The 57,671-nt window shown below is 35.0% G+C and carries 45 protein-coding genes and 1 tRNA gene (2 of these 46 only partly in view); 30 read left to right on the top strand and 16 right to left on the bottom strand.

The features are described 5' to 3' along the window. The 3 genes from hemL to JQC67_RS07170 form a co-directional block, all read right to left on the bottom strand. Nucleotides 1-510, bottom strand: partial view of a glutamate-1-semialdehyde 2,1-aminomutase gene (hemL, locus tag JQC67_RS07180; protein ID WP_203252145.1) — the 5' portion only. It extends 771 nt beyond the left edge of the window; only the first 510 of its 1,281 coding nucleotides appear in the window; its start codon is at nt 508-510; its stop codon lies beyond the left edge, outside the window. Between the two features lie 65 nt (nt 511-575). Further along, entirely contained in the window at nt 576-1,415 is an 840-nt protein-coding gene (locus JQC67_RS07175; protein WP_203252144.1) for a glucosaminidase domain-containing protein, read from the bottom strand. Further along, nucleotides 1,412-2,311 carry a 1-aminocyclopropane-1-carboxylate deaminase/D-cysteine desulfhydrase gene (locus tag JQC67_RS07170; RefSeq protein WP_203253216.1) on the bottom strand — a complete coding sequence of 300 codons (900 nt, stop codon included), beginning with the start codon at nt 2,309-2,311 and terminating at the stop codon, nt 1,412-1,414. The genes JQC67_RS07175 and JQC67_RS07170 overlap by 4 nt, the downstream gene beginning before the upstream one ends. Nucleotides 2,312-2,859: 548 nt before the next feature. Here JQC67_RS07170 and JQC67_RS07165 point away from each other — a divergent pair. The 3 genes from JQC67_RS07165 (at nt 2,860) to JQC67_RS07155 (ending at nt 5,095) form a co-directional block, all read left to right on the top strand. Next, nucleotides 2,860-3,018, top strand: coding sequence for a DUF5522 domain-containing protein (locus tag JQC67_RS07165; RefSeq protein WP_203252143.1), 159 nt, complete (start codon nt 2,860-2,862; stop codon nt 3,016-3,018). A 93-nt stretch (nt 3,019-3,111) separates the two neighbouring features. After that, entirely contained in the window at nt 3,112-3,678 is a 567-nt protein-coding gene (locus JQC67_RS07160) for a DUF4136 domain-containing protein (protein WP_203252142.1), read from the top strand. A 145-nt stretch (nt 3,679-3,823) separates the two neighbouring features. Next, the gene (locus tag JQC67_RS07155; RefSeq protein ID WP_238934517.1) at nt 3,824-5,095 is read left to right on the top strand and encodes a glucuronyl esterase domain-containing protein; all 1,272 of its coding nucleotides are present in this window, start codon (nt 3,824-3,826) and stop codon (nt 5,093-5,095) included. Nucleotides 5,096-5,156: 61 nt separating this feature from the next. Here JQC67_RS07155 and JQC67_RS07150 read toward each other — a convergent pair whose 3' ends face one another. After that, nucleotides 5,157-5,771: a DUF4230 domain-containing protein gene (locus tag JQC67_RS07150; protein ID WP_203252141.1), complete on the bottom strand. Its 615-nt coding sequence runs from the start codon at nt 5,769-5,771 to the stop codon at nt 5,157-5,159. Between the two features lie 59 nt (nt 5,772-5,830). Further along, nucleotides 5,831-6,775, bottom strand: a complete 945-nt coding sequence (locus JQC67_RS07145; RefSeq protein ID WP_203252140.1) for a GSCFA domain-containing protein — start codon at nt 6,773-6,775, stop codon at nt 5,831-5,833. A 267-nt stretch (nt 6,776-7,042) separates the two neighbouring features. Between JQC67_RS07145 and JQC67_RS07140 the strand changes: the two genes are divergently transcribed. Further along, entirely contained in the window at nt 7,043-9,343 is a 2,301-nt protein-coding gene (locus JQC67_RS07140) for a CehA/McbA family metallohydrolase (protein WP_203252139.1), read from the top strand. Between the two features lie 107 nt (nt 9,344-9,450). Here the strand turns inward: JQC67_RS07140 and alaS are convergent, their stop codons facing one another. Then, complete coding sequence (gene alaS, locus JQC67_RS07135; protein WP_203252138.1) at nt 9,451-12,066, bottom strand: alanine--tRNA ligase; 2,616 nt, start codon at nt 12,064-12,066, stop codon at nt 9,451-9,453. 106 nt (nt 12,067-12,172) lie between these two features. Between alaS and JQC67_RS07130 the strand changes: the two genes are divergently transcribed. The 5 genes from JQC67_RS07130 (at nt 12,173) to JQC67_RS07110 (ending at nt 15,404) form a co-directional block, all read left to right on the top strand. Beyond that, nucleotides 12,173-13,150: a M23 family metallopeptidase gene (locus JQC67_RS07130; protein WP_203252137.1), complete on the top strand. Its 978-nt coding sequence runs from the start codon at nt 12,173-12,175 to the stop codon at nt 13,148-13,150. Next, complete coding sequence (locus JQC67_RS07125) at nt 13,150-13,479, top strand: MerR family transcriptional regulator (protein WP_203252136.1); 330 nt, start codon at nt 13,150-13,152, stop codon at nt 13,477-13,479. Before JQC67_RS07130 ends, JQC67_RS07125 begins: the two co-directional genes overlap by 1 nt. Nucleotides 13,480-13,588: 109 nt before the next feature. Further along, nucleotides 13,589-14,188 (top strand): LemA family protein, encoded by a 600-nt coding sequence (locus JQC67_RS07120; RefSeq protein WP_203252135.1) that lies wholly within the window; start codon nt 13,589-13,591, stop codon nt 14,186-14,188. Between the two features lie 6 nt (nt 14,189-14,194). Further along, nucleotides 14,195-14,632 carry a TPM domain-containing protein gene (locus JQC67_RS07115; RefSeq protein ID WP_203252134.1) on the top strand — a complete coding sequence of 146 codons (438 nt, stop codon included), beginning with the start codon at nt 14,195-14,197 and terminating at the stop codon, nt 14,630-14,632. Next, nucleotides 14,613-15,404, top strand: a complete 792-nt coding sequence (locus JQC67_RS07110) for a TPM domain-containing protein (protein WP_203252133.1) — start codon at nt 14,613-14,615, stop codon at nt 15,402-15,404. The genes JQC67_RS07115 and JQC67_RS07110 overlap by 20 nt, the downstream gene beginning before the upstream one ends. Before the next feature lie 62 nt (nt 15,405-15,466). Here JQC67_RS07110 and der read toward each other — a convergent pair whose 3' ends face one another. From der to JQC67_RS07090, 4 genes are all read right to left on the bottom strand, one after another. Then, the gene (der, locus tag JQC67_RS07105; RefSeq protein WP_203252132.1) at nt 15,467-16,771 is read right to left on the bottom strand and encodes a ribosome biogenesis GTPase Der; all 1,305 of its coding nucleotides are present in this window, start codon (nt 16,769-16,771) and stop codon (nt 15,467-15,469) included. Between the two features lie 81 nt (nt 16,772-16,852). Next, nucleotides 16,853-17,581: an acetyltransferase gene (locus JQC67_RS07100; protein WP_203252131.1), complete on the bottom strand. Its 729-nt coding sequence runs from the start codon at nt 17,579-17,581 to the stop codon at nt 16,853-16,855. Nucleotides 17,582-17,734: 153 nt separating this feature from the next. Beyond that, nucleotides 17,735-18,622, bottom strand: a complete 888-nt coding sequence (gene era / locus JQC67_RS07095; protein WP_203252130.1) for a GTPase Era — start codon at nt 18,620-18,622, stop codon at nt 17,735-17,737. Then, nucleotides 18,609-20,003 (bottom strand): alanine/glycine:cation symporter family protein, encoded by a 1,395-nt coding sequence (locus tag JQC67_RS07090; RefSeq protein ID WP_394369447.1) that lies wholly within the window; start codon nt 20,001-20,003, stop codon nt 18,609-18,611. The genes era and JQC67_RS07090 overlap by 14 nt, the downstream gene beginning before the upstream one ends. A 167-nt stretch (nt 20,004-20,170) precedes the next feature. Between JQC67_RS07090 and JQC67_RS07085 the strand changes: the two genes are divergently transcribed. From JQC67_RS07085 to JQC67_RS07065, 5 genes are all read left to right on the top strand, one after another. Continuing rightward, nucleotides 20,171-20,243 (top strand) — tRNA-Met (locus JQC67_RS07085). A 327-nt stretch (nt 20,244-20,570) separates the two neighbouring features. Then, nucleotides 20,571-21,416, top strand: coding sequence for a universal stress protein (locus tag JQC67_RS07080; RefSeq protein WP_203252129.1), 846 nt, complete (start codon nt 20,571-20,573; stop codon nt 21,414-21,416). Between the two features lie 24 nt (nt 21,417-21,440). Next, a complete protein-coding gene (locus JQC67_RS07075) occupies nt 21,441-22,040 on the top strand; it encodes a hypothetical protein (protein ID WP_203252128.1) in 600 nt (199 codons plus the stop codon). A gap of 323 nt (nt 22,041-22,363) precedes the next feature. Next, complete coding sequence (locus tag JQC67_RS07070) at nt 22,364-22,855, top strand: YciE/YciF ferroxidase family protein (protein WP_203252127.1); 492 nt, start codon at nt 22,364-22,366, stop codon at nt 22,853-22,855. Between the two features lie 112 nt (nt 22,856-22,967). Beyond that, on the top strand, nt 22,968-23,543 hold the full coding sequence (locus tag JQC67_RS07065) for a superoxide dismutase family protein (RefSeq protein ID WP_203252126.1): 576 nt from the start codon (nt 22,968-22,970) through the stop codon (nt 23,541-23,543). A gap of 588 nt (nt 23,544-24,131) precedes the next feature. Here the strand turns inward: JQC67_RS07065 and JQC67_RS07060 are convergent. After that, the gene (locus tag JQC67_RS07060) at nt 24,132-26,303 is read right to left on the bottom strand and encodes an ATP-binding protein (RefSeq protein ID WP_203252125.1); all 2,172 of its coding nucleotides are present in this window, start codon (nt 26,301-26,303) and stop codon (nt 24,132-24,134) included. 385 nt (nt 26,304-26,688) lie between these two features. Between JQC67_RS07060 and JQC67_RS07055 the strand changes: the two genes are divergently transcribed. Beyond that, entirely contained in the window at nt 26,689-28,041 is a 1,353-nt protein-coding gene (locus tag JQC67_RS07055) for an NAD-dependent succinate-semialdehyde dehydrogenase (protein ID WP_238934515.1), read from the top strand. A gap of 25 nt (nt 28,042-28,066) precedes the next feature. Beyond that, nucleotides 28,067-28,267 carry a hypothetical protein gene (locus tag JQC67_RS07050; protein ID WP_203252124.1) on the top strand — a complete coding sequence of 67 codons (201 nt, stop codon included), beginning with the start codon at nt 28,067-28,069 and terminating at the stop codon, nt 28,265-28,267. 106 nt (nt 28,268-28,373) lie between these two features. Here JQC67_RS07050 and JQC67_RS07045 read toward each other — a convergent pair whose 3' ends face one another. After that, nucleotides 28,374-30,197, bottom strand: a complete 1,824-nt coding sequence (locus JQC67_RS07045; protein ID WP_203252123.1) for an SLC13 family permease — start codon at nt 30,195-30,197, stop codon at nt 28,374-28,376. Nucleotides 30,198-30,277: 80 nt separating this feature from the next. Next, on the bottom strand, nt 30,278-31,282 hold the full coding sequence (locus tag JQC67_RS07040; protein ID WP_203252122.1) for an AI-2E family transporter: 1,005 nt from the start codon (nt 31,280-31,282) through the stop codon (nt 30,278-30,280). A 551-nt stretch (nt 31,283-31,833) separates the two neighbouring features. On the opposite strand from JQC67_RS07040, the gene JQC67_RS07035 reads away from it, so the two are divergent. Continuing rightward, complete coding sequence (locus JQC67_RS07035; RefSeq protein ID WP_203253212.1) at nt 31,834-32,154, top strand: substrate-binding domain-containing protein; 321 nt, start codon at nt 31,834-31,836, stop codon at nt 32,152-32,154. A 91-nt stretch (nt 32,155-32,245) separates the two neighbouring features. Continuing rightward, nucleotides 32,246-33,268 (top strand): LacI family DNA-binding transcriptional regulator, encoded by a 1,023-nt coding sequence (locus JQC67_RS07030; RefSeq protein WP_203252121.1) that lies wholly within the window; start codon nt 32,246-32,248, stop codon nt 33,266-33,268. Nucleotides 33,269-33,333: 65 nt separating this feature from the next. Here the strand turns inward: JQC67_RS07030 and JQC67_RS07025 are convergent, their stop codons facing one another. After that, nucleotides 33,334-34,440, bottom strand: coding sequence for a hypothetical protein (locus JQC67_RS07025; RefSeq protein ID WP_203252120.1), 1,107 nt, complete (start codon nt 34,438-34,440; stop codon nt 33,334-33,336). 791 nt (nt 34,441-35,231) lie between these two features. Between JQC67_RS07025 and JQC67_RS07020 the strand changes: the two genes are divergently transcribed. From JQC67_RS07020 to JQC67_RS06965, 12 genes are all read left to right on the top strand, one after another. Beyond that, nucleotides 35,232-36,296, top strand: a complete 1,065-nt coding sequence (locus JQC67_RS07020; RefSeq protein ID WP_203252119.1) for an isocitrate/isopropylmalate dehydrogenase family protein — start codon at nt 35,232-35,234, stop codon at nt 36,294-36,296. 20 nt (nt 36,297-36,316) lie between these two features. Continuing rightward, on the top strand, nt 36,317-36,955 hold the full coding sequence (locus JQC67_RS07015; protein WP_203252118.1) for a cyclase family protein: 639 nt from the start codon (nt 36,317-36,319) through the stop codon (nt 36,953-36,955). A gap of 2 nt (nt 36,956-36,957) precedes the next feature. After that, the gene (locus JQC67_RS07010; protein ID WP_203252117.1) at nt 36,958-38,340 is read left to right on the top strand and encodes a four-carbon acid sugar kinase family protein; all 1,383 of its coding nucleotides are present in this window, start codon (nt 36,958-36,960) and stop codon (nt 38,338-38,340) included. Further along, nucleotides 38,337-39,605 (top strand): MFS transporter, encoded by a 1,269-nt coding sequence (locus tag JQC67_RS07005; protein WP_203252116.1) that lies wholly within the window; start codon nt 38,337-38,339, stop codon nt 39,603-39,605. The genes JQC67_RS07010 and JQC67_RS07005 overlap by 4 nt, the downstream gene beginning before the upstream one ends. Nucleotide 39,606: 1 nt before the next feature. Further along, nucleotides 39,607-40,662 (top strand): Gfo/Idh/MocA family protein, encoded by a 1,056-nt coding sequence (locus JQC67_RS07000; protein ID WP_203252115.1) that lies wholly within the window; start codon nt 39,607-39,609, stop codon nt 40,660-40,662. Nucleotides 40,663-41,084: 422 nt separating this feature from the next. Beyond that, on the top strand, nt 41,085-44,270 hold the full coding sequence (locus tag JQC67_RS06995; protein WP_203252114.1) for a SusC/RagA family TonB-linked outer membrane protein: 3,186 nt from the start codon (nt 41,085-41,087) through the stop codon (nt 44,268-44,270). A 39-nt stretch (nt 44,271-44,309) separates the two neighbouring features. Next, nucleotides 44,310-46,058, top strand: a complete 1,749-nt coding sequence (locus tag JQC67_RS06990) for a RagB/SusD family nutrient uptake outer membrane protein (RefSeq protein WP_203252113.1) — start codon at nt 44,310-44,312, stop codon at nt 46,056-46,058. A gap of 45 nt (nt 46,059-46,103) precedes the next feature. Next, nucleotides 46,104-46,829, top strand: a complete 726-nt coding sequence (locus JQC67_RS06985) for a carboxypeptidase-like regulatory domain-containing protein (RefSeq protein WP_203252112.1) — start codon at nt 46,104-46,106, stop codon at nt 46,827-46,829. Between the two features lie 169 nt (nt 46,830-46,998). Beyond that, nucleotides 46,999-47,520, top strand: coding sequence for a plastocyanin/azurin family copper-binding protein (locus JQC67_RS06980; protein ID WP_203252111.1), 522 nt, complete (start codon nt 46,999-47,001; stop codon nt 47,518-47,520). An 82-nt stretch (nt 47,521-47,602) separates the two neighbouring features. Further along, nucleotides 47,603-48,907 (top strand): FG-GAP repeat domain-containing protein, encoded by a 1,305-nt coding sequence (locus JQC67_RS06975; protein WP_203252110.1) that lies wholly within the window; start codon nt 47,603-47,605, stop codon nt 48,905-48,907. A 99-nt stretch (nt 48,908-49,006) separates the two neighbouring features. After that, complete coding sequence (locus JQC67_RS06970) at nt 49,007-51,463, top strand: DUF6797 domain-containing protein (RefSeq protein ID WP_203252109.1); 2,457 nt, start codon at nt 49,007-49,009, stop codon at nt 51,461-51,463. A 77-nt stretch (nt 51,464-51,540) separates the two neighbouring features. Continuing rightward, a complete protein-coding gene (locus JQC67_RS06965) occupies nt 51,541-53,526 on the top strand; it encodes a DUF5060 domain-containing protein (RefSeq protein WP_203252108.1) in 1,986 nt (661 codons plus the stop codon). A gap of 560 nt (nt 53,527-54,086) precedes the next feature. Here the strand turns inward: JQC67_RS06965 and JQC67_RS06960 are convergent. Both JQC67_RS06960 and JQC67_RS06955 read right to left on the bottom strand, forming a co-directional pair. Further along, nucleotides 54,087-56,012, bottom strand: a complete 1,926-nt coding sequence (locus JQC67_RS06960; RefSeq protein ID WP_203252107.1) for a DUF5060 domain-containing protein — start codon at nt 56,010-56,012, stop codon at nt 54,087-54,089. A gap of 252 nt (nt 56,013-56,264) precedes the next feature. Continuing rightward, nucleotides 56,265-57,671, bottom strand: the 3' portion of a protein-coding gene (locus JQC67_RS06955) for a DUF5916 domain-containing protein (RefSeq protein ID WP_203252106.1). The gene runs 855 nt beyond the window's last position; the window shows 1,407 of its 2,262 coding nt (coding positions 856-2,262); its start codon lies off the right edge, out of view; its stop codon occupies nt 56,265-56,267.

Below are 57,671 nucleotides of genomic sequence, written 5' to 3'. Positions count from 1 at the left end.
AACACCAGGACTATTAGGACTACCAAACGTTACAGCCCCACTACCCGCTTGTATTAAAAATGAATCTGAATGCCCATGATAACAACCTGAAAACTTTATGATTTTATCTTTACCAGTAAAACCACGCGCTAATCGCACAGCGCTCATACATGCCTCAGTACCACTATTTACAAATCGAATTTTATCAATATTTGGCACCATTGAAACAGCCAGTTTCGCCAGCTCGGTTTCAATTTCGGTAGGCATACCAAACGAAGTTCCTTTTTTAGCCTTTTCTATTACAGCATTAATAACAGGTTCATAGGCATGGCCTAATATTAATGGGCCCCATGATGCGATGTAATCTATAAAGCGATTTCCATCTTCATCAAAAAGATAGGCACCTTTAGCTTCCTTTACAAAAATAGGGTCTCCGCCAACAGCTTTAAATGCACGTACGGGTGAATTCACACCCCCAGGAATATATTTTTTTGCCTCATGAAATAGAGCGCTACTTCTTTTATAATTCATTATAAATTTCTATTAGATGCTTCTTATCTGCTTTATAGATTAGCAAACTAAGCACAAAAATTAAGTTATTTTGATTCTACAACCAACCGTTGGCCTATTGCCAGATTTGTGTCGTTCATTTTGTTGAGACGCTTTAAATCACCTACTGAAATAGCATATCTTCTAGCAATTGAGTAAAGTGTATCACCTTGTTGTACAGTATGAATATTATCAGCACTATTCAATCCGGAGGTAGTTACTACAACATCATTTCTTACATCAACTCGATTATCGTATTTATAAAGCTGAAATTTTTCAATCAATGAAATTAATTTCTGAGGATATTTTTTATCCGTGGCGTAACCCGCCTTACTTAAACCTTTTGCCCATTTTTTATAATCATAAGGTGTTAAATCAAATAGAAAGGCATATCGCGAACGGGAAGTTAAAAAGTGGCTATGGTCTCGATACGAATACATTGGGTGATTGTATTTTCTAAAACATTCCCCTTTTTCATCATCATCATGAAAATCATAATCACCCTGCCAACCCGTATGGCATTTTATACCAAAATGATTGTTTGTTTTTGAAGCCAATTCCCCTTTTCCGAATCCACTTTCAAGTAAACCTTGAGCTAAGGTTATACTCGCCGGAATACCAAATGCTTTCATTTCAAATTGAGCAATTTCAGCAAACTCATCAATATATTCTGTAATGGAACCAATTTCAAATTTTTGAAATTTACCAGAGTCTTCTGGCAACGGATATAAGCCGTCATCTTTAGAATTATTTTGCGTTGTTTTCTTTTTATCTACAACTACCTTGGGCCCTTTTTTACTTGGATCAGCATAGGTAACTCTTTGTTTCACTTTACAGCTTGAAACGGCCATAGTAAGGATACATAAAAGCATTAATTTCTTAATCATATAGCAATTAACGTTTTGTTCTTTTTTTCTAACATTAGATTCATGCCGGCAATACCTTGAAGCCCGCCAGTATGAATTGCCAAAATTTGGGTTCCAGGTTTAAAATGGTTTTTTTGGATCATATCTAAAATTCCGTAAACCATCTTTCCTGTATAAATTGGATCTAGTGAAATATTCGTTTTCAATTTAAAGTCATTTATAAATTGAACCAACTCTTCTGTAACTTTAGCATATCCTCCAAAATGATATTCTGAAACTAGATTCCAATTTTTCTTAACCGCGAATTTACGAATATCTTCCTTTAAAAAATCACCCTTCAATGCCGAAAAACCTAACACAAACTGCTCATTCAAAGAAGCATTAATAACACCGGCAATTGTACCACCCGTACCAACAGGGCAACAAACAACATTGTAACACGAATCTTTTGCTTCTAGAATTTCTTCACAACCTTTTACAGCTAGTGGATTTGTACCACCCTCTGGCAAGCCATAAAATTCTCCAAATTCATTCTTCAATTCAACTAAAAAACTTGAATCTGCTTTATTTCGATAGTCTTTTCTAGATATGAATTTGAATTGCATTCCCATCTCATGTGCCAATTTCAGCGTTGGGTTATTCAGAAAATCATCTCTTAACTCTTCACCCCGAATGATACCAATTGTTTTCAAGTCATTCTCTCTACCAGCACAAGCAGTGGCGGCTATATGATTTGAAAAAGCACCGCCAAAAGTCAAAAGTTGTGTATGACCTCGTCGTTTAGCCTCTTGTAGATTATATTTTAATTTGCGAAACTTATTACCAGAAATAATAGGATGTAAAAGGTCTTCTCGCTTGATAAAAAGCGAAACGTTTTTTTCTTTTAATATTGGAAGTTGTATCTCTTGGTGTTGAATCAATTCTTTGGAGCTTAAACCCAAAGATATTTAATAAAGCTAAAAGGAGTACGTTCGGTAGTGTAATCTAGATTATTCTCATTCAAATAGGCCTCACGCTCAAAACTAATGTTTTGATAGCCTTTATATCGATCGAAGTAATAAATTGACTTAAGAATCCATTCCAAAAGATAGAAAATATAGAATGGGATTACGAGTAGTTCTAGCTGTTGCTTCAGGTGAATTTTTTCGTGATTTATCAAGAAAACATCATTCTTCAACGAGTCATTCTTTAAAATGATGAAAGGCCAAAGTGATAGGCCTACATAATTTTTACGGAAAAAATGTTTAAAAACTAAAATCATAATCTGACTTTAAAACGTTTACTAACAAAGATAATTGTTGTAAAACTGGTCAAATGAATAACTCAAAATTCTTGCCAACTACTATACATGTTCGACAAATTGGCCATTACACCCTTTAAAAGGGCTAGTTTCAAGTGTTAAAAGCATCAATAATAACAAATATTCGAGTAATTTTATAATCATTTTGATACTAAATATAGGGCAGTGAAAGAGTTAATACCGATTGAAGAGGGTGATTTTTATTGGTCTGAAGAAGGTTATCGTGTTTTCACAAAACAATATCATATAAAAAGAGGTTACTGTTGCGAAAGTGGTTGCAGGCATTGCCCATATGGTTATGATCAAAAAACAAATTCTCAGTAATTAACGCTGAGACCTTAAACTACAAATGATTCGGCATAGTTTTTGAAGTAATTATAATCGGAACAAACTGAATCTAATTCTAAAATATCCGTTATGAAAAAAGAAAGAATTTTTGCGCTTCCAGTACTTGTATTTCTGTTTTTAGCATCTTGTACTTCAGTGCGTGTATTATCAGATTACGACAAAGAGGCAAATTTTAATGAATACAAATCGTATGCATTTTATAAAACAGGAATTGACAAAGCTCATATTTCTGATTTAGATAAAAAGCGAATTTTAAAGGCGATTGAAGCTGAAATGGGTACTAGAGGTTTTGTGAAATCTGAAAACCCTGATGTATTAGTGAGCATTTTTACTAAAGAAAAAGAACAAGTAGACATCTACAATAACTATTGGGGTGGAGGATTTGGATGGGGATGGAGCCCATTCTATTATGGCGGATATGGCCCAGGTTGGGGCGGAAATAATATTCAAAGCAGAACTGAAGGCTCTCTTTATATTGATTTAATTGACGCTAAAAACAGAGAATTAGTATGGCAAGGAAAAGGTATTGGAAATCTTGGCAACCATACTAAAATTGAAAAGAAAGAAGCGCGTATAAAAGAGTTTGTATCTGAGATTTTACAAGCTTATCCACCAGAGATAATATCCGCAAAATAAGTTTATTTACACTTAAAACCTTAAAAGCCCACTATCATCTGATAGTGGGCTTTTTTCGTAACTTTAGCTAAGAAATAAATTATAATTTTAATGGCTGTCTGCATAATATTGGACACTACAGCTTTGCCCAACTAAAAATATGAGAATGAAACTATCGCTTTATACTCTTCTACTTCTTTTTGTTTCGCAAACACTAATTGCGCAAACAGCATATGAACACAATTATGACGAAAATAAAGTACCTCAATTTCATCTCCCTGACCCATTAAAAACATTTGAGGGTAAACAAATTAAAACATCACAAGAATGGACCAATATGCGCAGACCTGAACTGTATTCCTTTTTTGAAGAAAATGTTTATGGAAAAGTACCTGGCGCAATTGACGACATTTCATTTGAAGTTATTGAACAGGGCAATAATGCTATCAATGGAAAAGCAATTCGCAAACAAGTAAAGGTCACCCTCACAAAAAACAAACAATCAATTAGCTATACTATATTAATATACCTACCTAAAAACAAAACCACAGCCCCCATTTTCATGGGACCTAATTTTCGAGGAAATCATACCGTGAATGCAGACCCCAATATCATCATGACCAGTGCCTGGGTACCTAACACTAAAGAATTAGGTATTACTGACCATAAAGCGCAAGAATCATCGCGAGGCACACGAACAAATAGATGGGCTATTGAAAAAATTATAGATGGTGGCTTTGGGTTGGCTACTATTTACTACGGAGAAGTTGACCCAGATAAAGATGATTTTTCAGATGGTTTACATAGTTTATTTTATTCAGAAGGACAGCTTAACCCAAAACCAGATGAATGGGGCAGTATTTCTGCTTGGTCTTTTGCGCTTAGCAAAGCATTAGATTATTTTGAAACAGACAGCGCTATTGACGCCGCTAAAGTAGTAGTGTTTGGTCATTCTCGATTAGGTAAAACTTCGCTTTGGGCAGGGGCTTCTGACCAAAGATTTGCTGGGGTTATTGCCAATGATTCAGGCTGTGGTGGAGCGGCACTATCAAAAAGAAAATATGGAGAAACAATAGCGATAATCAATACTGCTTTTCCGCATTGGTTTAGTGATAATTTTAATAAATATATAGAAAATGAATCTGCTTTACCAGTAGACCAACATGAACTATTGGCTCTAATAGCACCAAGACCTCTTTATATTGCAAGCGCAAAAGAAGATAGATGGGCAGACCCCAAAGGTGAATTTCTTTCTACTCATTTTGCTTCGCCAGTTTATGCTTTATTTGATAAAGAAGGAATTTCAACAAGTAAGATACCAGAAGTAAATCAACCAATACAAAATATAGTAGCATATCATATTCGAACTGGTAAACATGATGTTACAGAGTACGACTGGGAACAATACATTAAATGGGCAAAAAAACACATTGAATAGCACTAAGCCATTGCATTTTTTTTAATTGCAAAAGCAAAAAAATATATAAAATGTTCTTCGTTTAATCTTTAAAAGGTAATCCTGAAAAATTCTGTTCAACGGCTTCACCTTGATATTCTAATGTCCACTCCATAGAATTCGTCAAAATATAAAACTTTTGAAGCTCACTCATTAGTCGATTTTGAGCATTGGTTTTTAAAGAAGAGGCTTCTATTTTCTTCAACAATGAATTATTGACATTTTTTTTAATACGATTATAATCTCGTTCATCAAACGGATTAAAATAATCGGCTGAAACATCATAATATTCAAAATCTGGATTAATTTTCACTTCGGCTTCTGGTAAACTTTTAATACGTAAAATTTTATTGGGTTCATCAATTTCAAAATCGATTTTAGACAAATCATATGCCATAGTAACCTCTGCATTAACAACTACAAGCGCTTTCTTATTTGCCGATATTAAAGAACCAAAAAGTAATTGTGAATCTTTATAATTATACACCTCAGCAAAGTGCCCTTCAGTGACTATTAATTTAGAAACATTTTCAATTTGCTGCTGAATCAACATTGAATTTTCTTGAAGTATGGTTTGTTCTTTTTTATCATCAGAACATGACCGAAAAACCAACACGAAAATTAAAGTTACAACAACACCAAGCAATACTTTTTTCATAATAACTTACCAATTTTAGTTCTCGTTTTGAAAGTATAAAACAGAAAATTATTTTAATGTTAAAACTTCATAAACGGGTACTCTTGTTGAAGATACGTAATTTTCTTTTCGAGGGTTTTAATGAATTTTTGATGCTGCTCAGATTGCTCATTAAAAGGTCGATGTTGCAAACCTTTTTGAACTTCCTCAACTTTCTCCATACTAGAAAAAGCAGTGTTAGAAATCCAGGCTTTTTTAAACTTCAACCATATGTAATCAACAGCCAATTGATTTGGATGAACCATATCAGTTTCATAAAATCGATAATCACGTAATTCATCCATCATAATTTCATATGAAGGAAAATACAAAGCACTATCTTGTTCAATTATTTCATGAATTGCAGCAATCAAATGCGCCTTACTTTTTTGGTTCTCCACAAAACCATCTTTTAAATGGCGAACTGGTGAAACTGTAAAAACTATCGCAACATTCTTATTGATTTTACGAATTTGTTGAATGCAATTTTTCAAACAATTTATAACTTCATAAACACTTAATAGTTCTTTTTTGAATTCAGATTGTGGAATTTTGTGGCAATTTGAAACAATTCTTTCATTTTCTACTTTTCGATACACCCATGCTGTTCCAAGTGTAATAATGATATGTGAAGCTTCCTTAATTCGTTTTTTTGAAGCTTCTAAGCCTTTATTTAATTTCAGCAAAAGTGCATCTTTTGATGTATCACTTAAAACCGAATGTGCATCAAAACAATGCCATCTTTCATTCTGAAAAAAAACTTCTTTTTCAGAATACAAAGTACTAGAAACTGACCGTTCAATTAAATTTTCAATTGCCTTTGGATGAAACAAAATACCAAACGGATTTTGTAATGATTGAAATTTAAAATGCTCAAACTTAGCACCAATATGCTCTGAAAAACAAGAACCTAAAATTAACAAATGGCTTTTATACGCTATTTGGTTTACTGATTTTTGAAGCGGTATTTGGGTTTGGAGTTTCATTAAGTTATATTTTCATTAAAGGGGTACTAGGACTTATTTTATAATCGTTAGTCTTATTTAAATACTTTTTTTTTGGCTTACTCTAAATTTTAAAAAAACAAGGTTACAAAACACATCTATTAAACGATGTCAAAATTACAAACACCTTACTTAATAACTTTTTTAAGTTCATTAATTACAACTCACATTAAACCTATTCCATTTTTTTAAACTTAAACTGTATTTTAGACATGTCCTAATGAAAAAAAAGTTAAACAAACTTATTAAATGAAAAAAGCTAAGTATTTGTTTCTAGGATTAACTCTTGTTCTTACTATGATACAATGTAAGGAACAAATTAGCATGGCACATGAAAATACAACTGCTTCTGAACGAACGGATGAATTGAAGGCGCCAGAACAACAACCCTACTATTTGTATGTATCAAATTTGATTGAAGCGTTAGATTTTATAGGAACCCCTATTTCTATGGCTGACAAAATCAAAATAAAAGAATTTCTTACACTAAACGATAAAGTGAATGAAATACAGGCAATTTTACAAAAATATACACTTTTTAATGTTCACATAAACCCAGAGAGTCGAGTAAAGGTCAATCAAGGGATGGCAAAACCACAATTGTCACAAGGTGGCTGGAAAACCTTCTTGGTTCAAGTGGAAAATCAAGCAGGAATTACCGCCCCTCTCACTGTTACTAGCGAACAGGCCAAACCAGTTTATAAGGTTGATAATACCAGTGGCGCAAATGAAAAAATAACCGAAGTTAAAATAAAAGATAGATGGCTAGACCTTAGTTTGTTTACCAAAAATCCGATGAAAGAAACGCTATCAGGTTTAGAAGTTGAATATTTTATCGTTCAACTGTACAGTAAAGATCAAGGCAAAAGGGCTGCAAAAATTACATTCTCTTGTGGGCGAGGAACTCAAGACATAGGATTTAGGAGCGAGATTGATATTTTATTCCAATGCTTACCAACTCAAAAAATAGTCTTTGAAATTCTAGATGAAAATCAAAAACCTACCACGGCATCATTAATTATTAAAGACAAACAAGGACATATATACCCAAGTCAAACGAAGCGTTTAGCTCCCGATTTTTATTTTCAGCCTCAAGTATATCGCAATCATTTAGAGAGCATTAATCTTCCAAAAGGAAAATACACTATTACCTATGGTCGAGGTCCAGAGTATATTTATAAGACAGAAGATTTTAATGTGAACGAAAAACCTGAACAATTTTTTAAACTAAATCTTGAACGTTGGATTGCACCTGCAAATAAAAAATGGTATTCCGGAGATCATCACATTCATGCAGCAGGCTGTTCTCATTACTCTTCACCCACTGATGGGGTTGACCCAAAACACATGTTTAAACATTTATTAGGTGAAGGTGTAAATATAGGAAGTGTACTTACATGGGGGCCTGGCTATTATCATCAAAGGCAGTTCTTTGAAGGTAAAGAACATCAACTTTCAACAGAAGAAAACATATTACGGTATGACATGGAAATATCTGGATTTCCATCAGGACATGCAGGCCATGTGGTATTGCTTCGCTTAAAAGATCAATTTTATCCAGGGACAAAAGTTATCGAAGATTGGCCTACTTACACTTTACCAGTTCTAAGATGGGCTAAAAAACAAGGAGCTGTTACCGGTTATGCCCATACTGGCTTGGGCCTCGAAGTTGTAACCAACAAAGTACCTAACTACGAGATGCCTAAGTTTGATGGTATTGGGGCCAATGAATATATTGTGGCTGCAACACATGGTTTAGTTGATTTTATTTCAACTATGGACACACCACCTTCTTGGGAATTGAACATTTGGTATCATATGCTTAATAATAATTTTAGAACGAGGATAAGTGGAGAAACAGATTTTCCTTGCATGAGTGATACCAAGGTGGCACATGGCAGAAGTTACGTTAAACTTGAAGGCGAACTCAATTTTGATTCATGGGTGGAAGGATTAAAGCAAGGGAAAAGTTATTGCTCCGAAGGTAATAGTCACTTGTTTGATTTTAAGGTTAACGACGTAGTTCTTGGTGAAAATGGGAGCGAACTAAAATTAAAAAGTCCGTCAAAAATTACGGCAACCGTTCAAGTATCTGCATTATTAGATAAAGAAAAGAATTTGAAAGTAAAACCTCTAGATACCCGTGGTGAATATTGGTTGCTACGACCTTATTGGAACCTTGAACGCAGTCGCATAGGAAATAGCCGAACAATACCGGTAGAATTGATTGTAAACGGAGAAGTGGTCGATAAAAAAATAATTACTGCTGACGGTGATTTAACCAATATCAGTTTTAATACTGCTATTATGCAAAGTAGTTGGGTAGCGATTAGAATACCTAATTCTGCTCATACCAATCCTATTTTTGTGATGGTGAACAACAAACCTATACGCGCAAATAAGAAAAGTGCTGAATGGTGTTTAAAGGCGGTCGATGTTTGTTGGGATTCCAAAAAGGATTTAATGAATGACAAAGAAAGAATTCTTGCTCAGAAAGACTATGCTCATGCAAAAAAAGTATACCAACAAATTTTAAACGACTATAAATAAGTGTTTTGCAGTAAAAAAATTAGATTTTGATTATAGATTCATCACTAATTGCCTGTACCAATTTGAAATTATTAGTATGATTCACTTCTTTAATTTTCCAACAAACACTAACCCAAATACTGCTTAGCATTAGCTAGAGCTTCATCAAGTCCGGCAGGGTTTTTACCACCCGCAGTTGCAAAGAATGGTTGACCACCGCCCCCACCTTGAATAAACTTACCAAGTTCTCTAACAATTGTGCCAGCGTTCAAATCTTTTGATGAGACCAGCTCTTTAGAAATATAGCAAGACAGAAGTGCTTTTCCATTTTGCTCTGTTCCGAATAAAAGGAATAAATTATCTTTATTTTGCCCCATTTCAAAACACAAATCTTTGATACTACCAGCATCTAAATCAATTTTCTTAGCCAAAAATTGAACGCCATTTATCGCCTCAAGTTCATTGGCTAATTCTCCTTTTAAGTTTTTTGCTTTATCTTTTAAAAACTGCTCCACTTCTTTTTTAAGTTTCGCGTTTTCATCTTGTAAAGCCTGAACTGCTTTTACTGGATCCTGTGAATTACTCAGTAAATCTTTAATATCAAAGAGCGTTCTGTTGTTTTCAAAATAAAAGTCTTTAACCGCATCAAAAGTTATCGCTTCTATTCTTCTTATTCCTGCCGCAACAGCTCCTTCAGATTTAATTTTAAAATGCCATATATCTCCTGTGTTTTTCACATGAGTACCACCGCATAGTTCTATCGATTGCCCGAACCGTACCGTTCTTACAGTATCACCATATTTTTCACCAAACAATGCCATGGCACCAGCTGCCATAGCTTCATCTACAGGAACATTTCGTTTCTCCTCGAAAGCTAATTGTCCGTCAATTCGAGAGTTCACAAAATTCTCAACGTCTCGTAATTCTTCAACAGTTAATTTTGAAAAATGTGAAAAATCAAATCGTAAATATTTTGAATGAACTGCAGAACCTTTCTGCTCAACGTGTGTACCTAATATTTCACGAAGTGCTTGATGTAATAAATGTGTAGCTGTATGATTCGCTTCTGTACGTTGTCGTTGTTTTTTGTCAACTACCGCATTGAATGTTTCACTCAAATGCTTCGGTAAATTCTTTACAAAATGAATAATTTCATTATTCTCTTTTTTGGTATCAACTATATAAACTACATCACCATTTGGCACTTCTAGATAGCCTTTGTCACCAACTTGACCGCCACCTTCAGCATAAAATGGAGTAAGATTAAAAACGAGTTGATACTGTTCACCCTCCTTTTTAGAGGTTACTTTTCTGTATTTAACCAGTTTAACCTTTGCGTTCAAAACATCATAACCAACAAACTCTTGTTCTACATCATCCGACAAAACTGTCCAATCTTCTTTTGAAATCTCCGAAGCACTTCTAGAGCGATTTTTTTGCTCTTGCATAGCTACTTCAAAGCCTTTTTCATCCAAAGAGAATCCTTTTTCCCCTAAAATAAGAGCCGTCAAATCTATAGGAAAACCGTACGTATCATATAATTCAAAAGCTTTTCTACCATCAATTTGCTTTTCTTTAGCCTGTGAAATAACAGAATTCAGCAAAACCAACCCTTGATCTAAAGTATTTAAAAATGAATGTTCTTCTTCTTTAATTACATTTTCGATTAATTGTTGTTGCACTTTTAATTCGGTGAAGTTTTCACCCATTTGATCAACCAACACTTTGGTCAAACGATATATAAAAGGTTCTTTGGTGTTTAAAAAAGTAAAGCCATAGCGAATTGCACGTCGTAAAATTCTTCTTATAACATAGCCTGCACCCGTATTGCTTGGTAATTGACCGTCGGCAATCGAAAATGCAACGGCTCTAATATGATCGGCAATAACACGAATGGCTATATCATTCTCTTCTGTGTTACCATATTTAGAATTTGTAATGGTTTCAATTTCACGTATAATTGGCTTAAAAACATCAGTATCATAATTAGACTGTACGTTTTGCATCACCATGCACAAACGTTCAAAACCCATACCGGTATCAACATGTTTTGCAGGTAAATTTTCTAAACTACCATCGGCTTTACGATTGTATTGCATGAAGACTAGATTCCAGATCTCAACGACCAATGGATGATCTTGATTAACTAAAGAGGCACCAGATACCTTCTCTTTTTCTTCAGCTGATCGTATATCAACATGAATTTCAGAACAAGGTCCACATGGCCCTTGATCACCCATTTCCCAGAAATTATCCTTTTTATTTCCTAAAATGATTCGGTCTTCGGGTACAATTGATTTCCAAAGCTCAAAAGCTTCGTCATCCTTTGCTAGCTTATCAGCATCTGTACTTCCTTCAAATATTGATACATACAGACTTTTTTCATCTATTTTGCAAACATCAGTTAAGAATTCCCAAGCCCATTTAATTGCTTCTTCCTTAAAATAATCACCAAAACTCCAATTGCCCAACATTTCGAACATGGTGTGGTGATAAGTATCTTTACCAACCTCTTCTAAATCATTGTGTTTACCACTTACACGTAAGCATTTTTGGGTATCAGCAATTCGACTATTCATCGAAACTGTATTTCCGAGAAAAAATTCTTTAAATTGATTCATTCCCGCATTGGTGAACATTAAAGTTGGATCATCTTTAATAACCATTGGGGCTGAAGCAACTATCTTATGTTCTTTGCTTTTGAAAAATTTTATAAATTCTGCACGTATATCTTTGGAAGTCATAGAAATTGCTAACGTTTTGCAAATTTTAACAATTTGTACAAAACAATTTTTATATTTGTTTGTTCTGTAAAAAAACAGTTGCGCAAAAATAGGATAAAATCCATTTATGTCTAAGGTAAAGTATTATTACGATCCCGATACACTATCATACCGTAAGATAGAAGCTCAAAAATCAAAACGGTATCGCAATATTGCTTTCTTTTTTCTTGGCTCTCTTTTCTTCGGAATTCTTTCAGTCATCTTACTGATGAATACCAATTTGATTAATACTCCCCGTGAACTTTCGTTACGGCGTGAGGTTAAAAACTACGAATTACAATTTGAATTGCTCGATAAAAAAATGGAGCAAATTGAAGAGGTACTAGCCAATGTTGAAGATCGTGACAACAATATTTACAGACTTTATTTTGAAGCAAATCCGATTCCGGAAGAACAAAGACATGCTGGTTTTGGAGGTATTAATAGATATCGATCTTTAGAAGGATTTAATAATTCTGAAATGATTATTTCTACAACACGTAGATTAGACATTATTAAAAAACAAATTGCAATTCAATCAAAATCTTTAGATGAAATTACAAAACTTGCTGAAGAGAAAGAGAAATTGCTAATGGCCATACCCGCCATACAACCAATAAACAATGAAGACTTAAAGCGGATGGCATCTGGTTATGGATGGCGCTCTGACCCATTTACAAAGGCACGTAAAATGCACCGTGGAATGGACTTCTCAGCACCAAGAGGCACTCCTGTATACGCTACTGGTGATGGCAAAGTTACCCGTGCAGATAATGGCTCTTCAGGTTATGGCAATCACATTCGTATTGATCATGGTTATGGTTACCTTACACTCTATGGCCATTTGAGTAAATACAACGTTAAAAAAGGTCAAAAGGTTAAACGTGGCGATCTCATAGGTTTTGTAGGTAACACAGGGCGCTCAGAAGCACCCCACCTGCATTATGAGGTATGGAAAGATAAAGACCGCCTTAACCCAATTAATTTCTACTACGGCAGTTTATCAGCTCAAGAATTTGAAAACATGTTGAAGTTTGCTAACCAAGAAAATCAATCGCTCGACTAATGCAAATAGATTTACCAGAAAAAAGATATTACGGAATTGGCGAAGTAGCAAAGGCTTTTGATGTCAACACCTCATTAATTCGTTTCTGGGAAAAAGAATTCGATGCCTTAAAGCCAAAGAAAAACGCTAAGGGCAACCGCAAATTCACACCTGAAGACATTAAAAACCTTAAACTAATTTACCATTTGGTTAAGGAAAGAGGGTTTACATTAGAGGGTGCGAAAACCCACCTAAAAGAGAATCGTCAGAAGTCATTAAATAATTTTGACATTATTGATAAGCTTGAAAAAGTAAAAGCTGAACTTATCAAAATAAAAGAACAATTGTAATTTTTTCTAATTACAAATTCTTTTTTTACCTCGTTGTTGTAACAAACAACACCCTACTGCGGACTAACTATCATTAACTATATAATCATATTCTTAAATAAACACTATCATGAAAAAAGGATTAATTGCAATTATAATTATTGGCGTCATAGCTTTTGGACTATTTCAATGGGGCGTAAACTTTAACAACAGCGCCATTGGACTTAAAGAAACATCAACAAAAACATGGGCAAATGTAGAAAGTTCATATCAGCGAAGAAACGATCTTATTGGTAATTTGGTTAAAACAGTACAAGGAGCGGCAGATTTTGAACGTGGCACTTTAACCGATGTTATTGAAGCAAGAGCGAAGGCCACATCGGTATCAATTGACCCAACTAATATAACCCCAGAACAATTAGCACAATTTAATCAAGCGCAGAGTGGTTTAAGCGGTGCACTTAGCAAATTATTGGTTACGGTTGAGCGCTACCCAGATTTAAAATCTAACCAAAATTTTCTAGAACTACAATCACAATTAGAAGGCACCGAAAACAGAATTAATGTTGCTCGTGATCGCTTCAATGCTACCGTAGAACCGTATAACTTACTAATCAAAAAATTCCCGAATTCAATTTTAGCAGGTTTTTTAAATTTTGATGAACTCGCTTATTTTAAAGCTGAGGCTGGCTCGGAAGACGCTCCGGATGTAGATTTTGATTTCAAATAAAATAATATGTCAAGAGTTGAGGATTTTTTAACTGCCCAAGGGGAGCAAGAGATTGTAGCGGCTATTCTTGAGGCTGAAAAAAACACCTCAGGAGAGATACGCGTGCATATTGAGGCTCATACGAGACTTAACCATGATGAACGTGCTAAAGAAGTCTTCCATCTTCTAAAAATGGATAACACCAAAGAAGAAAATGGTGTACTCATTTACATTGCTGTTAACGATAAGAAATTTGTCATTTATGGCGACCGAGGCATTGATAAGGTGGTACCCGTAGACTTTTGGGAATCGACTAAAAATACAATACAAGAACAATTTGTATTAGGCAATTTCAAACAAGGTATTATTGACGGAATTTTGCGTGCAGGCAAAGAGCTTAACACCCATTTTCCATGGCATACATTAGACACAAATGAATTGAGCAATGATATATCAAAAGGTTAGTTTATTGCTCTTATTCATGTGCTGCTTAGTAGGGCATGCGCAGTTTGAAATTCCTGAAAAACCTTCAGAACAAACAAGTGTATATGACTATGTGAATTTATTACCCGATCAACAGAAAAATGCCCTTGAGCAGAAGTTGATACGTTATTCTGATAGTACCTCAACACAAATTGTTATTGCAATTATTAAATCTACCGAAGGGGAAGAAATTAACTATTTAGGCGCCAACTGGTTAACTGAATGGGGCATTGGCCAAAAAGGAAAAGACAATGGAATTCTAATTATTCTCGCTAGAGATGATCGAAAAATTGGAATTAATACCGGTTATGGCGTTGAAGGATCCCTTACAGACGCCATGAGCAGACGAATTATTCAAAATGTAGTGATACCACATTTTAAACAAAATAATTACTACGGAGGGCTTAATGATGGTGCAGACGCCATTTTTCAAGTACTTAACGGCGAATTTAAAGAAGAACGCACTTTTGATAAGCAGCAAGGTTTTCCATTAGATTCATTAATACCCTTTATCATATTTTTCGTCATTCTCATTATTCTATCACGCAGAAAAAATAAAGGTGGTGGTAAAAATGGAGGTAAACGCTCTGGTGGCCTAGACCTTTGGGATATAATTATTCTCAGTAATATGGGCAGAAGTGGCCATTCTGGTGGAGGATTTGGCGGCGGCGGAAGTTTCGGTGGCGGAGGCGGATTTGGTGGTGGTTTCGGTGGCGGAATGGGCGGCGGCGGCGGCGCTTCTGGTGGCTGGTAATTCATATTTACCGCCAACAAAAAAAGTAATTACACTCTTTATTCCCGAAAACCTTTTCTTATCTATTTCTTTCGCATGTATATTGTTACAGGAACACCTGAAAAATCAAAATTCTCACGTAATTTATTTTCTAAGAAACGCTTATAAGGGTCACGTACATACTGTGGTAAATTGCAAAAGAAAGCAAACTGCGGATAGTGTGTTGGCAACTGCGTGATGTACTTTATTTTAACGTATTTATCTTTATAAGCAGGTGGTGGCGTATTCGCTATAATTGGCAGCATAACATCATTCAAATCACGCGTTTTAATCTTTTTAGATCTATTCTTATAGACTTCAACCGCTGTTTCTATCGCCTTATAAATACGTTGTTTGTTTAAAACAGAAACAAAAATAATTGGCACATCCACAAAAGGCTCCATTGCCTTTTTAATTCGCTCAGTATATTGTTTTATAGTATTGGTTTGCTTGTCTTCAACTAAATCCCACTTATTCACCAAAATAACAATTCCCTTATTGTTTCGCTGTGCCAGCCAAAAAATATTTTCAACCTGACCATCAAAACCTCTGGTTGCATCAAAAAGTAATATACAAACATCTGAATGTTCAATAGCACGTACTGAACGCATCACAGAATAAAATTCTAAGTCTTCTTTAACCTTAGATTTTCTACGAATACCTGCCGTATCAACTAGATTAAATTCAAAACCAAAACGATTATATTTTGTATCAATACTATCTCTTGTTGTACCAGCAACATCAGTTACAATATATCTATCTTGACCAATTAAAGCATTTATAAAAGAGGATTTGCCAGCATTTGGTCTACCAACTACGGCGAATCTAGGTAAGTCAATTACTTCTTTTTCCTTTTCAGGCAAAACCTTTACTAAATCATCAAGCAACTCACCAGTACCACTACCGTTAATACTAGATAAAGTATAATACTCACCTAACCCTAATGAATAGAATTCAACAGCATCAGCTTCCCGATTGGCGTTATCTACTTTATTAATTACTAAAAAAATGGGTTTTTTTACGCGACGAAGTAATTTTGAAACATCTTCATCCATACCAGTTACACCGGTAGCAACATCGACCATAAAAATAATTGCATCGGCCTCGTCAATGGCAAGTTCTACTTGCTTATCAATTTCCGATTCAAAAACATCTTCACTGCCAATAACATAACCGCCGGTATCAATGAGTGAAAATTCTACACCGTTCCAATCACTTTTCCCATAGTGGCGGTCACGTGTAACTCCACTTACGGCATCAACAATGGCTTCTCTTCGTTGAATTAAACGATTAAAGAAAGTAGATTTTCCAACATTAGGTCTTCCAACAATAGCAACAATAGCACTCATTATGGTAAATTAAGCCACAAAGGTAGTGCTAATCGCTTTAATAGTAAATAGCCTATTTATCCTAAAAAGCAATGATACTAATTAAATTGAAGTTTGAATCTCGTTTTTATGAATTACAACTAATTCTGACTTTGCATCCTTTCCTTTAGAAAGATAGGGGTCACCAATAGCTCTTTCACGAATTACTTGTGAAGGAGAACCATAAGCCATAACAAAGCTTTTAACGTTATTAACAACTAAAGATCCTGCGCCTATTACGGTGTGCTCACCAATATGAATACCTTCAATTATATTCGCTCCGAGACATATTGCAGAAAATTCTCCTAACCTAACATGACCACCTGTTGATGCACGTGGTGCTAAACTAGAATAATCACCTATTTCACTATCATGATCCAAAGATGAATTTGTATTAAGAATACAAAAATTACCAATATTAGCATTTGAATTTACAATTGCGCCTGGCATTACAATGGTACCTAGACCGATTTTCACATCACGACCGATAACAGCATTTGGATGTACTGAAGAAATATAACGGAACTTGGGAACTATTTTAGAAATCTTATCGACAACTTTTTTTCTCGTCCAATTATCACCTATAGCAATAATACCTTCTGAAAAATTAAATTTATCCATCAGATATGGCAACTCTTCTTCACTGCCTAACACCTCATAACCAATGGCTAATCGGCATTTTTCTTTATACGTATCTATGAAGCCAATAACATTATATTTAGCTTCATTCTCGATGATATCCAGAACCACATTTCCATGGCCGGACGCACCGATAATTACAATATTTTTCATTCTCGTGGGGGATTTGGGGTTTCCACTTTCAATTACTCAAATGTAGGAATTATTAAAGGGGTAATAGATTAAATGCAGCTTTATTCGATGAAGTACAAAAATCTTATGACTTCTTTAACATGCACCAGAACACAGTAACACCAAACTTTATTGTTATCCTTTTTTGTAGCCAAATCGTTTTAATTGACGCTCATTGCTGCGCCAATTTTTATTCACCTTCACATAGAGTTCTAAATGCACTTGTTTACCAAAAAATTTCTCCAAATCTTTACGAGATTCAACCCCTACCCTCTTTAATGCTGTGCCCTTATGACCGATAATAATTCCTTTTTGAGAATCTCTCTCAACCATAATCACCGCACGCATGCGAATAATATCTTCATCCTCAAAAAACTCTTCAGTATCAATTTCTACAGCGTACGGAATTTCTTTTTTATAATGGATTAATATTTTCTCTCGGATGGTTTCGTTTACGAAAAAACGCTCTGGCTTATCTGTAATTTGATCCTTTGGATAATAGGCCGGCCCAACCGGTAACAATTCAATAATACGCTCAAAAACTTCTTTTACATTGAATTTCTGTAATGCAGAAATAGGATGCACCTCAACTTCTGGAAGCAATTCTTGCCAATACACAACCTGTGCTTCTAACACTTCTTGATCTGAAATATCAATCTTATTAAGTAACAATAATACAGGTGTTTTACTACTTCTTATTTTCTCAAAAAACTTTTCATCCTTTAAAGACTTCTCCCCTATCTCAACTATATATAAGATTACATCTGCATCTTCAAAAGCAGACTTCACAAAATCCATCATACTAGATTGCAACTCGTATGCTGGTTTGATAATTCCTGGCGTATCAGAAAGTACTACTTGAAAATCATCACCATTAACAATACCTAAAATACGATGACGCGTAGTTTGCGCCTTTGAGGTAATGATTGATAATTTCTCACCTACAAAAGCATTCATTAAGGTTGACTTACCAACATTGGGATTACCAATAATATTTACAAATCCTGATTTATGCTCTTTCATTACGGAGATTTTTAAAATACAACTTAGCTGCCTTATTAACTTTAGGAGCCAACAAAAGTACTGCTATCATATTTGGTATCACCATTAAGGCATATGACAAATCAATTAAGTTTTTTACCAAATCTAAAGATGCAACTGCAGCGAATACAATCATAACAACAAAATAGACATTGTAATACTTACCAATTTTAGCATTGGTTAAAAAAGACAAACTTTTTACACCATAGTACGAATACGTAAATAATGTAGAAAGTGCAAAGGCCGTCACAATCAACATCAATAAATCATCACCATAACCGAAAAGTGTTCTTTCAAAAGCAGTCAAGGTCATAACAATACCACTTTCATCTTCAAGATATGCACCACTTAAAATAATAACCACTGCTGTAAACGTACACACCAATATAGTATCAATAAAAGGCCCAAGCATTGCTACCAAACCTTCTTTAATAGGATTATCTGTTTTTGATTGTCCATGATACATTGGAGCGCTACCCAAACCAGCTTCATTTGAAAACATTGCTCTTCGCACACCAATAATTACGAGCCCCCAAAAACCACCTGTTACAATAGTTTTAAAATTCCATGCTTCAGTAAAAATCAATTTTAAAGCAGGCATTATTTGTGAAGCATTCATTGCCATTACTACTATTACGGCAATCAAGTAAACAGCTACCATAAATGGCACAACAGCCGAAGCTACTTTGGCAATTTTTTTAAGTCCGCCGAAAATCACAAATGAGGTAACAATTGCGAGTACGATACCTATAGTCAATTTCCAACTCGTTTCTTCCATCTCAAAAATGGTATTTGACGGCTCAATCACACTCATGAATGTTTCAGTAAACTGATTGGCAGTAAATACCCCTAAAAAACCAAACAGACCACAAACAGCAAAAAATATTGCGAGCGGTTTTGCTTTTGGCCCTAATCCTTTTGTAATATAAAACATAGGGCCACCTTGTAGATTACCTTCAGAATCTTTACCTCTGAACATTATAGACAGACTACAAGAATAAAATTTAATTGCCATGCCTATTAATGCGGTAACCCAAATCCAAAAAACAACACCAGGGCCACCATCATGAATAGCAATTGCAACACCAGAAATATTACCAAGCCCAACCGTAGCAGCAACTGCTGCAGAAAGCGCTTGAAACGAACTTACCTCACCCTTTGCATCTTTATCATCATATTTACCTGCGGTAATTGCAATTGCATGACCGAAATAACGATAGGGTAGAAATTTTGAATATAAGACCAAAAAAAGCCCTCCACCAATTAAAAGGATGAACATTGGCCATTCTGTAAATGGTATTAATTTTGCTAAGATATCATTGATTGCTTCCAAGGGCTCTGTATAAAAGCCGAAGTTATACATTTTAGAGGCTTTGAAAAACGTACGGATCAAAAAATATTCTTTCAGCAAATTTTGAAATAACTAAAAAACGGTTGTATATTTGTCGCCCGTTACGAATTGTAGCGCACCTTTATCTCGTCAGCTTAATGGCCTGAAGTTTTTAAAACAAGTGAGATAAAAACCCATATCGCGGGGTAGAGCAGTAGGTAGCTCGTCGGGCTCATAACCCGAAGGTCGCTGGTTCGAGTCCAGTCCCCGCTACTAGATAAATGAAGCCTTTCAAGCAATTGAGAGGCTTTTTTTATGTCTTTGATATACTACTCTTATATTATTTCTACAAGCAACATTTCCTTAATTACACTAACAATAGCATTGACCTTTGTACTGGTTCACCCATTAATCAGACAATTGTTGGTTAATTAACTAACTCATGTTTTCAAGGATATTACGTTCAATATACCGCAAACCAATTACAACTGTTCTTTAAAAATGTGTCCGTTCGATTAAATGAATAACTCTATCGCACAAGTAGTTTTGAAATCTTCACAACACAGGTTAACTTTAATACGAACCCTTAAAAAATGCGTTATGAAAAAAATTTTGATACCCACGGATTTTTCAGAAAATGCTTTCAATGCTCTTGAATATGCAACTAAGTTATATACGCATGAAGCATGCATTTTTTATTTAATGAATGTATATACCCCGCCGGTATATCAATCAGAATATTTAATGGACAGTGCTATGCAGTTTGAATCGTACAATTTTACACAAAGAACTGAATCTCTAAATAAGCTGATTGCGGTGCAAGAACAAATTGAAAATATATCCCAAAACCCAAAGCACAAATTCATGACCCATTCGGCGTTCAATACTTTGGTCGAAGAAATTCTTGAAATAGAAAAAAAAGAAGATATCAATATAATTATTATGGGCACTCAAGGAGCAACAGGGGCAGAAGAAATTTTATTTGGATCAAATACTGTTCATGTTATCAAAAAATCTAAATGCCCTGTTATTGCAGTACCAGCCAAGTATACCTTTGAAGCTCCGAAAGAAATACTATTCCCAACAGACTATGAGGCGGATTACCAAAATAGTCGATTGGATGAAATAATATATCTAGCTAAGAATTTTGATTCGAAATTGAACATTTTACACGTGGCATCAGGTCTGGATTTAACAACAGCACAAAAAGATAAGAAAGTGTTGCTTGAAAAACGCGTGGGCAAAAACACACACCAATTCTACAACTTTGCTGATATGGAAATCATAACAGCCATCAATGAATTTCAGTCGAAACATAAAACACAATTATTAACCATGATTAGAAACAAACACACATTTTTTGAACGCTTGTTCGTCGAACCTATCATCAAAAAAATTGCGTTTCATGTAAAAATTCCATTTATGGTTATTCCACATTGCAAGTAAATACCTAATCATTTAAATATAGTTATGTACAACACTAAAGAGATTCGCTGGTTTAGTTCACGGCCGAGTTCGTTTATTATGGATTGGTTTAACAAACAAGGACTAACCTTTGACTCAGTCAATCAGCGAAATGATATATATCTAAATATAAAAAACGAAAGTGTTGGCATTAAGTTACGCGACGGCCATTTAGAAATTAAACATCGTATAGGCAAACCCACAACAGTAAAGCTTACGAATACTATTAAAGGGCATTTTAAAGAATGGAACAAATGGCGCATTAAAGCTGATGAAACGGATTCTGTTTTTAGTGAGCTGGCAGTTAAAAATCATCAGGAATGGATTGCTAAAAAAAAGGAACGTATCGGCCTTAAGCTGTACAGTGACAAAGGCAGCTTAAAAACAACTTCGATTGATTGGCAAGGTGATTTTGGATGTCAGATAGAATATTCCCGAATCCATATAAAAGATAAAACGTGGTATACTTTTGGACTAGAATGGTTCGGCCATGAGTTTTTGAACCTTGATTCTACATTAATTTCTGAAATAACCGGAGAAACTAACTTTCGTCTGAGGCAATCAATGGGATATCCGACATTTTTAAGTCTCAAAAAAATTACATAAAAAAAGGGAACGTACCCCTACGCTCCCTTAATTATTCCACATCTGTGGAATAAAATTTAACCAACTTATTAACCTACTTATGATATCAAAAATATACTAATGAATACGTGTTTTTTAATGCAATAAAACTAAATTTTGACACTATCGAAATTCAAATTTTATCTTATACAATAGAAAACACAAAAATGGAAAGACATCGACTAACTCATAACACTTTATTTTCTACGTCAATGATTTAATCAATTCAGTTAAGAATTTTTTCATTTCGTTCATAGATTAGAAAATTATAAAACTTCATGCAAACCATTATAAAATATAATAACATGAAAACAATGAAAGATTTATTCGAACATCAATTAAAAGATTTATATAGCGTAGAAACACAGTTAGTTAAAGCTTTACCCGTAATGGTTAAAAAGGGCAATGACAGCGAATTAAAACAAACCCTTAAAAATCATTTAAAGGAAACTAAACAACATAAAAGCCGCTTAGAAACCATATGCAGAGAACTCAACATTGCACCTAAAGGAGAAACCTGTAAGGCTATGGCCAAGCTAATTAAAAAGACTAACAGGATTATCGCCAAAATAGAAGATGATGAGGTAATGGATGTAGGTCTTATCGCCGAAGCACAACAAATAGAACATTACGAAATATCAGGATACGGAAGTGCTATTCGATACGCCAAAGAACTTGGCTATCGAAATATCGCCAAAAGACTTCAAGAAACTTTGGATGAAGAATACGAATCTGACAACAAGTTAAACAAGTTGGCAGAAGGTCGCTTGAACAAAAAAGCAATATATCTAGCTTAACTTGAGGGAAACAAATTGTAGTAAGGAACTATTCAAAAATAATCTCTAAATGCAAGAATACACACCTTATTATTTTTAAATAAAAAAAGAATATAAAAAAAACTAAAACACAATGAAAAAAATAAATCTAGCAATTTTAGTACTTGTATTGATTGCAAGTTATAGCTGCAAAGAAGTAAAAAAAGAAATCAAGGAAGTTTCAAAAGAATTAGAATTTGAAACAAATGAAGTAGATATTGAGACTATTAACATTTCTATGGAACCTAAAAGCAACAGTGACGTTAAGGGTGAGGTAACCTTTACTGAAGAAAATAATATGGTAAAAATGATAGCAACGTTTTCAGGGCTTAGCGAAGGTGAACATGCTATTCATTTACATGAAAAAGCAGATTGTTCTTCAGCAGATGGAAAATCTTCTGGCGGACATTGGAATCCGACTAAAGAACCACATGGAAAATGGGGTGCTGAAGAAGGGTACCACAAAGGAGATATTGGTAATTTTAAAGCAGATGCCGATGGTAATGCTACCGTAGAATTCTCTTCTGAGCAATGGTGTTTGAGTTGCGAAGATGAAAATAAAAATATTTTAGGTAAGGCAGTTATTATACACCAAGGTCAAGACGACTTCACTTCACAACCCAGCGGTAACGCCGGAGCCCGTATAAGTTGTAGCGCTATTATTAAATAGTAATAAAATAGACCTGTAGAAGATTGCTTATGATGTAACTTTCTACAGGTTTAATTCTCTAAATCAATTTAAATGACCGGCAAAGAGAATGATTTAATAGAATAGGTACTTGATCAGGCGGTCTGGGTATTTCCTTATCTATATTAGAATTGGGTCTTAACGTACTACTGGTTGATAAAAAGGCAGAAAATATTAACTAAAAGTCTAAAAAAAAACTGTGTGCCAAGCAGATTATAAAATACACTTCTAACCCACAGCTGCTAATATCAATAAAATTATTATTCGAAAAAGATTCATTGAAGAAGTAAAACATTGGATGAAAAACTGTTGCGATGGTATTACAATACTTAACTTTTTTATAAAACAAAAATCGCTATAGTATTAGAGGGTTTTCTTATACAATTTTTGAATTGTTTTATATAATTTTTGGATAGAGGACAAAAAAGCATCAAAACAATCGTAAGGCCGCGTATAAGGCAATTATAATATGCCTATAATGCAACTCATTCAATTAAATGGATATATCTTTTAGGCTACCGTTACCTTTTTAAAAGTTGAATGTTATTGCACCAGCTAATATGATACAAGCTAAGCTGGTAAATAAATAATAAAAGCAGATCCCTTACCAAACTCGCTAGTTGCATGAATAAAACCATGGTGGTTATCTACAATTTTCTTGCAGATGGCCAGACCTATTCCAGTACCTGAATATTTAGTTTTTTGGTGAAGTCGCTGAAAAACCTCGAAAATTTTAATGGCGTTCTCATTCGCAAATCCGATTCCATTATCAATGATGGAAATCTTATAATAATGTTTTGAATTTTTTAAAAAAGTCTCAGGAATCTGTTTGTAATGCACCTTTTCAGATTTGAGCACAATTTTGGGAGGTAATTTTGGATCGCGGTATTTAATTGCATTGGTTATAAGATTTGAAAACAGTTGTTCCATTTGAAAAAAAACGCCTTGAATAGTCGGTAATTTCTCAGACACAATTATAGTATTTGTTTCACTAATACTTTCTACATAATCTTCTTGTATTTTATTCAAAATCAGATTCAAATCGACCGTTTCAAAAGCTACATGGCTGCTATCAATTCGAGAATAGGCCAACAGATTTCGTATCAATGATTGCATTCTGGCGGCGGCAGTACATATTTTTTCAAAATACCCCTTTCCTTTCTCTGAGAGCTCACTTTTTTCTACCTCATCAAAACGTGAAATAAACATTTGTATCTTGCGTAATGGCTCTTGAAGATCATGACTAGCTATACGGTTAAATGATTCAAGTTCTTCATTACTTTTCTTTAACTCTAAATTTTTTGCATTTAGAATTTTTTCGGTCTTCACAAGACTTGAAATGTCTTGTACAACACCTAAAGACACCGGACGACCATCTTTTTGTATAGAATGCCCTTTGAGTTGGAGATGTTTAATTGTTCCATCTTTTGAGACTATCCGGTATTGATTTATCTTAGATTTTCCATCTTGTTTGGTTTCTTGTCCTAGAATATTATAAATTTCAATATCATCAGGGTGCACAAATTCTCGATAACTTTCATAGGTAACCTTAAAAGCATTGGGTTCATGACCTAGAATTCGATAGAAATTGTCTGATATAACGGCTTCACCATTATCAAGATACCAAATATAACTTCCTATTTCGGCAACACTTTCTGCATCTTTAAAAATGGTATTCTGTAGTTGCAACTGCTCATTTAAATCTAAAACTTCACCAAATGCTTTTTGTTCTTCGGTTTTGTTGCGAATGACAACCAAAATTCCGTTTTCCAATGGCTTTATTATAGAATCAAACCAGAATTTTTCCTTATTGAGAATCACCTGACGCTCAAATTCAATGGTTTCGTTTTTCTTAAAACTCGCTATCATTTCTTCAAGTTCACCGTTCAGCAATAAAAACGGAAAAACTTTTGAGATTGATTTGCCAACAATTTTTTCAGGATCTAGACCCAAATAATGATGATTGCACTCATTCGCAAAAATGATTTTAAAATCAACAATTTCTCCACCTTCATCATAAATGGGTTCATAATAATTCATGATATTATCGGTACTCTGAATGATATTCTGCAACAAGGCCTCAGAAGATTGGATCTGATTCTTATGTCTACGCAAATTAATGAAGGCAATTGTAAACACTGCCAATGAAAATAAGGCCAAAAACAAGGAAGTAAGTGGTGTGAGAATGGTCTGTTTTCTATAGGCCGACAAACGTTCTTGCAAAAGGGATTCCTTTTTTAATAGCATTTTGGCTTTAATTGAACGCAGACTTCTTAAAAACGAGGCAGCCATTTGAACATCGGTCAATACTGTTGAATCAGAGCCTACTGTTTTTACCTTCCCATGCAGCGCAATTAAAGTATTGTGCAGCTTATCTTTTAAAATGGTAACCGAATCAAGGCTGGCCTGATGTTCTGGCACATCTCTAGTAAGATTGTAAAGGTTCTTTAAGGTTTTGTCGCTATCTAATTTATAATCTATATAAGAATCAGCGAAGGTAGAATCTCTTAAAATCACAGACCGAAATTCAGCTGATTCCATCAAACTATATTGCGAAAAAAGATTATTAATTTCCTTGTCTACCAAAAAAGATTGAGAAACCAAATAAGCAGACTTCTCTAAATTAGAGAGTTGTTTGTAGTTAATACTAGCAATAAAGAGCAAAAGAAAAACTGCTATTACAAGCGCTATTTTATAATGTGCAGTAGAAGTGGTAATGCGGCGTAATATATTGAGTTCCATCTATATCGTTATAAATCAAATGTTGAATACTCGGTTTTCATAATGTTGCCATTAAAATATCATACACAATCACGACTTTAATAATACATCTCAATTAATTATCAATAACGTAAGTGTGATGTTCATAAAGTACTGTACAATTCGCTTGACAGCTTCTGCAATTTACAAAAGGTTTTGAGCTGGTTTAGATAAATATTTAACCCATTTAAATATATTTTCACCGCCTTACTATGAACGATAATCCTAATAACTTATAACATTTCAGAGCGGTTTTTTGCATCAAAATTTCCATGGATAGGGTTAATCATAATAATCTACTATAATTAAATTTAGCGGTATTCAACATCGGCATAACTAGTTGATTTACAATTAAATAAAAATAATTATGATAAAATCTATTAACCCATATAACGGCAAGCTTATAAAAGAATACGAATTACACACACCAAAAGAGGTAAGCCAAAAATTAAAGTCTGCTAGTACATCTTTTGAGCAATGGAAACTTAAACCAATTTCTGAACGGACAAAATTATTAAACACTGTAGGTAATCAGTTGAAACAAAACAAGAACAAATATGCTGCACTGATTACAAATGAAATGGGAAAACCAATTAAGCAAAGTATTGCTGAAATTGAGAAGTGTATTTGGGTTTGCAATTTTTATGCTCACAATGCCGAACAATTTCTTGCAGATGAAATAATTGAAACTGACGCGCAAGAGAGTTTTATAAGTTATGATCCTATCGGATGTGTTTTGGCTATAATGCCTTGGAATTTCCCTTTTTGGCAAGTGATTCGCTTTGCCGCACCCACAGTGACCGCTGGAAATACAATTATTTTAAAGCATGCTGCCAATGTAACCGGATGTGCCCTTGCAATACAAGAATTATTTGAATTGGCAGGTTATCCGCAAGGTTGTTTTCAAAGCATACTTGTAAATCACGAACAGATAGAAACAATTATTGAAAATGACACTATCAAAGCTGTCACCCTCACTGGTAGTGACGCCGCAGGGCGAAAGGTTGCTGCAACTGCTGCCAAAAATCTAAAGAAAACTGTTCTGGAATTAGGTGGCAATAATGCTTGTATTGTATGGGACGATGCCGATTTGGATAAATACATCAATATAATGGTCAATGCTCGCATGCAAAATGCAGGTCAGAGTTGTATTGCTGCTAAAAGGTTTATTGTAATGGATAAAGTTTATGATGCGTTTTTAGAAAAGTATACCAACAGCGTCACATCATTAAAATCTGGCAACCCGGAAAACATGGATACAGATATAGCAACCTTAGCACGAAAAGACCTAGCTGAAAAAGTGAAGGAACAAGTTGAAAAAACGTTACAAAAGGGTGCAAAAGTACATGTAGGCAATTCACGCGATGGGGCTTATTATGAGCCGACCATAATTACTGATGTTAAAGCAGGCATGCCCTTATTCGATGAAGAAGTCTTCGGACCGGTTGCGGCAATTATAAAAGTAAAAACCCGCGAAGAATCATTAAAGGTTGCATCTGATTCTAAATTTGGATTGGGAACAATGTTATTTACTGAAGATATTGACGCCGCTAGAAGGAGTATTGGTAAAATTTCAGATGGAGCATTTTTTATTAACGAATTAGTGAAATCGGATCCAAGATTACCTTTCGGTGGTACAAAAAATTCTGGCTACGGTAGAGAACTATCCAAAGAAGGCATTTTGGAATTTGTAAATAAAAAAACTGTTTATATCAAATAAATAATACGAACAAAATTGTTGACTTATGAAAAAAATAGACGAAAAACAATCAGAAGAAAATATTGAGTTAATCAAAGATGCAAATAACCCGAAACGGAATTATATTTTTCAAAATAATAGCATTACAAAAACCGGCTTTTTTATTATCGTTGCTATTTTAGTTCTAATTATTATAGGCATTGTAATCTCTGGTGTATTTTTTGATTCTTCCATAAAAAACCCTTGATGATTTTATTCGATATGCTACCACTTAAATTAGAAATACAAATCTTGAATTATTATTCAAGTCATTGCACTACTTTGAATGAATACTAAAATAGTTAGCCTATAGCCTATAACATTTTACTTAATAATATTGTGGCTACAATCCAAAGTATGAGTGAGAGTATTCCCCCAATAATCAGAAAATGCTTGAAACGATAGTTACCTATACCATAGATTAGGGTATTGGTCTGATACCCAACTGGGGTAAAAAAACTAAAATTGGCGGCAAACATTATAGCGAGAATAAAAGGTTTAAAATCTAAGCTCATCCCCTGAGCTACCGAAATGGCAATTGGTGTCATAATAATGGCCGTAGCATTATTGCTGACCACACCACTCATAACCATGGTTACCAAAAACAATGTACCAATGACCATAAAATTTGGCTGCCCCACTAAAAATCCCAACAACTGTTTAGATACCCACATATCAGCCTCAGTATTATGCATTGCTATTCCTAATGGAATCATGCCAGCCAACAGAAAGAAAATCTGCCAATTTACCTTTTTGTAAACCGTATTCAAATTCAGGTTGTTGGTTAACAATAATAAACATACCCCAGTCAAGGCACTCAACATTATAGAAAGCACTCCTGTTGCGGCTAATGCTATGACCGCCAGTAAAACTGCCAACGAAAAGAATTTTTTAAAAGAAGGCGCTCGATTTATGGTTTCAAATTCTTGTAATAAAACAACATTTTCCATTGTCTCTAACGCATGCAGGTTTCGCCTTTCAACATCTACCAAAAGTCGGTCTCCTGGTTTTAGCGCTAGTTTATCCATACTGCTACGCACATATCTTTCTTTTAGATTGGTAAGAGTTTTTCTTTTTTTAATAGCAATAGGAATAGCATCCTGTAGCATGGAATGTCTCAAGTTACCAAGCGTTCTTCCAAGCAATACGGCTCCGGGAAGCATTAATAATTCAACAAAAATGCGCTCTTCTAATTCGTTTGATTCTAAATTGGTATCCTTTTCGGTTTGCAACGTGAATTCTGACAGATATTTATCCTCATTAATACTCAGATTTTCAGATTCGTTAAGGCGAGCCAGATTTTTAATATTGCACATTATTAAAAGTTCATCATCTATTTTGAGCGTTATGTATTTTCCTGGTGAATTATGTTCTCTATTGTTCCTTGTCAATTTCAAAAGTGATATCTCGGTGTTTTCGAACAAAAAAGTATTTTCTATTTGCTTACCAACTAGTTGAGAATCCTTATTGAGACGAATTGTAGTTATGAAGTTGTTGAGGTCATAATCCTCTCCAAGATTTTGGCCTTTTCCCCATGGCAACCATCTTAATGCAAGTGTTAGGTATACGATAGCGATTCCTAGAAAAATCAATCCTAGTAATGAAAACTCAAAAAACCCCAATTTCTCTACTCCTAAATTATTTGCTACAGAATTAACGATAAGGTTAGTAGATGTTCCCATCAAAGTACATGAGCCTCCTAGAATTCCGGCAAAAGAAATGGGCAATAATAATTTTGACTGCGGAATGTTGAATTTTTCAGAAAGCTGTTTGATTATCTTAATAAAAACAATTACAACTGCAGTTGTACTAATAAATGCAGATATACCTGCTGTTACAAACATAAATATTGGAGCCATAAAAAAAAGCGGAAGCGATTTTACCATTCCCATGCTTGAGGTCAACCAATTTATAACGCCGTTCTCCTCCATGGCAATAGCCAATATCATTAAGGCGAGAACCGCAATCGTGGCGCTATTTGAAAAACCGCTAATAGCCTCTTCAGGTGTAACTAATCCTAAAAGTGCTAAAGCCACAATAATAAAGAACGCGATTTTATCAACCGAGAATATTTCAAAAGCAAAAAACACTACTGTAACCAGCAATACTAAAAACACTAAAATTATTTCCGTAGTCATATACGTTTCATTAGCATTACAAAATCAACTCACTTTTTAATATTCAAATAATTAATATGCAACTAGAATAATTTCTCATACTAGCTACCAAATTCCTTTTTATAAATACGTACGATAATTAAAAAAAGGCTTATTAATAAAGGACCAAAAATTAATCCTATAAATCCGAATAAAGGTATACCCACAATGATTCCGATGAGCGTTATTAGTGGATGTACGTTGTCTAACTTTTGAAGTACATAAAGACGGATGAGATTATCAGTAGAACCAACTATAATGATACCGTACAATAGAATACTCCATGCCTGAAAAGTATGTCCGCTTGAAAGTGAAAGAATAAAAACAGGAATTGTTCCTAAAAGATTACCCACAAAAGGAATCATTGAACCAATACTCACAATAACCGCCCAAAAAAAAGAATTTTCGATACCGAAAATTAAAAAGCCAATCAATGCTACAATTCCTTGTGCGATAGCCACTAGTGGAATACCTAAAGCATTTGCACGCACCATTTCTCTGGTTTCGCTACCAATAATTTTCAAGTTTTCATCACTAATGGGTATATATGCAAACAAAGATTCGCGTAATTTTTTATGATTAGTCAACATATAAAATAGTAGAAAATACATGATAGAAACTGCAATAAAAATATTGAAAGTACTACCAACTAAGCCTTGCAGGTTTTTAGACAACCATTCTGATACTGCTGAAGCATCAATTTGAGAGGTCAGATCATAACCGAATTGATTCTCAAAATTTTGTAATTGAGTTTTAAATGCTGCTACTACCTTTTCTGAATTCTTTACCGCTTTATTTATCTTATTTCCCAACATGAGTATTGCCCCAGAAATAGGCAATAGTATAGCTAAAACCGAGGCAAACATTAACGTTGCCGCAGCCAGGTTGGGGTGCCATTTTCTTGCAACTAAAAAAGTCATGGGTTTATGTAAAAGAACATATAATGTTATGGCACCAAGTACACCTGAGAAATAAAAAACCATCTCCTTGAAAATTAATCCACCAATTAAGAGAATTAATAGGAGTACAAATATTTGGCGTATTATTTTTGGGGCTATTTGATTCATTGACAATATGCTTTGTTTTGAAAATTCTTGCGTAAATCTTCTTTTTCAGTTATACAAAACTTATTAAATCAATTGACTAAAAATACTTCATTCAATTTTTTTATTATCGTAAAAAACATGGTGAAGTTATATTCTAAATTTGTTTTTTCTTAAAGTAATTATCTTGTTTTATACTACAATGATTTTATTCAAATAGAAGGTATTTAAAATTGACGTAATTGCATTTTATAGCTTCTAATTTACTTTTAAAAAATTCCTTCTTTTAAGACTGGTTTTGATATAAGAAAAATTCTGAATACCAATTTACATGACCATAATTATGTACATTCTGCAGTGAAGAAAGCAGAACTCATCTGGTAATTTAATAGAATAACTCTGGCTGCAACAAGGGTAGATTTTGAAACTATTCAACCGCAATAATAGAACTCATTTTTAAAACTTAATTCTTATTCATATGTGCTTTTATGCAAATCATATGTATTTATTCTTTTAGCATCTTTTAATTCATAAAGCACCCAAGTATCTTTAGATTTTCCATCTTTTAGTGTCCAATTTTTGAAGAAAGACTAAGAGGATACATAGCTGCGCTTGAAGACAATAATATAGAGGTAGATAAAAAATTGATTATTAAAGGGAAGTTCTCAAAAGAATTTGGCTCAACATTCATAAGTAACTTAATCAAGAAAAAAATAAAATTTGATGCAGTATCTGCTGTAGAAGACTTTACAGCAATAGGTGCCTTGCTAGAGCTAAATAATAATATAAATGTATCTGAGAAGGTTGGTGTAATCGGATTTGCCAACGAGCCCTTTGGAGAATTAGTATCTCCCCAAATTTCCACCATCAATCAAAAATCAGACTTTATTAAATAAAATAATCTTAGACCCATTTCTTTTAGTAAGAGAATCAACGAAAAAAAAAGCCTAAAAATGGGTTATATTTGTTTCAATCATTTCTAATAATTTGGATAAAAAACAAACTACTTTAAAAGATATCGCTGAAAAGCTCGATGTTTCTATCTCTACTGTTTCAAGAGCACTGCAAGGCAATCCTCGCATAAGCCAACGCACAAGAGAAAAGGTTCTTGAGCTGGCCCAAGAGTACAATTATTTTCAAACCAAACATATCAATCCTTTTTCAGTAAATAAAATTAATGCTGTTGGGGTCATTGTACCTAGTATTAAATACCATTTATATGCAATGGCTATATCTGGAATTGAAGCAGTACTAGAACAGCATCAGAAGCAGATTATCATTTGCCAATCAAACGAATCTTATGCCAGAGAAAAAATATTGGTTAAAGAACTTATGGATATTGGTGTGTCTGGCTTAATCGTATCACTTGCAAGCGAGACTAAAGAATTTGATCATTTTTTAGAGGTAAAAGAAAAAAACACACCGTTGGTATTTTTCAATCGCCTTTGTGATGAAGTCGATTCTGACAAAGTAATCATTGATAATTTTAAGGCTGCATATGATGCCACGCAACATTTAATTTCTGTGGGTTGCAAACGTATCGCCTATATTGGGGGTCCGAAAATATTACAAATTAGCACCACACGCTTATTGGGTTATAAAAAAGCTTTAACTGATGCAAATATTCCGGTTAATGAAAAGTATATTGAATATGCTGATTTTACTAGGGAAGGAAATTTAAGTACTGCGAGAAAGTTACTCTATTCTCCAGAACATCCTGATGGAATACTAGCCTTTAGTGATCAAGTAGCAATTGGAGTGATGCTTGCGGCCAAAGAAAGAGGATTAAAAATGCCTGAGGATATTGCCATAATCGGCTTTAACAATGAGCCTGTAGATGAACTACTAAACCCTACATTAACCAGTATTGACCAACCCAGTTATGAAATGGGTGTTGCAGCTGCAAAATTGATTATTGAACGCATCGAAAATTTTGATAAACCTGTATCTCGAGAAGTTTTAAAATCGCAATTGGTAATCCGTAATTCCACAAACAAAAACAAAGCCTAAAAATTAGGCTTCGTCTTTAGTGAATTTTTATAGTAATGGTCTATTCAGTTTAAACTGAATTAATTTTATTTCAAACCTCCAGTAATCTCTTCCAATTTATCAAAGAAGGCCTTTTTTCTAGGTGAACTTATTCCCCAGTTTACTGGCACAGATTGGTAACCGTTATCAAAATCTTCATCTTTCATTCTAAAATCAAAGTAACCCCATGATGTATATGCTTTTACAGCTGCAACAAAATTATTCGAAGGCTTATCAAAATCAAAATGATCATCTTCATTAAATACTATAGGCATGGTACGATATGACGGCATTGCCCGTACTTCAGCAACCATTTCAGTAATTCTAGCTGGGTCGCCTACCCCATTTCCATGTAACAACACGTAATCAGATACAGCTACTACTTTATCTGGTGGAAGGGTGTTTCCGTTGAAACTTGTAGATACTATTAGGTTTGGTGCTTTCTCCTTTACTCTAGAAATTAATTCATGAATTCTATCTTGCCCAATAATAGCATGTTGATATGCCTTGTTATTTGATTCATTAGCTACTTCTAAAATTATGTTTCTATATCCTTTCTTTTGAATCCATGCTATAGTATTATCTACAGCAGCAATTACCGCATTTTCATCTTTTAAACGCTCATCTTGTCCAAAATAGAAAATACTGAGATTGACCACCATACCCAAGTCATCTGCCTTATCAATTATTCGCGCCATTCTTTGCGCAAAGGCCGCACGTAAAGTTCCATCCGATTCAAAAGCATTGTTTTCCCAAGGTTGCACACGTGAATAACCTTCTGGGCTACCGCCCTGAAAATTTATATTAAAGGCTAACAATCCTTTGGCATACCAATCACTCATAGCCGCTATAAATTCATCGGTATTACGATCAGCGTCCCATTTATTTGTATCAGGATATTTCCATCTGTCTACAGTTTCAGGATTCAGATCATCAAAAACACCTTGTACCATGCGTGAATTCATCAATAGTCCCTCTATACTATGGCCTTGCCAAGTTCGCCCTTTATAGGTCAGCTCACCATTAATTAAAAATTTGTCTCCTTTAATTGATACGACAGTTTTACTTGCTTTTTTATCCATCGAAAAGTCCTTACCAAAAGATATGGTATGAACAAATAATAAAAGCAGCGGAAATAAAATCAGTTTTTTCATTTAATACTAAATTAAATTAATGTTTCAATTTATATAACAACCGCAAATTACGTGCGGTTAAGATTCAATAACAATTTAAGATAACTATTACCCTGTTTCAGTATATGATTCGTACAAATCGAACCATCACCAGTTAGTTTCAAATACTAGTATTAATGCGCAATTTTTTGCTCATATTCAGAAATATTTAATCAATTAACCTGAAATTGACAATACAACTGCAATTATATTAATTATTTATCAATATAATTTTAAAATTTCAAAATAGGTTGAGCAAATAATTGTACAAAGTAATTTATTGAGTCATTCTTTTACAGACAAAAGCTAAATACTTGACATGATTAATTAAGGAAAATGAATTCACAATACAACTAAATCGATTTAACAATCAAAATCACATTCCAAGAAATTGATTACTTCTACAACTCAAAAAAATCAACTCAATTTAAAATGCGGTATTTAATTTTCACACCAAACAATCTATATAGACACAACATTTAGTTTACAAAAAATATGGTGATTTTCACATTACAAAAAATTTAAAATACTATTTACTAAGACAAACCTTTATTTTACAAAAATTCAACCTGCTATATTTTTTCAACAAATAAAGGGCTCAACTATTATTATGCAAATAATTGCACAAATTAAATATATAAAAATCAATTTTATTTCTTATAATTGATCAATTTGTATATATTTATGCGTTAATTTTAACTAATTAGCATTTCAACAACACAATTGTGCAAATTTGCGCAAATTAAAATAAAACACATACATTTTAGTAAAACATGGGAAAAACATACAAAATTGCAGTAGTCAATGGCGATGGAATAGGTTCGGAAATTGTTCCAGCAGGAGTTTCCGTATTAGATGCAGCAGCAAAAAAATTCGGATTTGAATTAGACAAAAAAGCCTTTTCTTTTGGAGCAGGTTATTTTAAGACACATGGCAAATTCATGGCAGACGATGCCCTTGAAGTATTAAAAGATTTTGATGCTATTTATTTCGGAGCTGTTGGGCTACCTGATGTGGATGACACTTTACCTGCAAAAGACTATACTTTTAGAGTCAGAACTTCATTTCAGCAATATGTAAATTATAGGCCTGTAAAATTGTTTCCAGGAGTGGAAAGTCCTTTACGATATAAAACAGAAAAAGATATTGACTTTGTGGTAGTTCGCGAAAACAACGAGGGCGAATTTGTGCAAAGCGGTAAAATTATGCACCCAGATAAACCTGGCGGAATGGCTATGGACACGAGCATATTTACACGATTTGGAATCGAACGAATCGCTCATTACTCATTTAAGTTAGCTCGCAAAAGAAACAAAAAAGTTACCAATGTAACTAAGTCGAATACATTAATTAATAGCCTAGCCTATTGGGATAGGGTAATTGCTGAAGTAGCTCAGGAATATCCTGATGTTGAATATAGCAAAATGTATATCGATAATGCCTCAGCAAGTTTTGTATTGCGTCCTGAGATTTTTGATGTAATCTTAACAACGAACCTTTTCGGTGACATTCTTTCTGATTTAGGAGGAGCAATCATGGGAAGTTTAGGCCTTGGTGGAAGTGGAAATATTAATCCTGAAAAAGATTTCCCTTCCATGTTTGAACCAATACATGGCTCTGCACCGGATATTGCGGGACAAAATATTGCGAACCCAATCGGACAAATTTGGTCAGCCTCTATTATGTTAGAACATTTAGGCGAAACCGAAGCAGCGAAAGACATAATGGCGGGCATTGAAGCCACTACTGCTAAGGGTAATTTAACTAAAGATCTTCGTGGCACGGCCACAACGTCTGAAGTAGCTCAGAGTGTAGTCAAATTTATTGAAACATCATAGATGGTAACAACCTATAGACAATGATCGGCAAGAAAATCATAGACCTTACAATGTTAGTCGACAACAGTATTAGCGGCGTATCCATAGAACAAGCAAAAACTAAGGATGCGGATGGATGGAATGCAACCACACTTCATCTGTATTCGCATAGTGGCACCCATATGGATGCACCGCTTCACTTTGAAGTCAATAATCAAACTATAGATAAAATTCCTGTGCACCGTTTTATTTCAGAGGCATGGGTGGTTGACCTTACCAATATTCAACCTAAAGAATTAATCACAGTTACCCATTTAAACTCCATTTCAGATGTAGTTGAAAAAGGGCAAAGCATTCTTTTAAAAACGGGTTGGAGCAAAAAAGTAGGCACCGATGAATATCGAAATGCCTTACCTCGAATTAGTTCAGATTTAGCCCATTGGTTAGGCGAAAAGGGAATAAATATGTTAGGAATTGAACCTATTTCAGTAGCAGATGTCAATAATTTGGAAGAGGTTACAGAAATACACACCATCTTAATGAAGAACGACATTATTATCGTCGAAGGCTTAACTAATTTGAATGAAATTTCAAAAAATAAAGTAACTCTTGTTGCACTACCATTAAAGATTGGAAACGGAGATGGCGCACCAACAAGAGTAATTGCAATAGAAGAATAAAAATGTTAGACCAAGAAATCAAAATCGCGATTGAAAAAGCCCAACAAGGGCCTGGTCAACTATTAGCTATTCGTGAAGAACTAGCAAGCAACCCAAAGACCATTGTCATCTTAGATGATGATCCTACAGGCACACAAACTGTTTCAGGAATTCCGGTAATTACAGAATGGACAAACGAAGTGCTAGAGCATGAATTAAAAAATAGTTCTGTATTCTTCATTTTAACAAACTCAAGAAGCCTACAAGCTACAGAAGCCGTAGCATTAGGTAAATTAATCGGAAAACGATTGCAAGATTTAGCTGCTAAATTAGATAAGAAGTTGCTAGTAATCAGCAGAAGTGACTCAACCTTGCGTGGACATTACCCATTAGAAGTGGATGCCTTGGTTTCCGGAATGGGACTTTCGAATGCAAAACATATGTTAGTGCCCGCATTTTTTGAAGGCGGTAGATATACTTTTAACGATGTTCACTTTGTTAAAGAAGGCAACTCTTTTATTCCCGCAGGAAAAACACCTTTTGCCAAAGACAATACATTCGGCTACGAAGCTTCTGATTTAAAAGATTGGATTGCAGAAAAATATGATGGAAAACTACCGAAGCACACTATAGCTTCAATTCCATTAGAACTACTTGAAAACCAAAAAACAGAAAGTGTTGTTGCTATATTAGAATCAAATGCAACGCATCTTGTCGCAAACGCTTTAAGTAAACAACATTTACAAACAATAGCGCTAGCATCTTTACGCACTTCCAATCACATTATTTTTCGAACAGGTGCTTCATTTATTAATGCTATTGCAGGTATTGAACCTAGAACCCTATTAAGCAAAGATGAGCTTTTAGGTAAATCAACCAAAAATGGAGCCTTAATCGTGGTAGGTTCATATGTACCAAAAACAACCGAACAACTAAATTATCTTTTAGAAAAATCAGAAGCACGCTTTTTAGAACTAGAGGTGAAAAATGTTGAAAATGCAATCGCTTTCCAGAACGAAGTGCTGCGCGTAAGCAAAGAAGTTAATGATGCCGTTAAATCTGGTTACGATGTTGTTTTATACACAAGCAGAAAGGTTGTTTCTGGCAAAACCAAAATAGAAAGTCTAGAAATAATTAACCGCATATCAAACGGAGTCACCCAAGTTGTTAAAAATTTAGAACAAAGACCAAGATATATACTTGCTAAAGGTGGTATCACCTCAAGCGATATTGCCACCAAAGCATTAGCGATAAAAAAAGCGATGATTATGGGGCAGATACTGAAAGGAATTCCCGTCTGGAAATCTGGCCAAGAAACTAAATTTCCAGACCTAAGTTATATTGTTTTCCCAGGTAATGTCGGCGAAACTGATGCGTTACATAAAATAGTGAAATTATTAAAATGAGCAAAACCAACTATCTCCCTAGGCGTTATTTTATGATTGCTGGTACTTTTCTACTGGCACTATTGCTCTATGTTGACCGAATTTGTATTTCAGTTGCCAAAGAACCAATTTCTGAAGCGCTCGATCTAAGCGACAAACAAATGGGCTGGGTGTTGGCAGCATTTTCATTAGGATATGCTTTTTTTCAAACACCTTCAGGCATGCTCGTTGACAAGTTAGGAGCTCGTAAAGTATTGGCAACCATCGTGACAATATGGTCAATTTTCACTGCCTTTACAGGGATGGCTTGGAATTTTGTATCACTACTTATTGTTCGTTTTTTGTTTGGAGCTGGTGAGGCTGGAGCTTTTCCGGGAATGTCAAGAGCAATTTACAGTTGGATACCTTTAAAAGAGAGAGGCATTGCTACAGGTATTAATTTTTCTGGATCACGACTCGGGGCAGCTTTTGCACTTCCTGCAGTTGCTTGGCTTATTGACGCTTTCGGCTGGCGCACTTCTTTCTTTGTTCTAGGCGTAATAGGTATAATTTGGGCTATAGCTTGGTACTTATTATTCCGCAATAACCCAGAAGATCACGACGGTATTTCTAAAGAAGAAAAAGAACTCATTATAGCCACCCGTCAAGACAAAGAACCCTCAAGTGCAAAAGAAAAATTAAATTTTGGTCAACTCTTGAAATCAAAAAATATGTGGTTGGCCATGGGGCAGTATTTTGCAAGTAATTTTACTTTCTTTTTTGCGCTTACTTGGTTATTCCCACACATAAAAGGAGAATATAATCTTGAAACTGTTGAAGCAGGTTTTTACACCGCTATTCCTCTAGTTTTCGGTGCTTTTGGAAACTGGTTTTCCGGATGGCTTATCGATAGAATATTCAAGAATGGAAAGTGGGATCGTTCACGAATTCTACCAGCTTCTTTAGGATTTTTATTAGCTGCAATAGGTTTGCTGGGAAGTATTTATATGGACACTGCCATAGGGGCGATAATCTTTTTAAGTATTGCCATTTTTGGTGCTGATATGACGCTTCCACCTTCATGGGCATTTTGCGTAGACATTGGTAAAGAACATTCAGGCGCAGTTTCAGGAACCATGAATATGGCAGGTAATATTGGTGCATTTTTAACAGCTTTAGTTTTTCCATACATATTAGCATGGACCGGAAGCACTACTTTATTTTTTATTCTAGGAAGCATCTTAAATATTATAGCCATTTTATTTTGGTTCAAAATGAAACCACATAAACATTTTTTAGCCTATTAATATGAAAAAATTAAGAGGAGTTTGTATCGGTACAGGATATTTTAGCCATTTTCAATATGAAGCATGGAATCGTTTAGATGGGGTTGAGATTGTCGCGGTTTGCGGAACCTCAATAGCCAAAGCTCAAGCTATTTGCGACCAATATAAATTTGAAAAAGCATATGATAATCTTGAAGTGATGCTTCAAACTGAAAAACCTGATTTCATAGACATCATTACTCCTCCAAATACCCATCTACCATTTTGTCAATTAGCCATAAAGCACAATGTTCATATTATTTGTCAAAAACCATTAGCGCCAACTTATGAGGAATCACAACAGATAGCGAAATCTGGCGCAGAATCGAACATTAGAATAATGGTGCATGAAAATTTTAGATTTCAGCCTTGGCATACTGAACTTAAAAAACTTTTGAACCAAAAAGTTATTGGAAACAAATTGCATACTATCAATTTAAGAATGCGAATGGGTGATGGCTGGCAAGAAGATGCTTATATGAATAGACAACCCTATTTCCGCGAAATGGAACGCTTACTAATTTATGAAACTGGCATTCATTTCATTGATGTATTTAGATATTTGATAGGCGAGGTCACACAAGTAAATGCCAGATTAAAAACCTTAAACTCAAATATTAAAGGGGAAGATTTTGCGTGGGTAACTTTCGATTTTGAAAACGGTGCACTTGGTTTTATTGATGCTAGCCGTTACCACGAAAGCACAGCTAAAAACGCGAGATTGACTTTTGGTTATTGGCAAATTGATGCTGATGGCGGAAGCCTTCGACTTTATGAAGATGGAAAAATAACAATACAGAAATTAGGTAAGCCTGAGCAAACACATTTATACACATTTAATGATATTGGTTTTGCTGGAGATTGTGTTTTTGCTACTCAAAAACATTTTATCGAATGCTTACAGTCTAATCAGCCTTTTATGACAGATGTGTCTATTTATCTTAAAAATATTGGCATCCAAGAAGCCATATACGAGTCAAATGAAAAGAAAATTACGATAAACACTAATTCAAAACTAGTCAAAGATTTTAATAAATAATCGAAAATAATTACCTATAAAATAATTTAACTAATTATATATCAATTTATTAATCCCAATCAAATAATTTTTATTTTATATTCTTATTAAAGAAAAAGACTTTTATAATCTAATTTAAATTGTAAATGATAGTTACAATTTAATCGACCCAGTTAAGACTATATTTTAGTTTAATTAACTATAGTCCAATAACTTAATTAAGTTTCAAGCTCCCACAAAACGAAGCTTTCTTACAGAATTTTAATTTCAACCCAGAACATTGCATAATACATGTATGCCCTGCATTATGTACGTTAAACGTAAATTAAAGAAACAAATAATAACGTATAATAACGTTAATACTAAATAAAACATCTTTAATAATTAATAAACGAAAATGTTTTGTATATTTAAATAATTTATAATCAACCAAACTTCATTTTATGAATCAAAAAAAACTTAATTACAACTCTAAGACTAGAGGAATTTATTGGGGAATGATTTTAATGGTACTGGTATCATTTAATTCATTTGCCCAATCTACTGTAACAGGAACCGTTACAGATGAATTTGGGGTCGCGTTGCTAGGAGCAACAGTTATTGTACAAGGCACCTCTAATGGTACAGTAACAGATTTTGACGGAAAGTATTCAATTGCTGTTTCTGATGGCGCTTCGCAGCTAGTTTTTAGCTACGTAGGTTTTTTAACGCAAACGATTGAAATTGGCGGGAAATCAGTAATTGATGCTACAATGGAACCCGATGCGCAACAACTTTCTGAGGTTGTCATTGTTGGTTATGGTACTCAATTAGAATCGCAAATAACGGGTAGTATCGGAAAAGCCGATACTGAAGAAATGGCGAGAGTAGCAAGTCCAACTGTTGGTCAAGCCTTACAGGGTAGAGTTGCTGGTGTTTTTATTAAAAATCAGAATGGTCAACCAGGATCAAACAAGACTAATATTAGTATTCGTGGATTTGGAACACCATTATATATTGTAGATGGCTTACCAGTTGATGAATCGGTTTTTTCATCACTCAACCCTAATGATATAGAAGAACTAAACGTTCTTAAAGATGCAGCATCTGCTGCTGTTTATGGAGCAAGGGCTGGTAATGGTGTTGTTTTAGTTACAACTAAGAGGGGTACTTCTACTGGTGATGTTCAATTCTCTTATAAAGGAGACATTGGTTTTCAGGGAATCACATTTACGCCCGAATCTGTTGATTCATGGGAGCACTTTGCTTTGATAAATATGAATGATCAAGATAATGGTCGTGCTTTTACTTGGGCGCCTGAGACAGTTCAGGCATTCAAGGACAATCAAGGGTTAGATGATGAAAATTATCCCAGTGTAAATATGTATGAGGAGGTTATCCGAAATAATGCTCCGATGGCGACTCACAACCTATCTCTTAGAGGAGGGGGTGAAAATGTGCGTTATTTTATCTCGGGTCAATTATTCGAACAAGAAGGTCTTGAGCAAAATGTTTTTGGTGGTAATGACACAAATTTTGAGCGGTATACTATTCGTGGAAATTTAGATGTTAATGTTACTGATAAATTGGATGTTAATCTAGACATGAGCTATATCAGACAAGACTTCATTGGACCGCGAAACCAATTTGAAGGTACAAACTGGTCACAAGGACAAGGAATTTTTGCGCGTAGTTTGCGCTGGCGTCCCTTTCATTCTATTGTAGAGCTACCTGGTGGACATCGTGATTTTCCAAGAGGTGCAGATGCAGGGCAAACCGTAAACCCTTTAAACTTGGCAAGCGCGGATATTGGTGGTTCTCAAGAGTTTCAGAATCAGTTTATTGATATTAAGCTAGGCACTAAGTACCAGCTTACTAAAGGGATAAGCACGCGAGCTATTTTAAACTACCAAACTCGTAATATCCAGAATAAATTGTTTCAAAAAACAGGTGATGAATATCGTTACAATACTGACACTATGGAGCATGATCGTGTTCGCGCACTTAATGCCGATACAAGGGTTGAAAAAAGAAATGATCAATTCGCTAATATAAATTTTCAATATTTTTTACAAGGTGATCATAAAATAGGAGAGAAACATACCATAAAAAGTATGTACGTGTTTGAATTCATTCAGCAAGATTTTGAAAGGGTTGAAGCTAGCCGTATTAATTATGAATTCCCTATTTCACAATTAAGTGCTGGACCACCAAGTCAGCAATTAAATAGTGATGATATTTCTATAAGTAAAAGAATGGGTCATATCGGTAGAATTAGTTACAACTATGACGATAAGTATTCACTAGAGGTAAGTGCAAGGTATGATGGTAATATAAAGTTTCCGTCAGAGACTAGATGGGGGCTTTTCCCTTCAGTATCAGGGGCATGGAATATTTCGGAAGAATCGTGGTTTGACAATGCAGACTGGTTACGAACATTAAAACTTAGAGCTTCATGGGGTCGACTTGGGTTTGATGGTGAAGGAGACTTTCAATTTTTATCAACCTATTCATTTAACGATTTTATAATTTATGATGGAAATAATCTTAGAAGAACAATTGTTAGTGATGGCCTAATAAATCCACAGATTACCTGGGAAAAAATGGACATCATAAACTTTGGCTTAGATTTTAATGTATTTGATGGAAAATTAGAAGGTAATGTTGATGTGTATCAAAGACATCGCTTTGATGTTTTAGGTCAACGTCTATTAGAAATTCCACCAATAGTAGGTGCAGATTTGCCTCTACAAAATTTCCAAGAATTTAAAAATAAGGGAATTGAATTAGGTTTACGTCATAGCAATAGAATCAACAATAATTTTAATTATTCAATCGGTGGTAATATCGGATTGAATGAGGAAATTATTGAGAATACAGATGAACTTGATTTCATTAACAAGGAGGCTGAAAGACGTCAAAAGCAAATCGGTCAGAGATCAATTAATGGAGGTCGAGATAATGTGAATAGATTCTATTTGGAAACTGACGGACTTTTCTCATCTCAAGAGCAGATTGATAATTGGGCAGATATTGATGGAAATGGAAACCGTTCAATTCAGGTAGGAGATATAAGACCTATTGATCGAAATAAAGACGGAAGAATCACCGATGCTGATAAGTACTTAGCTACCTCTGGTACTACACCTAGATTAACATATGGTCTTAATACACGTATTGCGTGGAAAGGCTTTGAGCTTTCATCTTTTTGGCAAGGAGCATCTAAATTCGCTTGGAACTTAACTTGGAGTGAGTATGAAAACCCATTCCCGTCTGGTGGTACAACATTAGTGCATCATCGAGATGACGCTTATGTTCCAGAAAACCAATTTGGGCTTCCTGCTGTTAGTGCAGCAGATGCGAGATGGCCAAGAGCATCTGGTAGAGTTAATGCCGATTATGATACGTATTTGATTAATGGGGCTTACTTAAGATTGAAACAATTGCAATTTAGTTATACGTTCAATTCAGATTTTATTGATATGTTGAATATAAAAAGGTTGAAAGTGTACGCAGGTGGTACCAATTTAATAACGTTCTCAGATTTAGACTTTTTAGATCCTGAGATTGATGAAGATCCTGCACAGTTTTTTGGTAATTACCATCCACAAACACGTGTGTATAATTTTGGTCTTGAAATTGATTTCTAAAATGAAATTATGAGAATAATGAAAATAATTTTCTTAACTATGAAAAACATAAAAAAATTGAATAAACTGATAACCCCATTACTAAGTTTACTTGTGGTTTTAATGGCTTCATGTGATTTAGATGAGAGTCCAAAGGATCGTGTAAGTGGCGAAGAGGTATTTCAAAGTGAGGGTTTTGCAGATGCATTAGCTGGGGATTTGTATGCGCAATTTCCATATACAGGCTTTGATGATTTTGATGGTAAGCTCGGTCATAATGATTTGGGAACTGAACGGGTAGATTTGAGCGCTTGCCTAACGCATGGTGGCATGACTAATACTGCTGATTGCGAAGGTTTCTGGGACTATGAGTTCATAAGAGACATGAATGTCTTTTTAGAGAATCTTGCGGGATCTGAATTATCAGCAACCTATAAAGGTCGTCTAGAAGGTGAGATTAGAGCCATGCGAGCTGCAGTCTATTTTAAAATGCAAAAGAGATATGGTGGCGTACCGTTGGTAGATGTAGTGCTTGATCCTTTTGAAGAGGTGCCTAATGAGTATAGAGTACGAAGTACCGAGGAGGCTATAGCTGATTTTATAGATAGTGAATTAGCGGCAGCAGCAGTTTTAATGGCTGCAAATGGAGATAATACTGATCAAACAGGTCGTTTTAATCAATATACGGCATTAGCGTACAAAGCACGGGCCAATCTTCATGCGGCTTCAATTGCAAAATTTGGGGTATTAAACGCTAATAGTTTAACGGGTATTCCTGCAGGTAGAGCAAATGAATTTTACACAAAAGCAAGTGCAGCTGCACAAGCCGTAATTGCAGGACCTTATAGTTTGTTAACTGGTGGTGACCCAGTTCAAACCTATCGCAATATTTTTATCGAAGATTCAAATTCTGAAATTATATTCGAAAGAATATATAATGGTAATCAAATCGGGCACAGTTTTGCACATCAAAATCAACCAACACCTTTCTCAGAAGGACAGGGCTCGGAGTTGAATCCTACATTAGGACTTGTAAATTATTATGAAAACTTAGATGGCACTTTTACTTCCCCGGTTTTAGGAGAGGGTAATTTATACGCTACTGGTCGTGGGCCATGGGAAGATAAAGATCCTAGATTGCATGCATCGGTATTATTTGAGGGGGATATTTACGCTGGTAATATTGTAGAACTCTATGAAGGGATAGATAATGGTACCGAAATTATTTCAGAAGTTGGGGTTTTAGTTGGTGATAAACAATCTGTAGGATCAGCCAGTAGAAGACAGGAAAATCAATTTTGGCCGTCCACTGGTTTTTTACTTCATAAATACGTATCACCAACTCCGGTTATACCCGCTGGTCTTGATAGTAACAACTGGAAAGAGTTACGATTAGGGGAAATGTACTTAATAGCAGCAGAGAGTGAATTTGAAAAAGATGCATCTGACGCGGCGGCGGCGGCTGAATGGCTCAATTACACAAGAAATAGAGCTGGGCTTATGAACATAGAAGATACTCCAGGAGGAATAACACGTGAACGTATTCGAATAGAGAGAACCAGTGAATTAATTTATGAAGGTCATCGATGGTTTGATACACGAAGATGGAGAATTGCTGCTGATGTGTTAGATGGACAAACTGTACAAGGAGTTCGTGTTATTTACGATGATCCTTCAGGACAGTACTATTTCCTTGTGATTGATACTGAGTCGAGTCAGCGTCAGTTTCGTCCAGAGCATTATTACAATCCTATAACGCTGGGCAGAATTGAAGCGCAATCAGAATTAGTAGAGAACCCTGGTTACTAAGGGAGTGTTATTCTAAGTTTTACAATTCTATTTAAAATTATAAATATGAAATTAATAATAATGAAATTAAATGCTATAGCAACAAAAGTAAATCTGAGCGTGGTTTTGATGGCGCTTGGAGTAACCTTTTTAACAGGTTGTAGCGAGGAAGTCAAAGATTTTGGATTTACTGGTCAAATCAGTGGAACAATTCTAGATCAAAATGGAAATCCGGTAGCGGGCGACGCATCAAACGCGGAGTTAACTGTGTTTCTTTTAGGAGAAGAGGATCGAGTACCTCTAGAACTAAGAGTTAATAATGATGGAACTTTTACCAATACTGAACTATATCCTCAATCATACACTTTAACAATAACTGGACCAATTGATGCTCCTGCTCCTCAAAATGTGGATCTTACAGTTGGAGCTGTGCAAAATGACATCACAGTAACACCTTATATTGTGGTTGCAGAACCATCGGCTACTATTTCTGGAAGTAATATTTCAGTGAGTTATAGTATATCTCCTAGTACAGGACATTTAGTAGATGAAATTAAGGTGCTAGTTAGTACGGTTAAAAAAGTGGGTGTAAATACAGGTAGTGGTGCTAGATGGCAAACACTAGAGGCAAACCCAGTTGACAATTCAGGAACGGCGGTTGTAGCTCTTGATACAGATTTTTTAGAAGCTGTTGAAAAATGGGGTGATGGCGCGATAACAGTTCGTATTGCTGCAAAATCTGATCAGACATCAGCATGGAATTTAAGCCTTCCAATTGTTGTGGATCTATAGTCTTTCTTTAAAATAACTAATCGATATAGAGAATAAAACCTTTAAGGATTTATTCTCTTAGATTTTAATTTGCAAAGAATCACTTATAAAAAAAGCAGTCTTTTTAAAATAACATACCGATTAAAAAACACTTAACTAATAGTTTTTGACATTAAGCAAATAGTAATTTATGTATAAAATATTTTTATTAGGAATTAGTATATTTTTCCTTTCATTTTTTTTAATTATCAGCAATACAGCAGTTGATAAAATAAATAGTTCAGGTGATTTAGCAATAGCAAACAAATCAATTGAAACCGATAACCGTCTTACGGAGCAAGTTGACACTACAGTTGTTGAAATGAAAACTGACGGTATAAAACTTGGTTATTCAATAACAGAAATAAAAGCTAAAGCTGGCGACATCGTGCTGATTCGCTATGTCAATAATAGTGATATGAATCACAATATTGTATTGGTTAGAGAAGAAGCCGATATACGACCTGTAGGTATGGCTGCGCTTCAAGCGGTATCAAGTGATTGGATTCCTCAAAAAGAAATGAAACGCATAATTGCATACAGCGATTTAGCATACTCTGGAGATACTATTGAGTTTTGTTTCAAGGTACCACCACCAGGAATCTACCCATACATATGTACCTATTCAGCACATTGGACACAAATGCAAGGACGCTTAATCTCAACAGAATAAAACCTTTTCGGATTTTCAGTTTTTGAACCGATAAAAATTAGAATTACATAACAAAAATTAATAGTCAATTAAATTATCCATTATGATTACACGATATAAAATGATAAGTCTAACCTATAAGTTCCGACACTTTACAGCTTTGTTACTTCTCGTATTCATCATGTGCCCTACAGTTGAAATATTAGCTCAGGGTAGCACTAAAAAAATTGAATTTAGAACCCATATTATTGATGACAATTTAATTGGTGGCGCCTTTTCAAATACCGGTATGGCAGATATGGACGGTGATGGAACACTCGACTATATTATGAGTTCAAGAGGTACGAAAAAAATATATGTATACAAGTTTCATGAGCCAGGTCATTGGTCTAAATATATAGTTGGCGAAAACCCACCTACCGATGCTGGTGGCACTGTGCTTGATGTAGATGGTGACGGACTACCAGACTATGTTGTGGGCGCTGCTTGGTACCGTAATTCTGGAGATTTAAACACGCCTTATGAGCGAATAATATTTGATGAAAGTATTGTTAATGGTGGTATTCATGACCAGGTTGTATCTGATGTAAATGGTGATGGTAAAATGGATGTAATAACAATGTCTGATAAAAATAATCTACGTTGGTACAACATCCCAAAAAACCCAAAAAACGCATGGGAGAAAAACGATATTGGCACACCAGTACATGGCGGTGTAGCTCCAAAAGGATTTGGTGATCTTGATGGAGATGGTGATACTGATGTTGTTCGTACCGATGTTTGGTTTGAAAATGTAAATGGCAAAGGCACAAAGTGGAAGCAACATGATTTAGGACCTTTTATGCCATTACCAGAAGGAGAGCCTGGTTTTGCAGCAAATGCAGCTAGATCTTGGGTTGAAGATATTAACAAAGACGGTCGATTAGATGTTGTGCAAACGGTTGAAGAAATGCGTGCTGGTAGAATATGGTGGATGGAAAATCTTGGTCCCGATAAAAATGGTACCATTCAATGGCATCGACATGAAATTGCTGGAGCCGATAGAATCATGGGCGGACTTCACTCTTTAGGTGTGGCTGACTTCACAGGTGATGGTATACCAGATGTAATAACAGCTGAGCAAGATTGGCAACGTGCCCGCCCAGGAGCAAATGGTGAAGAAAATCCACGCTATTTCTTATATGAAAATCTTGGTGTTGGTCCATCTTGGTCCAATAACCCCACTGTTGAATGGAAAGAACATGTAATTGCAGATGTAAACCTAGGAGGACATGAGGTTGTATTCGGAGATGTTACTGGTGATGGTATGCTCGATATAGTTGGAAAACCATGGAGCCCATCAGACAATAACGCGTTAGGTGGAAAAGCTTTTGTAATATTCTTAGAGAATAAATCTGTACTTGATTAACCTATTACAACGCAAACTAAACAGCAGTATTTTAAACCATTTTTAAGTAAAATTTTTAGTTCTTAATTGAGAAGGAAGAAAATACTTGCAATAAGTTAAATGATTAATGCAATTGAATTAATGAACTGCACTCTAAGAAACAATACATATTTAGTAAAACAACTTTTGCTTCGTTCAACATTCGTGTTCATAGTAGGCTTAAGCTCATTTGTACAAGCTCAGGTTCAGACTTCTGATATTCCTGACAATATGAATGCGATGAATCATGGGCAATTTGTCACCTCAACTATTGCTGATGACCCAACAACAACTAGTAGCATTTCAGTTCACAAAGGCATCGCTGTGCGTGTTGGAAATAATCCAAAGGCAGTAATGGTTTTTGACACAGATTTGCTACGCGTCTCTAGCGCTTGGACAGGTAGCTTTCTTTATTGGAATATGGATGAACGTAATGGCCTTGAAGATTGGCCAACACCAGACGGTTTCACGCATTTTGAAACAGGTAAATCAACAGGTTGGTCTTTAGATGGAACATTTGATGACCCAAGAACATGGCCATATGGCCCAATCAAAAAAGAACGAGGCAAGTATAAAGGTCTGTACATTAAAGATGAAAAAGTCCTTTTTTCATACACTGTTGGTGAGAGTGAAATTTTAGAATCGCCCGGTTTTCAACAAGTCGGTTCACATGCTGTTTTCACTAGAGCATTCAATGTGAGTCCAACTGCTACAGAAGAAGCTTTGTCTTTACGAATTTTACAAGCACCTGAAGGGGCAACCATTGAAGTAAAGCGAATCTCCATCTCAAAATCATATGTAAAAGTTAAGGTTGGAAATAACACCCGTGTGATCGGTTTACAAGGTGCTATTGATGATGTAAAATGGAGAATAAAAAAACGACATCTCATCCTTGATCTACCTAAGTTAAAACAAGCCGTTCAATTCAAATTAGCTATTGGTCCGATTATATCAGGAGAAGAATCAGATTACATGAAAACCTACTTAGAACAAGCTTCGGATATTGAGAATCTTTCTGAACTTAAAAAACCAGGAGCAAATCAATGGGAAACTTTGGAAACAAAGGCTGTAATGGGAAAAGAAGACGGGCCATTTACCGTTGATGAACTTACGCTACCTGTACCTAATCCATGGAATTCATATTTACGATTAACTGATGTAGATTTCTTTTCAGATGGCCGTGCTGTTGTTACTTCAATAAGTGGTGATGTTTGGTTGGTTGATGGTATTAAAGACAATTTAAAAACGCTTCGTTGGCAGCGGTATGCTACGGGTCTTTATCAGCCTCTCGGAGTTAAAATTGTCGATGGACAGGTTTACGTTACCGGACGTGACCAGATAACACGTTTACACGATGTGAATAATGATGGCTTTGCAGATTATTATGAAAGTTTTAATAATGATCTTATGGCTTCTACTAATTTTCATGCTTTTACCATGAACTTGGAAACCGACTCTGAAGGAAACTTTTATTTTGCAAAATCTACTCCCTGGCCACCCTATGTTCGAGGTGAAGGTTTACCAAAGAATGATGAAATAACACCGCACCATGGTGTGCTTTTCAAGTTATCTCCTGACGGCGAAAATCTTGAAATGATTGCTAAAGGACTTCGAAACCCCAATGGATTAGATATCAATTCTGATGGAGAAATGATTTATTCAGATAACGAAGGAAATTGGGTACCAACAAGTAAAGTTCATAGAATTAAAAAAGATGGCTTCCATGGTTTTATTCCATCTGCTCACCAATCCGATAAACCTGATTCATTCGTTCCGCCTATAAGTTGGCTCCCTCACTATATGGATAATTCCCCTGCGAAACCTATGTTCATAACTAGTGATCAATGGCCTAAAGAATTACAAGACGATTTAATATTAGCTTCCTATGGTCGAGCTAATCTTTCTTTGATTTTAAAAGAAGAAGTTGACGGCATTTGGCAGGGCGCACATTTAACGCTTCCCTACATATTTAAATCAGGACTTGAACGCGGTCGATTTCATGAAGATGGTAACTTATATGTTACCGGAATGACAAGCTGGCAATGTATTGGTGAAGATTGGGGTTCTTTTCATCGAATGCGATATACCGGAAAACCTCTAAATGTACCTGTCGCGATTAATACCAAAGCAGGTGGAATAGAATTACGCTTTAACCAAAAGTTAGATACTAAAACAGCTAAAGCCATTGAAAATTATGAATTGAAAAAATGGACTTATCCATGGACAAGGCAATATGGAACCCGTGGAAAATTATATTCTGTAGATAAACCAGGTACAACTAAACCAGATCCGGTAGAAGTTACATCCGTTCGTTTATCTAAGGATAAAAAGTCTGTATTTCTTGAAATTCCAGATTTAAAACCAGGTGCTATGAACACATCTTTAGGTACAATTGAAGAATTACCCGAAATGATTGAAGCCTCACTTGGACTAGTAATTTCAATTAATTACCAGATTAAAACTGATGACAATTTAGAGTTAAATCATTTTATTCATAAAACAATCCACAGGGTACCCACCAAAGGATTTGATGAATAAATCAAACATGATTATTAAAAAAATTGCTGTGAAAATAAATTAAAAATCAAAGACACAACTTTTATTAAACTAAGAAAATGAAGAAACTAGCATTACCGTTAATAATATTAGTGGCACTAATAACACAGACAAATACCCTATTTGCTCAATCAAATATTTCTGTTGATGGAGAATTAAAAAAGTGGCATCCAATCACCATTACCTTTGATGGCCCAGAAGTGAGTGAAACAGATGCATACAATCCATTTTTGGGTTACAGATTAAATGTTGCATTTCGTCATGAAAGCGGTCAGTCAGCATACATAGTACCTGGCTATTTTGCAGCCGATGGTAACGCAGCTGAATCAAGTGCAATCTCAGGAAATAAATGGCGCGTTCATTTCACACCTGAAAGAACAGGAAAATGGACCTATACTGCTTCTTTTCGCAAAGGAGAAGATATTTCGGTTAATTTAAGCAACACAGCTGGTGAGGCAACGGCATTCGATGGCGCTACTGGCACGGTCAATATTGCCAATACAGACAAGAGTGGAAAAGACCATAGAGGCAAAGGAATATTGCGTTATGTTGGTGAGAACTTTCTTCGATTTGACAATGGTGAGTGGTTTATGAAAGGTGGCGCAGATGCTCCAGAAACACTATTTGCTTACGCCGATTTTGATGGAACATATTTACAGACAGCGCCTTCAAAGCATTCATATGGTGATGAACTTTTATGGGGTAGTACGCAACATAAAGATAGACGCGGTGCTTTTCCGATAAAAAAGTTTGAAGCTCATATCAAGGATTGGAATGAAGGAGATCCAGTATGGCAAGGTAACAAGGGTAAAGGTCTAATCGGCGGTTTAAATTATCTTTCAGATAAAGGAATGAACGCTTTCTCGTTTTTAACAATGACAGCCGGTGGAGATGGTAAAAACGTTTGGCCATGGATTAATCATAAAGAACACTCTCGTTATGATGTTTCAAAATTAGCGCAGTGGGAAATAATCTTTTCTCACGCGGATCAAAAGGGTTTATTTATTCATTTCAAAACACATGAAACAGAAAACGATCAACTATTAGATGGTGGTGATCTTGGGCCTGCTCGAAAATTATATTATCGTGAACTAGTAGCTCGTTTTGCACATCATCATGCGTTAAACTGGAATCTTGCGGAAGAACATGATTTATTTCAAGAGTTAAAAGATACTGAGATGGATATTGCAAAAGCAGACTCTAAATACCTCCATGCTATTGATCCTTATCACCACCCAGTAGTTATTCATTCGTATCCAAATAGATACAGTGAAGTTTATGGTCCATTAGAAGGCTATGAGTATATGGAAGGTGCTTCAGTACAAACAAGCAACATGCGCCCTTGGAATAATTTCGAAAGTGTTCAACGATTGGTACAAAATGCTACTGAAGGTGGTAAAAAATGGGTTGTTTCTCTTGATGAACCAGGTAGTGCTAGTGTAGGTGTTAGCACAGATGATTGGGATGACAACTATAATCAAGACGATGCTCGTGCAGTTTATTGGGGAACTATTGCTGCAGGTGGAGCTGGCATTGAATGGTATTTTGGTTATAGAGAAGAACAAAACGATATTGTTGCCGAAGAATGGTATAGTAGAGATGCTTTATGGGATTATACAGCGCATGCGATAAACTTCTACAAAAACAACAAGATTCCTTTTTGGGAAATGGAGAATGCAAATGGACTAACACGAAGTGAAAAAGACTTTGTTTTTGCTAAGCCAGGCGAAGTTTATGTACTATATCTGCCCGATGGAGGCCCTGCTTCAATAGACCTTAAAAATAACTCGGGCACTTACAGTGTTCACTGGTATAACCCGCGAAAAGGAGGAGAACTTCAACGCGGGCGTGCTCTAAAGAAAATTCCGGAAACATATTCTAGAAAACCAGCAAGTGTTTTATCTGCAGTACCTAATGTGAAATCTCCGGTTGTTCAAAAAGGACGTGTAGTAAAAGTTACAGGCTCAGGTCAAGTTTCATTAGGCATACCACCAATTGAATCGGAAGAAAGAGATGATTGGGTTGTGCTTGTCAGAAAACAATAAGGCAAGAATAGTTCTCTGAGTCAAGTAGTAATCAATATTGGTGATTGAAAGAATACAAAAATATTTTTCAATCAATTATAAAACAGAAAGTTGAGTTAGGTTTGTTAGTTTACAAATCCGTAATTCTTAGTAAGAAGTAGTTTCATATTCTCTTCTTATTTTTAGAATTACGGATTACTAAGAATCTAAATAAAACGTGGAGTTTACGAAGAAAAAATAGGAGATTGAAAGAAGAATTATGTTCCAATCAACTATTCAAATGAAAAGTTAAGTTAGGTTTGTTAGTTTGAAAATCCGTAATTCACAATAAGTTGTAGCTTCATACTCTACTCTTATTTATAGAATTACGGATTTCTATTTTAAATAAAAGTTATAGCTATTTTTTAGCCAAAATTTAGCACTATCATCAAGAATAGAAGGTCTAAATTTTAGCAACTTACATGATAAATAACAAGCATTTCTATTCACAGTTTTTCTACTGCACCAAAATACTTTCTCAACACATAAATTAGTTTTGTTTTAAAAATAAAATTTCAAGTAATCGATTTCAAAAACTCTAACTACTTATGCACCATCGCCAACCAATCATTTTTATCTGGTGCACTTAACGCAATAGGACGTCCTCCACTAATATCAGCAGCTGAAATAAGTTCTCCACCCGTCCGTGGATTATACCAAGAAACGTGAAATTTACCTTTAGAATTTGTTAGGTTCAATTTTGTATCACCCCCATTTTTTAAATAAACGAGATATATTTCCCCCTCTTTTGCAAAACAATATGAATCATCTTGTGACGACAGGTCGTTGGTGTTACTCATTTCCCAAAACGGAATGTTGTTATCTTTGAAGAAACTTAGTGCGTATCTACTTTGGTCCCACATCTTATCACGTGAACGCCAATCTTGACATGTGAGATCACTATGCGCATGTTTATATCCAAAATACCACTCCACCCCTGCACCACCTGCCATTAACGTTCCCCATAAAGCATTTTTTCTAGGGTCGTCATGTGTTGGATCCTCATCATCAGGAATTAGTGAATGAGTGGCGTCACCTGGTTCATCGCAAGCCACAATCCATTTTTTTCCACTGGCTGCAGATGCTTTTACCCATTTTAAAATATCAGCATGTACTCTTCTAAAATCAGGATGCCTAGTCTGTACAGAAATACCTGTTAAGGCAGATGCATCGCCGAGCATTGGTGGGTAATACTTATCTTGTTCTTCCACTGGGCTATGGGTATGTAAGACTACCTGATGTTTGTATGGATCAGTGTCAGCAATGTATTGTATAATCGGTTTCAATTGCTCTACTGTCTGCTCGGTTTCTTCACCAATATTCCAATTCAAAGCTAAATGATGGCCATATCTAGCGATAAGTTCACGATAATATATTTTACGTTCACGGCCGAGTGAGCCTCCATCCATATTTAAACAATTCTCTGCTTCTGTTGTTTTAAAATGAAGATACATTCCTTTTCGGTCTCCGTATTCAAAAATACGCTCCCATTGATCCATCTTCGAACAATCAAATCTGTCCGGGTAGAAAAAATCTTCCCAAGCGGTTGCATCATGTCCTTTGTTGTCTGCCGAATATGCCACGTAAGCACTTTCTTCTCCTTTTAATAAATAAGGATAAACATTGTGATCATCGCCGTCAATATTATAGGTCAAAAAAGAAAACACATTCATGCCTTTAGAATACAAGTAGTTGATTGCACCTAAAAGCGCCTTACCTTTATCTTTATTGGGACCCCAAAGCAAATCATTTGCATCTTCTGAATAATCTTTTAGATGTGGTGCCCAACTTTTTCGCAAGTCATTCACATTGGGTGTTGCATCAAAATCATCATACGATAAAAGATTTTCAGGAGCATCTGTCCCTGCTTTTAAAAAATACTCTCCATTACCTGCGAAGCGTTGATAATGTTCACCTATTACTTGTAATCGTCCTTTACCACGAAGATCACGACCTGTTTTATCACTAGGCTCAATATTGAAATTACCAGTGATTCCATCATAAGGAGATACAGCTTTACCCTTTGATTCAGAAATTATAATATCCGAACCACTAACAAAGGAGATTTTATATTCCCATTTACCAATCTTATCAGGAGATAAATGAGCCCTCCATGTATTACCTGAATCCGCACCTGTCTCAGCAGCATTTCCGTCTGCCGCAAAATATCCTGGAATCTTATAAGTAGGGGTGCCAGATTCATGTGTAAAAATTACTTCATATCTATAATCTGTAAATGGATTGATTGCAGCACCTGTTTCTTGACTAAAAGGCCCTTCTAAATCAAGTATTATTTTATGCCACTGTTGCAACTCACCAGATATACTAACTTGTCCGTCACCATCAACATTATTTTGGTTGCTTGATTGCTTCGATTTATCTAATCCGCATGCCATAACTGTACTCATGCAAATCAACACCACAATAAATACTTTTACAATGCTATTTGTTCTGATTTTTGATTTCATTTTATATTTAATTAAGATTCTGTGTAGCGACCAAAAATTAAAATATACATGCGCGATACACATACTATTTAAAGTCTAAAAATGTACTATGAGAAGGAATTCTATTTAAATAAAAACATCGATAAACTTCGTTTTATTCAAACAAAACAACTATATATAAAAATAACGAAAACAAACGAAAATAATGTTAGAATACTGCATTAATTACTGGTAAATCTAGCACTACATAATTTCACGAATATTGACCCGTAATTACTTATTTAACCAAAATGTAATCTTTGCTAATAATGCTCTATTTCTGCTGCTAAAATTACTTAGATGTTCTGTGAGGTAATTATCTGTGTACACTATAAAAAAGTCCGAAACAGGAGCAAATCGCCATTGCAATCTTGAATTCACATTTAAATTATCCAATCTATTATTGTATTGCACATAGGTGGTCCAAAACAACTTTTTAGAAAAGGTAAAATCAACCCGAGGACCTACCAACCATAAATCGGCTTTTTTAAAATTACCTCCAACATCTAAATGTGTATAATTAAATTCTAATGATAATGATCCATAGGGCTGATATCGATATGTCAATCCACCTATAACACCCCTTCTATCACCTCCATAAAATTTACCTATAGAAGGTTCTAAACTATATGAAAACGTTTTTCGAACATCGGAATCATACGACAAGCTTACTAACGAATTATATTGTTGTGTACCAGCACTAAAAAAGATATTATCTTCTTGAATACGTGTAGGATCAAAATCTCTTAATAGTGTATAATCTTCTGACTCATAACCAAGTTCTAATTTATGATTGTTTTGAAAAGCAATTTCCCAACCAAATTCTAAACGTGTTTCTTCATGACCAAAATCTTGAATAATAGGATTATCATCTTTGCCTAATTTGTATATAAGTCGAGCATCTGATTTAAAAGTCATTTGCGCTATTTTATCTGTTTTCGGAAAAAATCTGATATCTATTTCAGGGCTAACCAAAAAATAATCTCGCCTTGGCACAAAACCCACTTCAGCATCAAAGCCATCACCCACTGTTGTGGTAGCTAGTTCAAGTCTATATCTTCTTCTGTTATATTCTATCTCCCCAGCAAGATTATACTTCATTTCTTTATCATTTGGCGTAAAAGCTTTCATATAAGAAGCTTTTCCCGTCCAGAAATTATCTTTTGAATGAAGTCTATATTCCAAACCTGCTACTCTATCATAATTATCTACAGAGCCACTAAAACCCTTAGTATCAAAAGCTTGTTTACTTATGAAAATAAAACCAATATTAGACCTATCAAAAACCTTTTGTTCTGCAGCCAAAACTGTATAATTAAAGCTTGGAAAATCATTAGATTGCTGCGCTGCAGTTTGCATAGTAAGCATTCCAATTCTTAGATTTTTATTCAGTTTTCCACTTAATCTGGCCCCACCGTAAATGGTATTTTGAATATTGTTTTCAGTTAGCGTGTCAATAGAAATTCCTATTCTTCGTGAAAAGAAAGGTCTAGCATTACCATTTCCAAACTCACTAAATAAATCTGCATTTTCAAGAAAAAATTGTCGTTTTTCTGGAAGCGATATTTCAAATCGATCAAGGTTTGTTACTTGTTGATCAATTTCTACTTGTGAGAAATCTGGATTTACTGTTAAGTCTAA

This window comes from Aurantibacter crassamenti, from assembly GCF_016811105.1.
Classification (GTDB): Bacteria; Bacteroidota; Bacteroidia; order Flavobacteriales; family Flavobacteriaceae; genus Aurantibacter_A; species Aurantibacter_A crassamenti.
The sequence above is the reverse complement of the archived record's forward strand: the minus strand, read 5'-3'. Positions and strand labels throughout refer to the sequence as shown.

Bases quoted from the DNA above. Each gene is read 5' to 3' on its own strand.
- JQC67_RS07175 (WP_203252144.1), bottom strand. From the start codon at position 1,415: ATGATTAAGAAATTAATGCTTTTATGTATCCTTACTATGGCCGTTTCA.
- JQC67_RS07160 (WP_203252142.1), top strand. From the start codon at position 3,112: ATGAAAAAAGAAAGAATTTTTGCGCTTCCAGTACTTGTATTTCTGTTT.
- JQC67_RS07155 (WP_238934517.1), top strand. From the start codon at position 3,824: ATGAAACTATCGCTTTATACTCTTCTACTTCTTTTTGTTTCGCAAACA.
- JQC67_RS07150 (WP_203252141.1), bottom strand. From the start codon at position 5,771: ATGAAAAAAGTATTGCTTGGTGTTGTTGTAACTTTAATTTTCGTGTTG.
- JQC67_RS07145 (WP_203252140.1), bottom strand. From the start codon at position 6,775: ATGAAACTCCAAACCCAAATACCGCTTCAAAAATCAGTAAACCAAATA.
- JQC67_RS07140 (WP_203252139.1), top strand. From the start codon at position 7,043: ATGAAAAAAGCTAAGTATTTGTTTCTAGGATTAACTCTTGTTCTTACT.
- alaS (WP_203252138.1), bottom strand. From the start codon at position 12,066: ATGACTTCCAAAGATATACGTGCAGAATTTATAAAATTTTTCAAAAGC.
- JQC67_RS07130 (WP_203252137.1), top strand. From the start codon at position 12,173: ATGTCTAAGGTAAAGTATTATTACGATCCCGATACACTATCATACCGT.
- JQC67_RS07125 (WP_203252136.1), top strand. From the start codon at position 13,150: ATGCAAATAGATTTACCAGAAAAAAGATATTACGGAATTGGCGAAGTA.
- JQC67_RS07120 (WP_203252135.1), top strand. From the start codon at position 13,589: ATGAAAAAAGGATTAATTGCAATTATAATTATTGGCGTCATAGCTTTT.
- JQC67_RS07115 (WP_203252134.1), top strand. From the start codon at position 14,195: ATGTCAAGAGTTGAGGATTTTTTAACTGCCCAAGGGGAGCAAGAGATT.
- JQC67_RS07110 (WP_203252133.1), top strand. From the start codon at position 14,613: ATGATATATCAAAAGGTTAGTTTATTGCTCTTATTCATGTGCTGCTTA.
- der (WP_203252132.1), bottom strand. From the start codon at position 16,771: ATGAGTGCTATTGTTGCTATTGTTGGAAGACCTAATGTTGGAAAATCT.
- JQC67_RS07100 (WP_203252131.1), bottom strand. From the start codon at position 17,581: ATGAAAAATATTGTAATTATCGGTGCGTCCGGCCATGGAAATGTGGTT.
- era (WP_203252130.1), bottom strand. From the start codon at position 18,622: ATGAAAGAGCATAAATCAGGATTTGTAAATATTATTGGTAATCCCAAT.
- JQC67_RS07090 (WP_394369447.1), bottom strand. From the start codon at position 20,003: ATGTATAACTTCGGCTTTTATACAGAGCCCTTGGAAGCAATCAATGAT.
- JQC67_RS07080 (WP_203252129.1), top strand. From the start codon at position 20,571: ATGAAAAAAATTTTGATACCCACGGATTTTTCAGAAAATGCTTTCAAT.
- JQC67_RS07075 (WP_203252128.1), top strand. From the start codon at position 21,441: ATGTACAACACTAAAGAGATTCGCTGGTTTAGTTCACGGCCGAGTTCG.
- JQC67_RS07070 (WP_203252127.1), top strand. From the start codon at position 22,364: ATGAAAACAATGAAAGATTTATTCGAACATCAATTAAAAGATTTATAT.
- JQC67_RS07065 (WP_203252126.1), top strand. From the start codon at position 22,968: ATGAAAAAAATAAATCTAGCAATTTTAGTACTTGTATTGATTGCAAGT.
- JQC67_RS07060 (WP_203252125.1), bottom strand. From the start codon at position 26,303: ATGGAACTCAATATATTACGCCGCATTACCACTTCTACTGCACATTAT.
- JQC67_RS07055 (WP_238934515.1), top strand. From the start codon at position 26,689: ATGATAAAATCTATTAACCCATATAACGGCAAGCTTATAAAAGAATAC.
- JQC67_RS07050 (WP_203252124.1), top strand. From the start codon at position 28,067: ATGAAAAAAATAGACGAAAAACAATCAGAAGAAAATATTGAGTTAATC.
- JQC67_RS07045 (WP_203252123.1), bottom strand. From the start codon at position 30,197: ATGACTACGGAAATAATTTTAGTGTTTTTAGTATTGCTGGTTACAGTA.
- JQC67_RS07040 (WP_203252122.1), bottom strand. From the start codon at position 31,282: ATGAATCAAATAGCCCCAAAAATAATACGCCAAATATTTGTACTCCTA.
- JQC67_RS07025 (WP_203252120.1), bottom strand. From the start codon at position 34,440: ATGAAAAAACTGATTTTATTTCCGCTGCTTTTATTATTTGTTCATACC.
- JQC67_RS07020 (WP_203252119.1), top strand. From the start codon at position 35,232: ATGGGAAAAACATACAAAATTGCAGTAGTCAATGGCGATGGAATAGGT.
- JQC67_RS07015 (WP_203252118.1), top strand. From the start codon at position 36,317: ATGATCGGCAAGAAAATCATAGACCTTACAATGTTAGTCGACAACAGT.
- JQC67_RS07010 (WP_203252117.1), top strand. From the start codon at position 36,958: ATGTTAGACCAAGAAATCAAAATCGCGATTGAAAAAGCCCAACAAGGG.
- JQC67_RS07005 (WP_203252116.1), top strand. From the start codon at position 38,337: ATGAGCAAAACCAACTATCTCCCTAGGCGTTATTTTATGATTGCTGGT.
- JQC67_RS07000 (WP_203252115.1), top strand. From the start codon at position 39,607: ATGAAAAAATTAAGAGGAGTTTGTATCGGTACAGGATATTTTAGCCAT.
- JQC67_RS06995 (WP_203252114.1), top strand. From the start codon at position 41,085: ATGAATCAAAAAAAACTTAATTACAACTCTAAGACTAGAGGAATTTAT.
- JQC67_RS06990 (WP_203252113.1), top strand. From the start codon at position 44,310: ATGAAAAACATAAAAAAATTGAATAAACTGATAACCCCATTACTAAGT.
- JQC67_RS06985 (WP_203252112.1), top strand. From the start codon at position 46,104: ATGAAATTAATAATAATGAAATTAAATGCTATAGCAACAAAAGTAAAT.
- JQC67_RS06980 (WP_203252111.1), top strand. From the start codon at position 46,999: ATGTATAAAATATTTTTATTAGGAATTAGTATATTTTTCCTTTCATTT.
- JQC67_RS06975 (WP_203252110.1), top strand. From the start codon at position 47,603: ATGATTACACGATATAAAATGATAAGTCTAACCTATAAGTTCCGACAC.
- JQC67_RS06970 (WP_203252109.1), top strand. From the start codon at position 49,007: ATGATTAATGCAATTGAATTAATGAACTGCACTCTAAGAAACAATACA.
- JQC67_RS06965 (WP_203252108.1), top strand. From the start codon at position 51,541: ATGAAGAAACTAGCATTACCGTTAATAATATTAGTGGCACTAATAACA.
- JQC67_RS06960 (WP_203252107.1), bottom strand. From the start codon at position 56,012: ATGAAATCAAAAATCAGAACAAATAGCATTGTAAAAGTATTTATTGTG.